We start from the raw sequence: 57,671 nt of genomic DNA, 5'->3' as shown, positions 1-57,671 counted from the left end.
CACTCAAACGTCAACTGGCTGCAGAAGGTACTTCATTTTCAAACTTGGTCGATGAAGTACGTTATCGGCATGCAACTTCCCTGCTTTCCCGTACAGACTACACGCTAGAACAAATTGCCGATGAATTGGGTTATAGCGATGTGGCAAATTTTAGTCGTGCTTTTAAACGCTGGAGTGGACGCAGTCCGAGCAATTGGCGTAAAGATCCGTATTTATAAACTTTTGTTTTTAGCAAAAAGCATGTATAAAACATGGCAAAAAGATTCGATACAATTTAAGGAGTTATCAAATGAATCACCCAGCGGAATTAAAATATGCAAGAACACATGAATGGGTGCGTATTGAAGGTGATTTGGTCGTCACAGGCATTTCAGACCACGCACAAGATGCTTTAGGCGATTTGGTCTATGTAGAAGCACCTGAAGTTGGTCAAAAAGTAATTGCGGGTGAACAAGCAGGTGTGGTTGAGTCTGTTAAAACAGCTTCAGATATTCACGCCCCTGTTTCAGGCGAAGTAGTTGAAGTAAATAGCAATTTAGACGATGACCCTGACTTTGTAAATGATGAACCGTATGGCAAAGGCTGGATTTATAAAATCAAGCCAGACAATATGGCAGATGTGGAACAGCTTTTATCAAGTGCGGACTATGAATCTGGCTTATAAGCCTTAAATTTGTAGTGTTTGATCGCTCAAATTCAAAGAAATCAGCTTCGGCTGATTTTTTTGCATTGCAATTTGCGAAATAAATAAAATTATCTTTATTTGATAAAACAATTAAAAAAATAGAATTAAAATCTAATTTTAGTTTTAATTTTATTAAATAACTATACTTTTCACATAAATGGGTTTATTATTTTTTGCATGATCTTACTGTGTGATGACTTCCAATAACAAAGCATCTGTATAACAAAGTACACATTGCACGCTACTCCACTCACCATATATAGGTTTAAGTTATGTCAGCTATAAATGTCGAACATTTATGGAATAAGTCGTTTATTCTCTGCTTATTCAATAACTTGTTCTTATTCATATTTTATTTTGCGCAAACGACAATTTTGCCTATTTATATTGTGAATGAGTTGGGTGGTAGCTTGTCACAGGCAGGTTTAGCCATGACTTTGTTTATGTTATCTGCAATCGCGATTCGCCCATTTAGCGGTTTGATTATTGAAAAATTTGGTGTAAAGAAAACCTTATATGTTTCTGAAATCATGTTTTGTCTGTGTAGCGTGGCATACATTTTTGTAGATAGTTTACTGTTTCTACTCGTACTGCGTTTTTTACATGGGATTTGGTTCAGCATTGTCACCACAGTTACCGTCCCTATTGCCAATAACTTTATTCCAGACAGTCGCAAAGGTGAAGGTATGGGCTATTTTTTGGTGTCAGTAAATTTAGGGATTGTATTGGGACCTTTAATTGGTTTAAGTCTGATTCAAAGTGTTTCTTATGCCAGTATTTCTACCTTACTATCCGTCAGTGTTTGGGTAGGTTTCGCCTTCTGTTTAATGATTCCAATTGCGACCCAAAAAGTAAAAACTGAAACAACACCTAAACGTAAATTAGGGCTTCAAGATTTTGTAGAGAAAAAAGCAATTCCTGTATCACTCATGGCGATGATGGTTTCTTTCGCGTATGCCAGTATTATGTCATTTATTTCCACCTTTGCAGAATCACGCAATATGCTGTCTTATGCGAGTTTATTCTTCGTGATATTTGCAGTTTCGATGATGATTTTGCGCCCAATTACAGGCAAAATTTATGATCGTAAAGGGGCGAGTTATGTGATTTATCCTGCAATTATATTATTTGCTTTAGGATTAATTGTCTTGAGTCAGGTACACAGTGTATTCGGTTTTATGTTGGCTGCTGCATTAATTGGTGTAGGGTTCGGGTCTGCCCAACCTTGCCTGCAAACCATTTCAATTCAACGCTCCCCTAAAGATCGTATTGGTCATGCCACATCTACGTATTTTTGTTGTTACGATATTGGTATCGCCTTAGGCGCGTTAATTCTAGGTTGGATTATTGCGGGTTATGACTATACCGCAGCGTATTTGCTCTGTGCTGTTGTGACCTTAATCAGTTTAATTTTCTATAAATTTGTTGTGGCTAAACAACCTAATGCAGATATTCAGGCTTAGTTTTTAATAGCAGCAAAAGAATTGTTATTTTAAAAACTAATCTAAGAAGAGTTGATTTTTAAATACTCTCCCACCCAAAAAACCTGAAATTTCAGGTTTTTTGGGTTTCTGGAGTTTTATTTTTTATGCAGTTTTAGCCAAAACCTGACGATTTAAGCTTTCAGCGACCTCAATAAGCAGTTGTTCAGTCTTATCCCAACCCAAGCAGCCATCGGTAACAGATTGACCATAAGTCATCTCGCAAGAAATCTTTTGATTTCCATCCACCAAATGACTTTCTAACATGATGCCACGGACTTGCGTCTGTTCACGTTCTGCCACAATGGTACGCAAGACTTGCGGTTGTTGTTGTGGGTCTTTATGGCTGTTACCGTGACTACAGTCAATAATCAATGCAGGCAACTGCCCTTTGGCTTTGTGCTGAATTTTCTCAATTTCTGCCAATTGATAATTTGGCCCTGAATTTGCGCCACGTAAAATTAAATGCGCGTGTGGATTACCTTGTGATGACAAAATAGCAGGTAAACCCGACTGGCTCATTCCCATGAATTGATGTGGATGACTTGCCGATTGAATTGCATCTAATGCAATTTGAATTGAGCCATCAGTTCCGTTTTTGAAACCAATGCTATACGGCATGGCGCTAGAAATTTCACGGTGAATTTGTGATTCACTGGTACGTGCGCCAATTGCACCCCAAGCCAGTACATCATCAAAATATCCCGTTGCCATTGGGCTTAAAATTTCAGAAGCAATTGGTAAACCCATTTCTATAATTTGTAGATACAGTTCACGTGATTTTTCTAAGCCTAATTGCATGTTTGCAGAGCCATCTAAGTCTGGGTCATACAAAAAGCCTTTCCAGCCTACCGTAGTACGTGGCTTTTCGATATAGGCGCGCATCACCAAGAAAATTTGATCTGAAACTTGGCTTTGTAATTGTTTTAATTTTTCTGCGTATTCGAGTGCTGCTTGCGGATCATGAATTGAACAAGGTCCTGTAATGACCAATAAGCGAGGGTCTGTGCCCGCTAAAATGTTCTGAATAATCTGTCGATGTTGTGCGATTTGTTGTTTTAGCGCACATGAAAGTGGGAGTTGCGCTTTGAGTTGATGCGGTAAACTTAAACTAATTTCAGTATTGTTGGTCTGTTGTTGTAAAGCAGTATTTAAAGCATTCATTGGTCTGTTCCTTTGGACTGTTTCTCTTTTTTACAGTCCGATCATTTATTTCAGCGTTATGGGTCTAATGGATTGCAAGGTTTGAGTCATAGATTGACTAAAGTAAAACCAATAAAAGTTGCTAAAGTATGAATAATTAACGTTGTACATGATTAAATCTCCGAAAAACCTATAAAATTCAAAACACCAGACATAAAAAAACCTGATCAGGGTTGCCGATCAGGTATCAACTGGTGGGCAACCTTTTGCCCGAACGCGACTCAGGCAATCATTGAAACTGCCAAAAGTAATAGTAAGCGTTTGCGATTAAAGGTTGCTTTAACATCTTGTTTTCATCAAAAAATGAGCTGTTAAAATTAAAATACGCTGTATTGTTCCGTTTGGCAATCCTTTTTGTAAAATAATTTTTATTGGATGTATTTATTAAAATTAAGCTGCTGTTTTAGCGAATCCAGGGGTTAAAAAAACCAAGCCGAAGCTTGGTTTTTGTTGGGTCTTTATTTAAGCGCGTTACTCATCATTGATCAAAATGAATCACACTACGAATAGATTTACCCTCATGCATTAAATCAAAGGCTTCATTAATTTGGTCTAGCCCCATGGTGTGCGTTACAAATGGTTCGAGTTGAATATCACCCTTCATGGCTTCTTCAACCATGCCTGGCAATTGCGAACGACCTTTTACACCACCAAACGCAGTTCCTTTCCAAGTACGACCTGTCACCAATTGGAATGGACGAGTTGAAATTTCCTGACCTGCACCTGCAACACCAATAATAATGGATTGTCCCCAACCACGATGCGCACATTCCAAAGCGGAACGCATCACATTGGTATTTCCAATACATTCAAAAGAATGATCTACGCCCCAACCTGTTTTTTCAACAATGACTTCCTGAATTGGGCGGTCATAATCTTTTGGATTTAAGAATTCGGTTGCACCAAATTGTTCTGCCAATTTGAATTTCTCTGGGTTGGTATCAATGGCGATAATACGGCTGGCTTTGGCTTTATGCGCACCTTGCACAACTGCTAAACCAATACCACCTAAGCCAAATACCGCAACGGTATCGCCTTCTTGGACTTTTGCAGTATTTTTAACTGCACCTAAACCAGTTGTAACACCGCAACCTAATAAGCAAACTTGCTCATGATTGGCTTCAGGATTAATTTTTGCTAAAGATACTTCAGCAACTACCGTATATTCACTAAAGGTTGAACAGCCCATGTAGTGATAAATCGGTTGTCCATTATAAGAAAAACGTGTCGTGCCATCAGGCATTAAACCTTTACCTTGTGTCGCACGTACGGAAACGCATAGGTTGGTTTTACCAGATTTACAGAATAAACATTCGCCACATTCTGCTGTGTAAAGCGGAATCACATGATCGCCTGGTTGAACACTGGTCACACCCTCACCAACTTCAACCACAATACCTGCACCTTCATGCCCAAGAACTGCAGGGAAAACACCTTCAGGATCTTCACCCGATAAGGTAAATGCATCGGTATGGCATACCCCTGTGTGGGTAATTTTGACCAAGACTTCTCCAGCCTGCGGCGGTGCAACATCAATTTCAACAATTTCAAGCGGCTGACCTGGGCCGAATGCGACGGCTGCACGTGATTTCATGAGCAAATTATCCCTAAAAAATACATTAACAGATGATAAGGGGCTGCTGACAATTCGTCTATGTTTGCGATGTGAGAGAGATATCTCGCAAGCTATTTATAAAATATCAACAGACTCTCACAATACCCTCTTTCTATTCAGAGTTTCAAGCATTAACATGAGGATAATCTCCATGTATAAATACAGAATGACTTAAGAATAATCATGAAGATCCAAAGACCTTGTTACTGGCTTGGAATGTTGGCTTTTTTCGCTATTTTACTGACAGGATGCAGTTTACCGATGAATCAAGCGAGCAAAGATAGCCCTGTTGAGCATTATGTAGATCATTGGCTGAATGGTCAGGAAATTGATGCACATTTATCCCAAAATTTAACAGCGTATCTTTCTCTAAATGATGCTTTTAGTAGCATCGCCTCGCGTTTATATTTGATTCAAAAAGCACAGCACCATTTAGATTTACAATATTACATTTGGGAAGATGATTTAATTGGTCAGTTGATGTTGGCTGAACTGCTCAAAGCAGCAGATCGTGGTGTAAAAGTTCGTTTATTAATTGATGATCAAAATGGTACGCAACTTGATCCAACCTTAAAACGGCTTGCTCAGCATCCTAATTTTGAAATAAAAATTTTCAATCCGTACAAATATCGGCATTTTCGTGTGATGGATTATTTGTTTCGTTTTAAACAAATCAATCGCCGTATGCACAATAAACTAATTATTGCCGATGGGGCGATTGCCGTGACAGGTGGGCGTAATATTAGCCGTGAATATTTTGATGCCAGTGAAAATTTTCAATTTACTGATATGGATATTCTATTCTATGGCAGTGCTGTCCCCCAAGCCAATGCCGTGTTTTTAGAGTTTTGGAATGACGAACTAAGCTATTCAGTAAAGCAATTATTAGGCACAGGCAACGCGTTGCAATTGAGAGAATTGCGTAATCGCTATGAATTAAATGCCAAATATAAAGATAAAATTCGTGAACGTGTGGCTAACGCGCAAGAAGAAGTCAGCATCAAATTAGAACAACATCCTGTACAGTGGGTATGTGCGCATTTTGTGGCAGATTCTCCGAATAAAATTCGGGGTACAGCTCAAGGCGAGCAACTGATTTACAAACAAATGTTAAAGTTAATGGGTGAGCCCAAACAACATTTAGAACTGGTTTCTGCCTATTTTGTCCCAACAGAAGATGGTCTTAAAACACTCACTCAACTGGCTGAAAAAGGAATACAGATACGTGTATTGACCAATTCATTTTTAGCCAATGATGTGCCTTTGGTACATGCATTTTATCAGCAGTATCGCGTAGATTTACTTAAATCAGGTATTCGTTTATATGAATTTAAGCCTTATATTGAACGAAAAAAGCGTACTTGGTATGAAGTTGCAACGGGTAACGTAATTCCTGCCAAAGGCAAAAACGCCTCGAGTTTACATGCCAAATTCTTTGATATAGATGGCATGGTCTTTGTAGGTTCTTTTAACCTTGATCCTCGTTCTGCAAAATTAAATACCGAAGTTGGCTTGGTGTTAGAGTCTGAACAATTGCAAAACGATGTTTCTCAATCTTTAGACCGTTATTTGCCACAAATTGCGTATGAACTGCAATTAGACGAAAACGGTCAAATTGTTTGGTTAGATCATCAGGCAGATGGCAGTATTCAAACGTATCACCATGATCCTGAAACCACACAGTTTCAGCGATTTATGATGAAAACAGTGTCATTATTCCCTATTGAATGGATGATGTAATGACAATAGATAGACATTAATTGATGGAAGCGTATTTTTCTTTCTCTGCCATCACTGTGTACAATTATTTAAAGTTACTTATAGTAAGCCTATTTCTTTAAATAAGTTAAAATACGCTTCTGCCTTTTTCTCTAAAGCTAAAGGATAGGCTCGTGAAGATGAAGGCATCCGATATAAACGCAGCTCACGCTTGGCAAAATAGCAATGTGTCGCCTGCCCAATTTGAGGTTTTTCGGCAGATTCAGGCATAGATAACATGAGTGTATCAGTCGCTTTATCGCCTGTGGTCATAATGCTTTGACATAAAGGTATCTTGCTTAAAAGTGCTGCAATATCCATTGGTTTTTCAATCTGTAAAAATTTGTCTGATGCATTGCCTTTTAAGCGAATCACCTGCTGCGCCGTATCTGAAATAGCAATGCCAGTGGTGTTTAAAAAATCAATAATTTTATGAAGATGAAAATTTTTAGCTTCTAAATCTAAAAAGTAGTTTTTATCTTGAAAAAAGCATAAGCCCAAAATTCGCCACATATCATTTTGATAATTCGGATAATAAAAATCCATTTTCCAACGGCTTTTAGGTGGTGGAAAACTCCCAAGCATTAAAAGCTTGGCATTGGTTGGTAAAAAGGGTTCGAGTGGATGGGTTTCTATTTTTGACATTGTTTAAAATCAATTGGTTATAATGCAATTTAAAAAAATAATTTTGACTAAATATCAAAAGATTGTTTATTAAATTTTAGCATAATTACAGGTTTCTCAACGATACAATCCATTCCATTAAATGCTTTTTTAATTAATTCCTGCAAAATTCCTGCAAAACTTTTGCAAAACTATTATGGAAAATACAGAACGCATTGACCATTATGACAAAATAAAATTATGAAAATTTGGTGCAAAAATGGGTGAATTTTCATAAAAAAATAGCAAAAATTAAGTCACTACTGACTGTAGGCATTGCCTGATGTCCTAAAGTTTTAGGGATAAAAAAGCCCCTCAAGGGGGCCTTTTTTTAGAGACAGCTTAATGTTTCAAATTTAGTTGCTATGACTTTTATTGTGCATACATAATAGATATAGATTTTACTGTTTCATTAAAATGATCAACAAGTTCAATATTTCGTTGTTCATTTTTTATGTCGAATGTTCCTTTGTTCTTAAAGAGCTCCTTCCTTTTATCTATTTTTTGTTGGTCAAACAATTTATCACACTCAGTATTAATGTAGTTATCATATAGTTTAGAAAAATATTTTGCGAGCAAATCTTTTATCAAATTTTCTAAATTGTGACCTCTAAAAAACATATAGCAGTTTGATTCATTAATATTTTGAACACACATATAATCAATGACTTTATTAAAATCTTTGATTGCATTAAAGCGAGTGAAATGCTGTAAAACATTATTTTCAAAAGAATGTAACTTCTGCACTAGAGATAGCCATTCATTACAAGAAAAGAAATTTTCGTCAAAAAAACTAATATTATTAGGCTTAATTTTATTAATATCCTGTAAAATACTATAAAGTGATATTAAGCTATACTTTGCATCCCTATTCTTATCTTTTAAAATAAAATCATGGAAAATAGCTTGCAAAAGCGGCTTATACAAAATTTTTGAGAATTCAGCATAAAACCTATCTAACCAAGGTGCATTGTTTGAAATCACGGACTTATGAATGCACAACTTTTTTGCGAAGAAATTTTGAACAAACTGTTTGTGGTATTCTATACTTTCGACAGAATGTACAAGGGTTTCAAAAATATAATCTGATTTTTTATATTCACCGTGGTCAGGATTAATGGCTTTTTTCATCAAAAAAACAATATAGTCATAATCACTATATTTACAGACAACGAGATATTTACCCAAATTATAATGCCCTATTTTCTCTAACTGCTTACAACCTTCAGCTGGTAATATTCTTAACTCATCTGACATATCTATTGCGGTAGCAAAATCAAAGACCAAATTATCTTGCTCTGGAAATGCATCACTCCACAACCGAACGTCTTTTTTATTTTCCACTAAAACTTTAACGTGTTTTTGATCAGTAAAGTAATCAAAGTTTTCATAATATTCACTTGATTCTTCAAATGCTATGTCACTCACTCTTCAAACTCCACGCTATTTTTTAACTTTGTAACATTAATAAATCCAACATCTTCTATATCGCGCGGAATTAGAGCTGGAGAGTGTGTTGATATAAAGAACTGAGATTTTGGCGCTAATTCTAGAAAAGTGCTCAACAAGATTCTCTGCCACTCTACATGCATAGCTAAATCTGGCTCATCAAAAATAAATATAGTATTGGAGTCTTTATATAAAAATACTATTAATAGTAAACAAATTAGATTTTTTTCACCTTTTGAACAGTCATACCACTGTATCTCTTTCTCTTGCACTCCACTTCTTTTATGTATTATTTCTTTAAAATAAATCAAACCATCATCAGATAAAAGCACTTTTTTATTGATTTGCTCAAAAAATAAATTTATTTTATCTAAAAAATAATTTGCTTCTTTTGTAAACCTTTTTTAGATAATAGATTATTAAAAAATGATTTAATTTCATTATTATCAAAATAGTTAAAATCTTCTTTTGATTTTAAATACTCATTTGCTAAATCTTCTGATAATGAGTCATCACTAGATATAACACATTTTCTAAATTCTGATAAAAGTAAAAAAATTGATTTATCTAAATTATTGTTTTGTGAAAAAACATCTAAGTCACTTAAATTATTAGGCGTATTTAAACCTCTTGTATAAAAAAATTGCTCATCCTTATAAAATGCCGCAGACAATTTTCTTATATTAGATTTTAAGTCTTGATTGTATTGATTCATAATGGGTGATACATCTGAATACACTGTTTTTTCCAATCCTACATTTATAGCAAAAATATTTGTAGAGTTTTCTTCTCTGGCAACTTTTTTTGTTATATTAGCTGACTCTTGATTGCTGCTTAACTCCTTTACCAAATAATCATAATACTCTTTGATACCCAAGTTTTCTTTACCTGAAACCTTTTGTGAAACTCGTTGGACACTTTCAAAATCATATTGCTTTGTAATAATATTTTTTATAGTTATTTTTACTTTGCTATTTGGGGTGATAATACCTGGAATAGAGTCTTTATAATTTTCATAGAATTTATCATCTAATAAAGTTAATTCAACGCCCCAATCTTTTCTTGCTGAGAAGAGTGGGCGCTGAACTTTTTGACCAACACCGTCTAATGCCAAAAATATACCATTAAGTATTGTCGACTTACCTGCACCATTGTAGCCAGTAAGGATTGTCATTCTTTTCGCATAAGAAATCTCAGTAACACTTTTATCTGAGTGCACCCCAATAAAATTAGAATTTTTTAAAAAAATCATTATGATTCTCACAATTTGATTATACTCGAATCACAATGCACAAAGTTTTGGCAAGTGATTTGATGATCTATTATGCTTTACCTCAAATGAGAGTCAATGTCATTATTTATCAATCATATAATAAGTTATCATTTCAATCATAGTATTATTTTTTTGCTCTTGTCATAACTCCTATTGAATGCTACATCGTTTTACGCCAACTATATAAATGACATAGTCAACATCAAACATGCCAAATCGCATAGACATTACCCGAAAGGACTAAAATCCAAATTTGTCAACCAAACAGCCCCCTATCCATTTTACACAGTAAAAAGAACTCTGTTTTTTGTAAATAAACTAAAAATTAACCGTTTAGTAAATTTAAGTGGGTTTAGTTAACCTTTATGGGTGGGTGTAAAGCTTTGTATTTTATGTGTATTTAAAATTTCTAAACACAAATTGAACAAATTTCAATATTTCTTTTAGGTATTTTTATATATCTTGAAAGATAGTTTAATAATACTTAAGTTTATAAATTGAAATGAGATCTAAAAGCACTTTAACCAGAGTGAGAAGAATTGAGGGGCAAATTAATGCGATTCAAAGTCGCCTAGCGGATAGTGATGCTACTTGTACTGAAATTCTACAGCAGGTTGCAGCAGTTGACGGCGCACTAAATGGGCTTATGCGTCACTTGATTGAGGTTTATCTTAAAGAGCGTGTATTCGCAAATACGGAAGAATCTGACCCTGAAAAGTTGGAAGAGTTTTTAACTCTTTGTAAAAGGTACTTATAAAAAACTCATTTGGTCAAACTAATAATAAGAGTAAGTTTATAAAGAACAGCCAGCATTAGCGGGGGCATTTTTTATTCTTTATTTTGTTTTGCTACGATCTGCTCCTCACCTATCTCACAACCTATTTCTACAGCACCGTTTAGTCCAAATATAGACAACAATAATTTAAACATCATTTTCCCCAAGTAATTCTTTATCTATTTGGGTAGATTTGAGTTATGTTTCATGCGGTTCATTCGATCAATATCTGCAGGTTTGTAGCCATGATCCAAGAGATACTTGGTCTTATCATCGGGATAGTCTCTCAGAATATTGACTCTCCGACAAACCTGGTACGGTTCATTCCTTCTAGAATTACTATAGATTTCCAATAATTCAAGCCACAAGGTGTATACTCTCACGCGATCATTAATCACATAAATAGACATTATGAAATTCATTATCTTGGCTTTATTTTTCTTTTCTACTTGGGCATCGGCAAAAGAAATTAATTCAATTCCAAATGAGTATATTGGACTCTGGGGTGATAGCGTCCGCACATGCAAAACTAAAGAGCCTAACGGGGACTTTATGCTCCTTGTAAATGTTACTCCAAAGCTTATTGAGGGGAGTTATGCGGAATCAAGCTTTACATTTAAACCTATTTTTATAGAAGCTGACTGGATGCACAACAAAGCTCTACCAACTGCAGGATGGTATGCGCCATATTACGATGAAGATGGTGATCAGCAACAAAAACCAGTATTGATGAATGTAACGCTTTTCAAAGAGCGCAATGGATTGTACATATTGCCATTAGCTAGCACAAAACTTGTAAAATGTTAAAAAGAAGCCCGCAATCAGCGGGCTTTTTTAATAGAAAGAAATTAATAAATAATACCATCCCACCAACCACGCACATCTCTGTTGGTAGTATATGAGGCAGTGTTACCTGGTTTCAGTGTGTAGTTGCAGGTGTAAACTGTTGCATACTGACGGCCAGTTCTTGCATGTGTCAGATAATTGGTTTGTACCGCTCTTCCAGTAGAACAACCAGATAAGCTCAAGGCTTCTGATAATGTCGTATAGGAGGTTGATAGTCTTTGTGTTGGTCCATCACATTGATATTTACCTGAATTGGTCTGCCAACAAACCGCAAGTGCTGTATTAGGAGAGTCATCAGCTATTACTTGCGTGGATCCAAAAATTGAAAAACACATAGTTATAGCTGCAAATAATTTTAAAGTCTTCATCTTTAATTCCCCTTAAAAAATTAACTCTGAAATGCTGCTTAAAAATTCATATATAGCAAGACTATTTAAATAAGGATACTCCCAATATTGGGATGTCTTTTGAAAGGATCGTAGATTAATTTAAGAACAATACTGCAATAAAGGGACGCAAAAATGAAAAAAAATATAGTTGGACTAATCGTGTTTTCATTTATATCCATGTGTACATTTGCTGCGACTAATGGAACATATTCCATTCAAAATGGATATTATTCAATTGATGCGAGATTTGAAGAAAACAAACTTGTAATTGTTGAGCCGAATAAGACATCAACCTACCTAAAGAATAGTTCTGGCGATTATATTTTTACGAATCCTACAAACAATATCACCTATGGTATGCGCGTGTTGGACGATAAAACTTTAGAAGCTTTTAAACCAGGTGTTCCAAACTCGTCGACTATCCTAACTTTGAAATCTTCAGCACCAAAGGTGCAATCAGCCTCAAATGATGGTAAAAGCAATCAAATGAAAGCACTCGCTGATAAATATTTTAAGCTTGCAGAAACAGATAGTGATAATGTTCATACTTGGGCAAATTGTGCATCGGTAGCTTTGGCGTATTCAAGTCTGTCTATGGACAAAGCAAAAGAAATGGAGCTACAGGCAGCAACTTTAATTAAGTTAAGTCAATCGCCTGTAGCAAGCACATCTCCTTGCTCTGAAGTAATATCTAATAAGATTTGGATATCCGCTCCAAGCTATTAATAAGCAAAGTTAAGTTAAGCAAAAGCCCACTATTAGCGGGCTTTCTTATACGCATTACCGAGTTTTACATCATAAGAATTCTACCTAAAACCGTTCTAAAATCATCTCCGCGACTTCTTTGCCCCAAATTTGGTAAATTTCTTTACTTGGATGAAAACCATCTTTTGCCATTTCTAAATTCATGGATTGATATTTTCGAATATCATATTCAATCCACTGCATATCTTCTTGTTGTGCAATCATTTTTTCTAATTGTAAGTTCATTTGTTTTGCGTATTGTCCAAATAGCCAAGACAAGGGATTAGGTAATGCAGGAAATAAATGCATTGGTGGAACCCCCGTAGCAATGATTAATTCAGGTTGGAATTTCGCTTGAATAAGTTGATAAAAATGTTGCTGTTGTTTAATCCAAGTCTGTGCCGACATTAAGCGTGTTACATCGTTGACACCAACAGAAGTAACCACAACATCATATTTTTGATTTACCAGTTTTTTCGTTTTTTGAATGACTTGTGAGGTAGTATCTCCAGACTGCGCCTCTAAACGCCAATGTACTTGGTACTGATGCTGCAAAGCAGAAATCACCGCACCTAAAAGCGCATCATTTTGATGTGCTACCCCAACGCCTGCAGCGGCAGAATCGCCTAAAATCAATAATGACAGCGTTTGCCCTTGCCCTGTAATACCTTCTCGTGCGCCTTCGGCTTCAGGCAATCGGATCGTGTTCTTTTTAACACGACTTCCCTGAATCACCAAAGCGGGAATTAAGGCAAGGGTTGCTGTTCTAAGCCACATCACATTTCACTCTTAAATACGAAAACCGAAAATACAAATTTTAAACCCAAACAAAAGTAGAGACTCAAATATAAAAATAGCATCGTGTCATTTAAAAGTGATTGCATTCATCATCAGCTTTAAATTTCAGGATGCTATTCAAATACTATGATATCGCTGCTATTTAGCCGAGTTTATTGACCAATTTTAATGGTAAAACTTTCATAGCTAAGCCCAATGGCAACCATGGCCATTTAGGTACATAGGCTTTAATTGGCGCTTTTTCAATTTCTGCAGCAAGTAAGCGTGAACCTGTTTTTTCATCAACTTCAAAAGGCAGTTTTTTTGCACCTTCGTTGATTTCGGTACGAATATAACCAGGGAAAATAGTCGTAACTTGAATAGGTGTATCAATTAATTCTGCACGAATTCCTTCTGCTAAATGTGCTACTGCAGCTTTACTTGCACCGTAAGCAGTAAGATGTTTTGGCATACCACGAATGGCACTCATAGATGAAATCATCACCAAATGCCCTGAGTTTTGCTCACGGAAAATTTCAACCGCGGCTTCACACTGCGCCAAAGCTGAAATAAAGTTGGTTTCTACTGTGGCTTTGTTGATGGCAAAATTACCTTTACCAATGCGACGTCCTTCGCCCACGCCTGCATTGACAATAATGCGGTCAATTTGTCCAAAATCTTGTTTAAATTCACGAAACACCTGAAACACCTGATCATAATTGGTGACATCCAGCGTTTTTGCAATAACACGAATACCAAACTGGCTTTCCAGTTCTTGTTTCAGCGTTTCCAAACGCTCTAAACGTCGGGCGCAAATTGCAAGGTTATAACCCATTTGAGCAAATTCACGTGCCATACCCGCACCAATACCTGAACTTGCACCTGTAATTAGAATTGTTTTTGTCATGGTTTGATCCTTAAATCCAAGTCAATAAATTTGAGTTTTCAGCTTTAATAAAATGATGTTCATTCAAGCTTAACAGTTGTGGTTCACTGCCGACCAAACGTAAAGTGGTGATACTTGAGTTAGTAATTGCCCAGTTCAATGCAAAGGTTTTATTGGGCGTTAAGCCTAAAATTTTACCTGCAGCCACAGAAATCACACCACCAGAAGTAAATACCACAGCATATCGTGGTTGTTTTTGGGCTAAGTCATCACATAAATGCTGCAATGCATCTTCGACACGCTGTTTAAAATGCGGCCAAGATTCTTCATATTCATGGTGATATTCACCGCCCGTCCAGCGTTCTATCGCACCTTCAAAAATTTTTGCCAAATATGCACGAGGATTGACCTCTTTGGCGACATCTTCTTTCATCAATTCAGGTTGATTAAAACGCGGTTCATACTGCGCGAAAACCTGTTGATGATTAAACTCGTTCCATGCACTGTCGGTATGAATTTCGACCTCAGGAAAACATTCTGCCAAAGCCAGTTGTGCAGTTTGCTGATGGCGCTGCATTGAACCAGCCACCACATAGGGTGCTTCTTTTAAAATGCGATCAAAATAACGTCCGAGCAATTTGGCTTGTAACTCACCATTAGGCGAAAGTTGATCATAACTTTCTGCCCCAAAAGATGCTTGCCCATGACGAATTAAATAAATGGTGGTCATTTCGGCATCAATTCCTTAAATTTGGCGATATATTTTTGTGCTAGTTCATTTGCTTCCAGTTTTTGTAAACCAATTAACTTTAAGGCACGAATATGCAAAGCATGAATGACAATCCAGAAATCCTTAAATGCAGGATTATTGGTTTGCTTGTGGAAATAACGATAATAAATTTGCTGGGCGATCACCGCTAAACGGAAAATTCCAAACACTTCATAGAATGTCCAGTTATCGGTGCTCAAGCCTGTTTTTTGCAAATAATAGTCCACCACTTGCTGACGTGTGAACATGCCTTTTAAGTGCGTTGGTTGACGACGGGTGGCTTTAAAAATTTGATTATCGGTATCTTCAACCCAATATGCCAAAGCCGAGCCTAAATCCATGAGTGGATCGCCCAGTGTTGCCATTTCCCAGTCCAAAACGCCAATCACTTGAGTCGGATGTTTCGGGTCTAAAATCACATTATCAAAACGCCAGTCGTTATGAATAATGCAGGTTTTTGAATCTGCAGGAATATGGTCTAACAACCATTTACGCACATATTTAAAAGATGGCACGTTGATGGTATGTGCTTTGGCATAGCGTGCATCCCAACCTTCTACCTGACGTCGGCAATAACCATCACCTTTCCCTAATTTTTCTAGCTCAGTTCCTGCATAAGGTACTTGATGCAGCTCAATCAGTTTATCAATGACATTTACACAAAGTTCATGTACTTGAGTTTCGCTAAAATCAAGCTCTGGTGGCAATTTTGCACGTGGGATAATGCCTTCAATACGTTGCATCACGTAAAAATCGCAGCCAATTACAGCTTCATCCTGACACAACGCCACCATTTCAGGTAACACAGGATAAAACGGGGCTAAATTCTTTTGCACATGATATTCACGCGCCATGTCATGTGCAGATTTAGCTTTAGTACCTTTGGGCGGACGACGCAAAATTAAATCAGCATTGCTGTACTTAAGGCGATATGTCCAGTTCGATGCACCGCCTGAATATTGTGTGACTTCTACAGGTTCTACGACATCGACATTTTGTTGTTTTAACCATGCTGTCACTGCCTGAATATCGAGTTCTTCGCCTTCGCGTACTGTGCCGCCTACATCAATAACTGACATTATTTTTCCCTAATTTTCCAATTTTTTTAATCTAACATAGATTTTCCGTGTTCTCTTGAGATGTATCGGCAATATCAGAAATATTGCCGAATACACTACCAAGCGACACAATAAAAAATTCGCAACTGACTTATTTTTTGCGGCTGCTACGATAACCACGTTTAGCCAACTCAAGTTTGGCAATCATGCCTTTGTGTACTTCGTCTGGTCCATCGGCAAGACGTAAACTACGCGCTTGGGCAAAGAAACCTGTCAACGGTGTATCTCTAGATACGCCTGCACCACCATGAATCTGCATCGCCATATCAACTACTTTTTCCAAGACACTTGGTGCAACCACTTTAATGGCAGAAATTTCGGTAAGTGCTGCCATATTGCCTAAAGTATCCATTTTATAGGCTGCATAGAGAGTTAATAAACGTGCTTGGTCAATCGCCACACGTGCTTCCGCTACACGCTCCAAATTGCCACCGAGTTTCAGAATTTCCTTGCCAAATGCGGTACGACTCATGCCACGGTCAATCATCAACTCCAAAGATTTTTCGGCTGCACCAATACAACGCATACAATGGTGAATACGCCCCGGACCTAAACGACCTTGTGCAATTTCAAAACCTTGTCCTGCACCGCCAATAAAGTTGGCAACAGGCACACGCACGTTATCAAAACTGACTTCGCCATGACCGTGTGGCGCGTCGTAATCACCAAATACAGGTAACATGCGTTGAATTTTAACGCCCGCAGTATCCACAGGGACTAAAACCATAGAGTGTTGATGATGACGGTCTTTGGTTTCATCGGGTGTATGCGCCATAAAAATAATAATTTTGGCATTTGGATCGCCCAAACCTGAAGACCACCATTTACGACCATTCAAGACAATTTCATCGCCGTCTACGACTGCTGTTGCCTGCATATTGGTCGCATCACTTGAAGCCACTGCAGGTTCAGTCATACAAAACACAGAACGAATTTTACCTTCAAGCAGCGGTGTCAGCCATTCTGCCTTTTGTGCTTCAGAACCATAGCGCCATAAAACTTCCATGTTGCCGCTGTCGGGTGCATTACAGTTAAATACGGTTGGCGCAATCAAACTGCGTCCACTCAACTCTGCAATGTGTGCATATTCTTGTACCGACAAACCTTGTCCTAATTCTGGACAAGGTAAAAACATATTCCATAAACCTGCAGCTTTGGCTTTGGCTTTTAATTGTTCTAATTGTGCTGGCCATTGCCATTTAGTCCAGTCACCACCCTGATTTAATTCGTGAACTTCTGCCCAGAATTCAGCTTCAATCGGCTCAATTTCTTTGGCAATAAAGGCTTTGGTACGTTCTATATAGTCTTTGGCGCGTGCAGATAGCTCAAACATGGTTCAAATCCCTTAAAATATTGTATTCATTGCTTTACAACACCTTAACTTGAAAAGTAATATGAACAAAATGATTTAATTCAATAAAACACTATGAATCATGTTCATAACAATGCAAAAGTTGATCTTACCGTTTTTCATCGTTTAGACATCAATTTATACCCGATGTTTGTTGCAATTTATGAGCAGCGCAGTATTTCCAAAGCTGCACAAATTTTGTGTATTAGCCAATCTGCCGCCAGTCATGCTTTGCAGCGTTTAAGACAACATTTACAAGATGATTTACTGGTGCGAAGTGGCAATAAAATGCTGCCTACGCCTTTTGCCGAGCAAATTTATCCGACTATTAAAAATGCCTTGTTGGCGATTCAAAGTATTGCAATACAGAAACAGCAATTTGAGCCGAATATGTTGCAATCGCTCAAAATTGCTATCCATGATGAAATTGAACCGATTATTTTTCCTAAATTGGTGGCGCATTTTCAAAAGTTGAACTTGGATATTCAATTTCTGAGCCACAAATTAGACCGCAAAACGGTTTTGGCAGATTTAGCAACACAACAAATTGATTTTGTAATTGATTTAGAACAAAACTTTGGCGATAAAATTCAGTTTCAATCCTTAGTTCAAGACCAATTTGTGGTCTGTAGTTCACAACAAGAAATGAATACTGCACTTTATTTATCTTCTGCACATATTGGGGTTTCATCACGGCGTACTGGTATGTTGCTAGAAGATATTTATTTGCATCAAAAGCAATTATCACGGCAGGTTTTTTTACGTTGTCAGCACTATTCTACGGCGTTACAGATTTTACAGCAGCATCCTCAAGCCATACTAACTATTCCTAAAATGATTTTAAAGCATTTGAATATGAGCCAAAAATTGAATATTTTTGATGTGCCTGTAGACTTGCCTGTAATTAATATGGGGATGTATTGGCATAAAGATTTACAGGAAAATTCAAGGCATTATTTCTTAAGAGAGGAAATTTCTAAAATCTTTGCTTAGGCTATTTTGAATTAATCTTGAATTTGCAAGTGGTTGCTAATCGTCTTGTATGATTCTATAAAAAATAAAAGCCGCCGAGACAGCTTTTTAATATGGGTTTGTTCTTAAAACTTCGCTTCCAATACTTTTGTAGATACTTTGCCTTTCCATAAATCACGCAAAATTGGCAAATAGAACTTTTCACCTACTTCTACCAATTCAGCATCAATTAAGGCATGTGTTTCATGCATAAATAAGTAATCTAGCTCCACAGTTTGTAATTGTTGTTGTGCTTTGGCGAAATCTTTACGTTTTTGTTGGGCTTGTTTCACTAACTGATCTGCAAATGTCTTGCCCTTGAACTGACTGAGCGCATTTAAACGTAATTCAATCACGCCCCACCCACTGAGCAGCAATTTAAATAACTCTAAATCTGCAGTGGTTGATTCCCACGTCATTTCTTCCAGATTTTCATTTTCAGGCAATACAGGTAGTAAAAGCTCCATTACACTTGGAAAAATCTTTTTAAAATTCAAGATAAATTTAACAGGCTGCTCACCCGGGTAATCTTTAAATTGCACGTGTTGCTGAACATCTGTTAAATAAATTGAGAGCATTGAAAATTTCCGTAGTTAAGATATTGAGTTGCTTATAAAAAAATTAAATTTTGCAAAATAAATGCAAAACTTTAGCAAAACAGTATTTTGAAGTATTGCGTATTCTAGCAATTATGGCAGCTTAATCAATGTAAGTTGAATAAGGAACGGACATAAAAGAAAGCATCTAAAAGTGGTTAATGCGACTAAATGACGGGTTTTGAACTATTACATTTAGATAGCACCTTGTAGCAGCCTATTCTGCCGTTATGCAAATTATGTCTTTACACCAACACATAAATTTAAAATCGTATTAGGATGAATTACCCATCTACATTCAAATTAGGTGCAATAGAAAACCCAGCATTTAGGCTGGGTTTAGTATATTTTACTTGATTAATGCAACGCCATTTCCGCGCTTTTAGCTAAGAATGCCGAACGGCTTAAATGTTGTTTTTTTGCAACAGCATCAATACGTTTCACTAAAGCTTCTGGCATGCTGATATTAATACGAATAGACTTTGTATTTACTTTTGTTGTATCAATATCAACTAACAACCAAAACCCCCCCTCAAATCGCTCATCACCTAACCATTGCTCTGGGCTTGATGGTTCTGGTAACGGAATATCTTCACCATCAAAGTGAACTTCAACCGCTTCCTGTGCCATGCGCTGAATATCTTGCATCTCATCTGCTGCGCTAAAGCATCCATCAAAGTCAGGAAAGGTTAAACCGTATGCGCTATCTTCATCTTTGTGAACATATACTGGATATAACATTTTTACCTCCACTCCCAACCAGCCTGTTTATATATATTGCGTAGAGTTCCTATTGGCATATCTTTACGTGGATGTGGTACCACAACATGTCCAGGCTTTTCAGGATGCTTATACTTTTCATGGTCGCCTTTACCACCCACTTTGTACCAGCCTTCCTGCTCAAGACGCTTAATAATGTCTTTGCTGTTCATTGTGTAATTATACACAACATAATTTTAATAAGAAAGAATACTTCAAAGTTTCACTGATTTTTATAAACAAAGTCTGTGTTTATCTGTCATCTTGAGCAGACAAACACAGACCTTGAATTTGTTTAAAACTGATTACTTGGTATTCGGTGCAATCATTTGTTCAGGACGTACCACTTCATCAAACTGCTCTGCTGTGACCAAATTCAGCTCTACTGCAACTTGCTTTAAGGTTTTATTTTCCTTATAAGCTGTTTTAGCCACCTTCGCTGCATTCTCATAACCAATTACAGGATTCAAAGCGGTCACTAACATGAGTGAATCATGCAAAAAGTGATCTATTTTTTCACGGTTTGCTTGAATGCCAACGGCACAATGCTCATTAAAGCTATTGCAGGCATCACCCAAGAGTTGAATAGATTGCAATAAGTTATATGCGATCACTGGCATAAATACATTCAGCTCAAAATTGCCCGATGCACCTGCCACGTTAATCGTGGTGTCATTGCCCAATACCTGTGCAACTACCATGGTCATCGCTTCGCTTTGTGTTGGATTAACCTTACCCGGCATAATACTTGAACCAGGTTCATTTTCTGGAATACGCAACTCACCAAAACCACAACGCGGGCCACTGGCTAACCAGCGAATATCATTGGCAATTTTATTTAAACTCACCGCCAAAGTTTTTAATGCACCCGAAGCAAATACTGCAGCATCACGCCCTGCCAAAGCCTCAAACTTATTTGGTGCAGTCACAAAAGCTAAGCCTGTAAGCTGTGCCAATTGCTCCGCTGCCTGTACCGCATAATCAGGATGTGCATTTAAGCCTGTACCGACTGCTGTACCACCAAGCGGCAACTCATACAAGCCTGTTAAAGCCTGTTCCAAACGCTTTAAACCATGATCTAGCTGCGATACATAGCCACTAAATTCCTGCCCTAAAGTTAATGGTGTCGCATCTTGTAAATGTGTACGTCCAATTTTGACAATTTCAGAAAATTCTTCACTTTTCGCATGCAACGTATCGCGCAAACTCTTTACTGCAGGAATGAGCAGTTCATTAATTTGCAAACTCGCTGCCACATGAATTGCAGTTGGAAAAGAATCATTGGTCGATTGGGCGCGGTTGACATGATCATTCGGATGTACAGGCTTTTGTGCACCTAAAGGATTCCCCAGTTTTTGATTGGCGATATTGGCAATCACTTCATTACAGTTCATGTTACTTTGCGTACCCGAACCTGTTTGCCACACCACCAAAGGAAATTGACTGTCCCACTGCCCTGCAATGACTTCATCTGCTGCACCGACAATGTACTGCGCCAACTCTTGAGGGATTTGCCCTAAGTTTGCATTGGTTATTGCCGCAGCTTTTTTAACCAAACCCATAGCGCGAATCATGGCGCGTGGTAAACGCTCATTGCCGATTTTAAAATTTTGTAAGCTGCGCTGAGTTTGTGCGCCCCAAAGCGCGTCATTCGGAACTTCAACCTCACCCATGGTGTCATGTTCAATACGTGTTTGCATGTTCAGCCTCATTCCTTCGTGATTTCAATGATGTCATGTGCTCTTATCTCGATCTTATAAAAAACAGACAGCCTAGTAAATGATAATTATTATCAATAATTCCGTTGCATTGTATCTGTTTCAGCTATGAGGCTTCGTGAATCGCATCTCAACGAATTTTATAGCGCTTACTTTTAATGCTTAAGCGTATTTTGATAAAAACGCCATTCATCCTCTAGCATTTTTTCCAGACTACGTTTTGGCTGCCAGTGTAAATATTGTTGTGCCTTATCTACGACTGCACCTAACTGATCTAACTCAGGATATTCATAATGAATTGCAGGAACTGTAGCAATTTCAGTGTCAGTGACTTCACTAATACGTGCAAGTAATTGTTGAATTGAAACCACTTCTCCCGCAATATTAAAAGCTTCACAGCTATGCGTTTGCTCAAATAACCAATGCAGGCTTGCAATCACAGCATCACAGGCATCGAGTACGTGCACAAAGCTACGTTCTACAGTTTGATCTGCAGTATTAGCTTGCTGACGTAATTCAATCGCTTCACGCTGCTGTACTGCGACTTGCATCGCCAAAGGAATAATATTTTTAGGTAACGGAGCAACGACTTCACCTAAAATGCCGTGTTCAAATGCACCTGCTATATTACTCAAGCGCAAAATAGCAATATTCCATTCATTATCGGTTCTAAAAGTATCGCGGATGATTTCTTCAACCATCTGCTGAGATTTCACATACGGATTGGCATAGGTGTAATTAAAGCTCTGGCTTTCTTCCAGACTCAATCCCGACTTACCATAGACCGCGATACTTGAAAGATGCACCAAACGACGCACGCCTGTACGTTGCATAGAACGCAATAAACTCATAATACAACTGACGTTATCGTTATAATATTCCAGTGGTTTAAGCACCGATTCTTCTAAAGATTTAAACCCTGCACAATGCACCACCGCAGTAATCGAATATTGTTCAAAGACTTTGTTCAGCGCAGGCGTGTTTCTTACATCTAATTTGGCAAAAGGCACATAACGCCCTGCAATATATTCAAGTCGCTCTAAGGTCTGCATACTTGCATTGGATAAATTATCTACAATAATGACCTCTTGCCCTTGAGCCATTAGGCTTAATGCAATGTGTGAGCCTATAAAGCCTAAACCACCAGTCACTAAAATCATTTATACTACCTTTTTTTATAAAGTCTGAATGCGCCTTGGCACATTGCATTAGTGAATTTTGATGAGCACCTTATTACTAATAACCTCCGCACCAACCTCTATTCATGCATGGCATGCACTCGGTCTTGCTCAAGCCTTACAACAGAAAAATGAGGCTTTTCGTGTGTTTTTTTATCAAGATGGCGTTGCTGTAGCGAATGAGTTGCAATGGGTACCCGATGATCAACGCAACCTCAAAACAGAATGGCAAAAATTGTCTATTCGTTTACCCGTATGTGTAAGTGCCGCACTGGCACGTGGTATTAGCGATGCAGACAATGCCAAACGCCATCAACTGAGCCAACACAATTTAGCCGCAGGCTTTGAATTGGTTGGCTTGGGCGAACTGGCCGATGCAGTGCAAAGCACAAAACGCCTGATTCAATTTTAAGCGATTCATTTTGTAAATCTGTTGCATTTAAAAGGTAAATTGTGTGAAAACTGTACTCGTGGTTTTACGTCAGGCCAATTTAAACAGCTTACAAGTGCATGAAAGCTTGTCTGCAACAATGGTACTGGCAACTTTTGGTTGTGAAGTCAAAGTGTTATTACAAGATGCGGCATTAAGCCTATTACAGTCGGAACTGGCATTTGATTCACTAAAACATGCTTTTAAAGTGGCATCCAATTTGGTCGATAGCTTTGAGTTTTATGACCTCAGCCCAATTTTGATTGAAAATAAACATGCTAACTCGCCGTTTATCAAAAATACGGTACATGAAATTGAATGGGTGGAACTGAATCGGGAGCTGATTCAAACCTTTGATCGAGTTTTATATTGGTAGGTTGATCGGTGGTTTAACAATCTGATTGATCATTTGACCATATCTAAACATCTAAAGAGAAAAGCATGTCTGACGCAAATTTATTTTTAATCCAAGCGAGCTTTGATAGCACCGCAACAATTTTAGCAGAGCTAAATGCCTTGTATGCTCCGCAAGACAGCGTTGTACTTATGGGTGATGCGGTATTGCATCAGCAACATCCACTCTGTGCCCAGCTAGACAAAATATATGTACTGGAAAATGATGCAGAAATATTGAATGGTCATTTGGCGGAAAATGTACAGCCGATTAATTATGCAGCTTTTGCAACGCTGTGCTTAGCACATCAGCGCTGTATCAGCTTAAAATAGCAAGCCGTAATGATATGAAACCAATGCAAAGCATTTTTAAGGGTGAATGAAACAAGAGATGACACTAGAATTAGATCAAGATGGACATTTGCTGGATTACACTGTCTGGAATGAACAAGTGGCGCAAGAATTGGCGCAAAGTTTAGAGCTTGAACTCACAGCTTGGCATTTTGAAGTTTTGCACGCTGTACGCCAATTTTATCAGCAATTTGGACACTCACCTGCAACCCGTCCTTTAATCAAATTTTTAATGAAAACTGTAAGCCCAGAGATTAACAACGCTGTTTTGCAGGAAAAATTTAATACAGGTTTGGTGGCACGGCATTTAAGTCGTTTAGCGGGTATTCCTAAACCAGCCAACTGCTTATAGACAAACTGTTGCTGATTAATACAGCACTGATTTAGGCTTGTTTTAAATTCTGCTGTGCTTGGATGTACTGATAATACACTGGGGTAAAATGTGGTTTTACTTGCTTGGCATGCAGTTCTTCACCACATTCCGAACATACCACGACAGGTTGAAACGTCTTAGCACAATTTTTATGGATGTATTCCACAGGCTTACCTAAACCTTGATCCATCCATTTATCTGCCCAATTTGCCATAGACAGCATTAAGGGATAAAGCTCCAAGCCCTTCTCTGTCAATTTATATTCAAAACGTTCTTGGCGCTCTACATAAGGCACTTTGACTAAAATTTCATGTTCCACCAAACGCTTTAAACGATCTGACAATACATGCCGCGTTACGCCCAAATGTTGTTGAAAATCATCAAAGCGACGCATGCCCATAAAGGCATTACGAATAATCAGCATCGTCCAACGGTCACCAATCACCGACAAGGTTCGTGCAATCGAACAAGGCTGCTCGCCAATTTCATCCCATTTCATCTGTGTCGCCTATCCCTCAGTTCACTACCTGCAAGTTAAAAGATTCTACAGTCTTTGCAAAGTTAGTTTTGCATGAAAATTGATAAAAAATGAAGTATGACCTCACAATCTGCTTAAAAGGAATCCCCAGTTTTTGGGGTTTTATACGCCTGCATCTTCAATCTTTAAATTTGCTATTCACTTATAAGGCAGATCACACTATTTAGATGTAGCTCCTGCACAAAAAACTTGTTCAGTCATACCTGAAGCCGTGAAACTGTTGTGCTGCTGTTCTAAATAACGCTTTGCCACCATTAACATCACAGGTGCAGGATACAAGTTTGGATTGTACTCGGAAATTTCAGCAATATTTTTATAGGCGTGATAGCGTGCACAAAATGCCTGTTTTTGTTGTTCTGCCGTTGCTTGGCTCGTAGGATCATCCAATATTTTTTTGCTGTCATTCACAATTTGCGTGTATTGATTTAACAAATCTTGATATTGTGTTTGGGTCAACCCATTGGATGTATGTGGAATTGTAATAGGTGTAGATGATGCTTCAAGTGCCAACTGCTGCGCTTGAATACCTTGTGCCATTACGCTCAGACTTTGCAGTCCAAGCATAATGCTCACCGATATTTTTGCCATGTTCGACATGCGCATAAGCTTAAGACTCATCGCCTTCTTTCCAGACATCTTCATAGTCATCAGCATCAATCATAAAGCGGTAGCCTTGTTCTAAAGCCAGATATGGAAGCACGTCAGGCAAAATATCTTGCAACTCGCGCACAGGCATGGTTTCAAAGTTCACTTCATCTTCACCCAATTCACCGCCATAAATGTACCACGCGACTTTTTCTTCACCTTCTGGCGCTTTACGCAAGCCCACAATTGGGTCTTTATTTAAGGTCTGGACTGCAACTGCGACAACATCATCGCCACTCACTGCAATATAGGCTGAACCAAATTCTTCACAGAGCAGTTTTTGTTCTTCTATCAATTCTGCCAAGGCTGAGTTTTTTTGCTTTTGCTGTGGTTTAGACATGACAATTCTCTAAGATACGCTGTGAGTATTCTAACGAGATTGTACGGATAGAGAATCTTTATTTTTATATTTCTGAGATTCTTAAATCAAATGCAAAGGATATAACATGAATTTGAAATTACATAGCTTTGAAATATAACCCTACGCCCAAATCACCAACATTGCCGCAAGCACGACCAATCCCAATCCCCAATGATCGGTACGAGCAAGTTTTTCTTTAAAGAAATAGGCTGAAATTAGTAAGCTGAATAATATTTCAATTTGTCCGAGTGTTTTCACAATCGCTACAGTTTGCATACTCATGGCACTAAACCAACCTAGTGATGCTAAAAAACTGCAGACGCTCACTTTAAAAGTTAATCCCACCCGCTGCCACATGGCATATAAGGTATGCCGTTTAAACATACCCAAATACACCAATAAAATACAGCATTGAAAACCAATGACCCAAACCAAAACCCATGCAGCGCGGTGAATAAACGGTAAGAAATCCAGCTCTAGACTGGCTTCACGCACCAATAAAGAAGTCACCGCAAAGCTGAGTCCACTACCGATTCCAATGGCTAAAGTTGTGAATGAAAAATCACTACGTTGATTGCCTTTACTCAGTAGAAATACCGCAATACCGCCTATCGCAACACCTAACCAAGCCAATGCGCTTAAATGTTCTTGTAGGAAAATCACGCCTACAATTGCGGCTAAAACTGCTTCACTTTTGGCAAGTCCGACACCCACCGCATAATTTTTCTGTTGAAACAGTTTTACCATTAAAGCTGTGGCTAAAATCTGACACACTGCTGCAATAATGATATACAGCCAAAACATCGAACTAAAATGCAGTTTTGCTTGTACAGGCTGCTGCCATTGTAAAATGCTTAAATACGCCAATGCAAAAGGCAAGGCAAAAATAAAACGTGCCAAAGTCACGCCATAAACATCTACACTTGTGCTGAGTTGTTTTTGAAAGGCATTGCGCCATGCCTGCATAAATGCAGCCATTAAGGTAAAGAGCACCCAACTCGAAATCATTGCAACCACAAATGCTTTACTGATAAAGTTATAATTTACGCCTATTCCGTTATTTTTGCGATCTTTATTGCTTTTGAGTTATGCGCTTACGATCTCTTTTATAAACAAAAAAAACATTCATTAAAATTCAAATGAATGTTTTTCATATCTTGAAGCGATTATAGGTGTGCTGTTATTCAAAAACTGTTTAGAACTTATCTAAATTCACCACAACAGCCACGCCGATACAAAATAAAGCTACATACACGGTAAACCAAATAATCATGTGCTTAAATGCTTTGTCTGAAATACTGCTATCGGCATATTTCTGTGGTTTGCGTGAGTTATCTTCTTGCATATCGACTCCAATCTAGCCAGATTATGGGGATATACAGATTATGTAAAATTCTAAAGCATTGCTGTAGATACAAAATATTCATTAAAAACTATAACAGTTGATTTTAGATACATGCCAATCTGTTATAAAAACAGAAATTATTTAATGTTTTAAACCTAAAAATAGATCAAAATAAGTAACAGCTGCAAAAAATGCTTGAGTCATACCATGTATAAATCTGAACAATTGGCGTTGAACATTCGGCAACTCATTGAAAATGGTGCATGGAAAGCACATAGCAAGTTACCTTCGTTAAGAGAACAATCACAAATCAGTGGTTATAGCTTAATGACCGTGCTAAACGCTTATCAAGAACTTGAAGCTCAGGGATTGGTTTACGCTAAACAAAAGTCGGGGTTTTATGTCGCAGAACGTCTCAATCAAACTGAACGACCTGTACCAAGCAGTTTGAGTTTAAATGCACATATTCAAATGAACTCTTTGGTCTTTGGCTATTTAAAATCAATTCAGTCTGCAGATGTCAGTCCTTTAGGCTCTGCCTTTCCCAATGCAGAATTACTGTTTAACCCAAAGTTAATGCAAATTTTAGCGCAGCACGCCAAGCGAAAAAGCAGTTATTTTAGCCACGACCACATGCCACCGGGCAATTATGAATTAAGAACCATAATTGCAAATCGCTACTGTTTACAAGGCATACCCACCCATGCAAATGACATTGTCATTACATCTGGCGCATTAGATGCGCTCAATTTGTCATTACAAGCTTTGACCAAACCTGGAGATTTTATTCTATTACAAGAAACTATATTTTATGGTGCATGGCAAGCGGCTGAACGTCTTGGTTTACAGGTGATTACCATTCCAGAACACCCCGTTTCAGGTTTCGATTTAGACTCATTTGAACAAGCCTTAAAACAATACCCGATTAAAGTCAGCTGGTTGATGTTGAATATCCATAATCCTATTGGCTTTAGTGTCAGAGATGAAATTAAGCAACGCATTGCGAGTTTGCTTGAAGAATATCAAGTGTATTTAATTGAAGATGATGTCTATCAAGAATTGTATTACGGAACGCAAAAACCGCTACCCATGAAGTATTTTGACCGACAACAACGTGTACTGCATTGCGCTTCTTTTTCTAAAACTTTGGGTTCTGCTGTGCGGGTCGGTTGGGTTTATGCAGGTCAATTTTCCAATGCTATTCAGCATTTGCAACTCATGAGCACGGTTTCTGCAAGTCCCTTACTGCAAAATACTTTGGTGGATTTTCTTTCGCATCATCATTATGAAAAACATTTGCGTCAATTACGCAAACAATTGGAAAAACATAAAAAAGTGTTTTATCAGCAATTGAAACAGCGCTTAAACCCAGCTTGTAAAATTCACTACTATTCTAGTGGTTACTTTTTATGGATTGAACTGCCTGCATATATAGATGGCTATACGATTTATCAGCAATTGATTCAAAATAAGATTGGCATTGCGCCAAGTCAGTTGTTCCGTTCTGAACAGGTCAGCCAGAACTTTATTCGTTTAAACTGTTCTTTTGCTTGGAACAGTGATATTGCGACTGCACTGGATGTTTTGTCTGCGGTAATACAGCAACACATCACCCAATATACTCATGCCTAAAATTACAGAGCCGATCACCCGACAATAAAAAAGAGCTGAGTTTTGGCTCAGCTCTTTTGTGATTTACAGGGCTATTTTAGAAGTTATAAATTGCGACTGCATTGATTCGGTTATCTTCACCTGTTTTGCTGCCATTTGCTGCTTCACCAAATGCTTCACGCTCACCATAAACATATTCTAAACCAAAGCTTAACGGTTTACGTGGGCTATAGAATACGTTTGCCCAAGCTTGCCATAAGTCTTTGTTAATCGTGGTTGTGTCTTTCGTTGCTGCAATATAGTTAGGGTCTTTGTCAAAACTCATATAACCATAACCCAAAGTGCCATGCACTTTGTCACCAAACTTTTGTGTAATACCGACCATGATTGAGTCAAATTCACTTTGAAGAAGACTGCCATCTGCCTGAGCAACAACACCTTTGTTGGTGAATGATACAAAGCTGCTATCACCTTTTACATGGTAATAATCGGCTTTTAAAGTTGTGCCCGGTACAACATCATATTTTGCACCGACACCGACGCCCCAAGCTATTTCTTCATCAGAATTGACACGTTTTTCATGTCCCATCGCACGTACGCTGAGATTTAAATTATCTGCAAATTGATGATTTAAACGCGCAGTTAATGCAGGTAAACGCTGGCTAATTGTGGCATCTTTAGGGTCTTCAGCAGCCACCACCAAATTAGTTTGTGGACTAAATTTTGTAGTATGACGTACCTGAGGTGTACGTTTTACAGCACCACCTACAAATGCCAACGCATCAATGGTTTCTGGCATATAGTCTGGAATGGCAAAGTTTGACCAAGTTTGACCAATTAACCAGTTGCCATAATTTAAGTAAGCATGACGAATACGTAAGTTATCAAAATTAGAACCGCCCAAGAAATCGACTTCAATTTTACCTTTTACGTCTTGTTCACCCACAGGGCTTTTGAAATCCAAACCTAAACGTGTAGCAGAAAGTGTTGATCTTAAACGATCACTACTTTCATTATTACCTTCTAACGCCACTGCATTAATGTGGTTATATGGCAAATCTCGGCTACTACCCTCAACCTGATAAGACGCATCTAAACGCACATTACCATATAAGTTGAACTCAGCACCTTTGGCTGTTTTCAGAATTGGACTCGGGCTTGCTGAACTGCGTTGTACATTGGCAATTGCATTTGCTGTTTGCGTATTTTGTACTTTTTGCTGTTCTATCAGACCACGTAAAGCTTGAACTTCCTGTCTAAGTTGCTCAATTTCCGTTTGCTGTTGGGTCTGCGCCTGAGCTGCAACACTCATACCGCCCATACTCAATGCAATCATGCTCATCATGAGCGTGCGCTGCATTGTTGGTCGAACCGTTGTAGATTGAAAATTTAAAGATTGGGTTAATGTTTTCGCGTTCATCCTAAACTCGCTTGTTATTGTGCCATCAAATTCTAGCAACAGATCACCATCGCTTACGATGGCGATCTATATCATTGATGACGAAAGATTAATTGAAAGGTATAGAAATTATTGGGTTGCTTTTTGTGCAATTGGATTGCTTTCTACCGCAGGCTCTGCAAGGGCTTTCGCATCTACTGAAGCTTTTAAATTCACCATGAAGATCGCTAAAGCAGCAATTACACCTGGAATCGCAATAGCAAAGAAGTTCATTTGGTGCGGTAAATTCATGGTCAATAATGCGCCAGTTAAGACTGGTCCAACGATCGCGCCGATACGACCAATACCTGATGCCCAGCCCATACCTGTAGAACGTACAGTAGATGGGTAATATTGTGCGACGAAAGTATAAAGCAAGATTTGTGAACCAATGGTTGCTGCACCAGCAACTGCAATTAAGGTGTACAACACAATTTGTGGACTGTTAAAGCCAAGCAGAATTAATGCTGCTGCGCCACAGATAAACATAATGGTGAGTACTTTTTTGATATGGAAGCGGTCAGCCAATGCACCACCACCAATTGCGCCAATCATGCCACCAATATTCAGTGCGAATAGGAAGATCATACTTGCGCCCAATGAATAACCCGCTTGGATCATTAATTTTGGTAACCAGCTGCCCAAAGCATAAACCATTAACAAGCACATGAAGAATGCGATCCAGAACATGAAGGTACTGAACATACGACCTTGCTGGAACAATGCTTTTACAGGTGCTTCATCGCCTTTAGTCACTTCATTCAGTACAAACTCAGTGTCACCATTTAATTGTTGGCTTGGCGAAATTTTTTGCACAATACTGCGGGTTTGCTCAATTTCTTTCTTGTTGGTCAAATACATAAGTGACTCAGGCAAGAATTTCCAAATTAACGGTAAAGTTACCAATGGAATAATTGCGATGTAGAACATGATTTTCCAGCCAAACTCTGGCACTAACCATGCACCCAACAATGCTGAAGTCATACCGCCAATGGCATAACCACTAAACATCAGCGCAACCAAAGTACTACGAATACGCTTTGGCGCATATTCTGTCATAAGGGCCACAACGTTTGGCATTACACCGCCAATACCAAGCCCAGCAAGGAAACGTAAAATACCAAATTCAACTGGATTGCTTGCAAACGCACCTAAGAATGTAAAGCCACTGAAAATAGCCACACAAATCATAATGGTCTTTTTACGCCCCAATTTGTCAGAAAGCGTACCAAAGGTCATCGCACCAAACATCATGCCAAATAATGCGGTACTAGCCAGTAAGCCAGCTTGAACTGCACTTAAAGCCCACTCTTGCATGAGCAGCGGCAATGCAACCCCATAAATGACTAAATCATAACCGTCAAAAATAATGATCATCAGACACCAAAACAATACGCCCCAATGAAATGGCGTGAACTTGGCATCATCAATCAAGGTATTGATATTAATTTTATTGCTTTGCATCTTGCTTCACCTCCTAATTGTGAAGTCCGTTACTCCAACTCAGATGCACACAATGAATAAGAAGTTAAAATTTGTCCAAAACTGAATAGGCATGGATACATACCTAAAAAGTCTAAGAAAATATAAATTATTGATATTTATAAAAATAAAATAGAAAGTGTATAAAAAATGCCGTCATCTGAAAGAGTGAAAAAGTTTTTCTCTCTAATTCAAATGACGGCAAATACAAATAAATAGCATGATAAATTGATGTGCGATTTAATTTTCAAACCATTGATTTAAATTAAATTTATTAGAAAACATTACGGTCATAGGTCACAGCTTCCAAGTCATAGACTTGATAGATACAGTCAAATAAAGAACGAATATCTTCACTTTCATCCATGTTACGAATAGCCATAAAGACTGGACTCACCGCCGCATCATCTAATAAAGGTATAAAGTGCAAATGTGCCAAATGAATATTTTCTGCACTTTCAGGCACCAGACACACCCCTTCACCTGCTGCAACAAAGCCTAAAGCCAGTTGCAGTTCTCGTACTTCACGAATTTTCCTTGGTTCTAGTCCATACTCAGAAAACACGCCACGAATTTGCGTAGAGAAGTTCGGTTTGTTGTGATTCGGATATAAAAATAGTTGCTGATCAACGACATCGGCCAAATACACCCCTTCTTTTTGCATCGCAAAAGGATGACTTGAATGCACCGCAACCATTAATCTTTCTTCACGCAACAGTATGCGTTTCACCGCAGGATCGGAAATACGCAAACGACCAAATCCGACATCTATACGTCCTTCTTTTAAGGCTTGAATCTGGTCATTGGTGGTCATTTCCACCATTTCTATTTTTAAATGCGGATGCTGCTGCTTAAACAAATACACAATTCTTGACAATAATCCGAACAATAAAGAACCAACGAAGCCAATAGTCACAGTACGACCAGCAATACCGACACGTTTTGTCATCGACTTGATTTCTTCCGCATTAGACAAAAGTTTAACGGCATGTTGGTAAAAGAATTGGCCTGCTTCGGTGGTCTTAAGCGGTCTACTTCCACGCTCAAATAGTTGAATTCCAAGCTCTTGTTCTAAATTTTGGATCTGTCTGCTCAAAGGTGGTTGAGCAATAAAGAGTTTTTCTGCTGCCTTGGTGAAACTTTGCTCTTCTACAACAGCAACAAAATAACGTAAATGCCTGAGTTCCATAGCTCAAAATACCTTTTAAGTATAAAAAAATGCATATTTGATCTTCGACCAATGCAATTTATTCTTTTAAGGTATATCACATAACTGTAATAAAGCAATGATATGAAGGGCAAACCATGTATAAGTCAGTAGAAACTTTGCTGGTGGAAATACCAACCATCCGCCCACACAAGATGGCGGTTGCAACCATGCAAACCCAAACCCTTGTATTAGTCAAAATCACCACTGAAGATGGTTTTGTTGGCTGGGGCGAAGCAACCACGATTGGCGGCTTGGGCTATGGTGAAGAAAGCCCAGAAAGCGTAAAAACCAATATCGAAACATATTTCGCATCATTGCTAAAAACTTTAGCTGGCTTGAATGTTGCGCAAACTTTACAGGTCATTAAAAAGAATATCAATGGCAACCGTTTCGCGAAATGTGCCATTCAAACTGCTTTATTAGATATTCAAGCGCAGCGCTTAAACCAACCTTTAAGTGAAATTTTAGGTGGTCGCCTACGCAACTCGGTTCCTGTGTTATGGGTACTTGCATCTGGCGATACAGAAAAAGACATCGCTGAAGCACAAAAAATGATTGCGGCTAAACGCCACAACACATTCAAGCTCAAAATCGGTTCACGCCCAGTAGAGCAAGATGTAGAACACGTATTGGCAATCAAACAAGCATTGGGTAAAGACGTTTCTATTCGTGTAGACGTAAACCGTGCTTGGTCAGAACTTGAAGCAATTAAAGGCATCCAGCTTTTACAAGATGGTGGTGTCGATTTAATTGAACAACCATGTGCAATTGACAACATTGATGCCATGGAGCGTTTAACACGTAAATTTGATATTGCCATCATGGCAGATGAATCATTGATGGGCCCACAAAGCGCTTATCAATTGGCAAAACGTAATGCTGCATCTGTATTTGCAGTTAAAGTTGCCCAATCTGCGGGTCTAATCGAAGGTTGTGAAGTTGCAACAATTGCACAGTTGGCAGGCATCGACCTATATGGCGGCACAATGCTTGAAGGCCCTGTCGGCACGATTGCATCTGCGCATGTGTTCTCGACCTTCCAGAATTTAGCTTATGGCACAGAATTATTTGGTCCGTTATTGCTGACCGAAGAAATTTTAAAAACTCCACTTCAGTACCAAGACTTTGAATTACACCTTCCAACAGGTGCAGGTTTAGGTATTGAGTTGGATGAAGACAAAATTGACAACTTGCGTCGTCAGTAATTAGGAGAAACCCATGCTTTTCCACGTACGTATGGATGTAAACATTCCATTGGATATGCCAGCAGAAACTGCTAACGAAATTAAAGCCGTTGAAAAAGCATATTCGCAGGAATTACAGCGTCAAGGTAAATGGCGTCATATTTGGCGTATTACTGGCCAATATTCAAACATCAGTATTTTTGATGTTGAGAGCAATGAAGAACTGCACAACATTCTGCAAGGTCTTCCGCTCTACCCTTACATGAATATTGAAGTGATGGCATTGAACCGCCACCCTTCATCAATTCGTGAAGATGACACCTGATTTAATTCGGAAACTGGAGTAAGCACCTTACTCCAGCACCAAAGTAAACATTTAGCAAACCAAGTAAACAAGGAAAGTGGCAGCCAATTATCTCGTTTTTAGTCCAGAGATATTCGCCACCAAAGCACACCTCCAAGGAGAATGAAAATGAATCGCCAAGAAATTGATGCATTAGTTAAGCAAATGAACGTTGATACAGCGACAGGCCCTGTAGATGAACGTGTACAACAAGTTGTTGTGCGTTTATTGGGTGACCTTTTCCAAGCGATCGAAGATCTTGATATTTCTCAGTCAGAACTGTGGAAAGGTCTGGAATACTTTACTGATGCCGGTCAAGCGAACGAATTAGGTTTATTGGCTGCAGGTTTGGGTCTGGAACACTACCTAGACTTACGTGCTGATGAAGCGGATGCTAAAGCAGGCATTACTGGCGGTACGCCACGTACGATTGAAGGTCCACTTTATGTCTCTGGCGCACCTGAAACAGTAAGCTTTGCGCGTATGGACGATGGTTCTGAAGAAGGCAAAATCCCGACGCTGATCATTGAAGGTACAGTGACTGATACTGACGGCAACCGTGTTGAAGGTGCTAAAGTTGAAATCTGGCATGCCAACAGCCTGGGCAACTACTCATTCTTTGACAAGTCACAGTCTGACTTTAACCTGCGTCGCAGCATCATTACCGCTGCCGATGGTCAATATACTGCATTGACGACAATGCCAGTGGGTTATGGCTGCCCTCCAGAAGGTACAACTCAGTTTGTACTGGACAAGCTAGGCCGTCACGGTAACCGTCCATCGCACGTACATTACTTCGTATCTGCACCGGGTTACCGCAAGCTGACTACTCAATTCAATATTGAAGGCGACCAATACCTGTGGGATGACTTTGCATTCGCGACTCGTGAAGGTCTGGTGGCAACTGCGGTTGACGTGACTGATGAAGCTGAAATTGCAAAACGTGGTCTGAAAGGTCCTTTCAAACACATCCAGTTCAACATTGTTCTTCAGAAAGATCAAGCTGGCGTTCCTTCTACTGAAGTTGAACGTCGCCGCGCAAGCGCATAATTTGAAATGGAATCGGGATGTGGTCGTTGCCCCATCCCGATGACTGCCCTCCTTGGAAAGTCGGAGAAAGGACATGCCTCGTATTCCTGTTATCAATACTAGCCACTTAGACCGTATTGACGAATTATTGGTTGATGATTTTGAATCTGGTGAATTTAAATTACACCGTTCAGTATTCACAGACCAAGCCCTGTTTGACCTAGAAATGAAATACATTTTTGAAGGCAACTGGGTTTATTTGGCACATGAAAGCCAAATTCCAAACAACAATGACTACTACACCACTTACATTGGTCGTCAGCCAATCATCATTGCGCGTAACCGCAATGGCGAATTGAATGCCATGATCAATGCGTGTTCACACCGTGGTGCACAATTATGTCGTTACAAGCGTGGTAACAAAGCAACTTATACTTGCCCATTCCACGGTTGGACTTTCAACAACTCTGGTAAGTTGTTAAAAGTAAAAGACCCAGCAGATGCAGGTTATTCAGATTGCTTTAACAAAGACGGTTCACACGACTTGAAAAAAGTTGCCCGCTTTGAAAGCTATAAAGGTTTCTTGTTTGGTAGCTTAAACCCAGATGTTCCTTCTTTAGAAGAATACCTAGGCGAAGCGACTAAAATCATTGACATGATTGTGGGTCAATCTCAACAAGGTCTTGAAGTTTTACGTGGTTCTTCGACTTACACCTATGAAGGTAACTGGAAGTTAACTGCTGAAAACGGTGCCGATGGTTACCACGTGTCTGCAGTACACTGGAACTACGCTGCAACAACTCAGCAACGTAAAGAAAAAGAAGCTGGCGATAACATCCGTGCAATGAGCGCAGGTTCATGGGGCAAACAAGGCGGTGGTTCTTACGGCTTTGAAAATGGTCACATGCTCCTTTGGACTCAATGGGCTAACCCAGAAGACCGTCCTAACTTTGCCAAGAAAGATGAATACACCGAGCAATTCGGTGAAGCAATGGCGAAATGGATGATCGAGCGTTCACGTAACTTGTGTATCTATCCAAACGTGTACTTCATGGATCAGTTCGGTTCACAAATTCGTGTGTTACGTCCGCTGTCTGTAGATAAGACTGAAGTGACAATTTACTGTATCGCACCTGTAGGTGAAGAGCCAGAAGCACGCGCACGCCGTATCCGTCAATACGAAGATTTCTTTAACGCATCAGGTATGGCAACCCCAGACGATCTTGAAGAATTCCGTGCATGTCAAGCAGGTTACGCAGGTATCGCACTTGAGTGGAACGATATGTGCCGTGGTTCTAAGCATTGGATCCAAGGTCCAGACGATGCAGCCAACGAAATTGGTTTAAAACCAAAACTGTCTGGTATTAAAACTGAAGACGAAGGTTTATACCTTGCTCAGCACCAACACTGGTTAGAACTCATCAAACAAGGCATCGCAACTGAAAAAGAAATTGCGGCATCTACTGAAGGAGAAAACGCATGAGCGACATCACTTTAGAAAAAGTTGCGCAGTTCCTTTATCAAGAAGCTCGCTTTTTAGATGATGAGCAATGGGATGAGTGGTTACAGTGCTACGCTCCTACTGCTTCTTTCTGGATGCCAGCTTGGGATGACGATGACCGTTTAACTCAAGATCCACAGTCTGAAATCTCTTTGATTTACTATCCAGACCGTCAAGGTTTAGAAGACCGTGTGTTCCGTATCAAAACTGAGCGTTCATCTGCAACCATGCCAGATACACGCACAAGCCACAACATCAGCAACATTGAAATTGTTGAACGTGATGGCGATAAAGTCACTGTACGTTTTAACTGGAACACTTTAAGTTTCCGTTACAAAACTAACTACAGCTACTTTGGTATGTCACGCTATGAAATCGATTTTTCTGGCGACAAACCGCAAATTTTAAGCAAGTACGTGGTGCTGAAAAACGATTACATCAACCAAGTAATCGATATCTACCACCTCTAAGACTGTATTCATTTACAGCAAGGTAAAAACCTTTCAGCCAGATGGAATCTTGGCTGAAAGGTCTAGTTTCAAAGATTTATATAGGATATTCAGCCATGTCAAACCACAATGTTGCACTTCAATTTGAAGATGGCGTTACACGTTTTATTTCTGTTACAGATGGTGAAACACTGTCAGACGCAGCTTACCGTCAAAAGATCAATATTCCTTTGGACTGCCGTGACGGTGCATGTGGAACGTGCCGTGCGTTTTGTGAATCAGGTTCGTATGACATGCCTGAAGAAACTTATATTGAAGATGCATTGACACCAGAAGAAGCTGAACAAGGCTACATTCTTGCATGCCAATGTAAACCAACTTCTGACGCAGTATTCCAAATTCAAGCAACTTCTGATGTATGTAAAACTGAAATTCATGCATTTGAAGGTACTTTGGCTCGTGTCGAAAACTTATCTGACTCGACCATTACTTTTGACATTCAGTTAGATGAAGGTCAACCAGACATTCACTTCCTTGCAGGTCAATACGTGAATGTGGGTATTCCTGGTACAACAGAAACCCGTTCATATTCTTTCAGCTCTAAGCCTGGTAACCGCTTAACTGGTTTTGTAGTACGTAACGTACCAAACGGCAAAATGAGCGAATTCTTAAGCCAAAATGCCAAAGCTGGCGACAAAATGACCTTTACGGGTCCATTTGGTAGCTTCTACTTACGTAATGTAGCACGCCCTGTAGTGATGTTAGCAGGTGGTACAGGTATCGCACCATTTATGTCTATGCTCCAAGTACTTGAAGAAAAAGGTTCTGAGCACCCTGTACGTTTAGTTTTTGGTGTGACCAATGACTTTGACTTGGTTGCAATTGAAAAATTAAACGAACTACAAGAAAAATTCTCTTGGTTCGAGTACCGCACTGTAGTGGCAAATCCAGAATCTGCACATGAGCGTAAGGGTTATGTTACAGGTCATATTGAAAACGAATGGCTTAACGGTGGTGATGTAGACATCTACTTATGTGGTCCAGTACCAATGGTAGAAGCGGTACGCGGTTGGTTAGATGCTGAAGGCGTTAAACCTGCTAGCTTCTTATTTGAAAAATTCTCTGCCAACTAAGTTTGTTAGACATTCAATAAACGCAGTCGGAGAATAAAATGAATCGCACAAAAAGATTTGAAAACAAAGTTGTAATCGTGACTGGTGCCGCTCAAGGCATTGGTCGCGGTGTGGCTTTACAAGTGGCAAGTGAAGGTGCCCAAGTGGTTATGGCAGACCTTTCTCCCTATGTAGAAGAAGTGTTGGCCGAAATTGAAGAACACGGTGGCGATGCAGTAACCGTAAAAGCCAACCTTGAAACTTTTGCAGGTGCAGAATCTGTGGTTGCTAAAGCACTTGAAACCTATGGTCGTGTTGATGTGCTCATCAACAACGTAGGCGGTGCAATTTGGATGAAACCTTTTGAAGAATTTTCTGAAGAAGAAATTATCAAAGAAGTGAATCGTTCATTGTTCCCTACTATGTGGTGCTGCCGCGCAGTATTGCCTGAAATGGTGAAAAACCAGAAAGGTACCATTGTAAACGTATCTTCAATTGCAACACGTGGTATTAACCGCGTGCCATATTCGGCGTCTAAAGGTGGTGTAAACGGTTTAACCGCTTCCCTCGCCTTTGAACATGCCAAAGATGGTATTCGTGTGAATGCTATTGCAACTGGCGGTACAGAAGCGCCACCACGTAAAGTGCCACGTAATGCCAACCCACTTTCAGAATCTGAAAAAGAGTGGATGCAACAAGTGGTCGATCAAACCATTGATCGTACCTTCTTGGGTCGCTATGGCACCATTCAGGAACAAGTGAATGCGATTCTGTTCCTTGCTTCTGATGAGTCATCGTACATGACAGGTACCGTTGTACCTGTAGGTGGTGGTGATCAGGGCTAAGCCAAGATCATGACCAACTTCAACAGGATCATTGCTTGACGCAAGGAGGCAAATCGTCAATGAGTCACCTGTTCCAAACTTTAAAAAATGACTGGTCAATTTCAGCCACTGTTGCAGGATTCTTAGCAGTGCTGATCTCCTATTCAGGGCCATTGATCATCTTTTTCCAAGCGGCACAGCAAGCCCAAGTTTCCCCAGACATGATGATTTCATGGATTTGGGGAATTTCTATTGGTGCTGCTGTCGCAGGTATCTTTTTGTCCATTAAATACAAAGTGCCTGTGGTCACCGCTTGGTCTGCACCCGGTACCGCATTGCTGGTCACACTGTTTCCCGATATTACCCTGAATGAAGCAGTTGCAGCCTACATCACCTCTGCTGTGGTGATTTTTTTGATTGGAATCACAGGTTATTTTGACAAACTCCTGTCTTGGATTCCGCAAGAAGTCGCAGCAGGCATGATGGCAGGTATTTTGGTTCAATTTGGCTTAGGCTTATTTACTGCAACCGATACCCTGCCATACATTGTATTTGGGATGCTAGCGGTATTTTTATTGGCAAAGCGTTTTAGTCCACGTTATGCCATGATTTGGGTGCTTGCTGCAGGCATTATACTCAGCTTAATGCTCGGTAAAATTAACCCTGTCACCACCAATTTTAGTTTGGCAATTCCACAGTTTATTGCACCTGAATGGACGTGGAATTCAACCTTAAACTTGGCATTACCTTTAATTTTAGTCAGCTTGTCTGGGCAGTTTTTACCGGGTATGGCAATTATTAAAATTAGCGGTTATGACATGCCTGCTAAGCCTATTATTAGTGCGACCAGTATCGCTTCTCTTGCCGTTGCGTGTGTGGGAGGAATTACCATTGTACTTGCCTCTATTACTGCAGCATTATGCTTAGGTAAAGATGCGCACGAACTGAAAGAAAAGCGATATATTGCAGGTGTTGCAAACGGTATTTTCTATATTTTAGGTGGGTTATTTGCGGGTAGCATCGTCATGCTATTTAGCCTATTGCCCAAAGAACTGATTGCAGCTTTGGCTGGACTTGCACTTTTGGGTGCAATTGCCACCAATATTTCAGTTGCAATGAGTAAAGAATCACAGCGTGATGCAGCCCTCATCACCTTTTTAGCAACTGCCTCTGGCATGCAGTTTTTAGGGCTAAGTTCTGTATTTTGGGGCATCTGTATTGGTTTGATCGCACATTGGGTATTAACCAAACGCGACAACTCAGCAGCACCCCTACCTTCAACTCAAAGTTCCAAAAGTTAATGGACAGGCAATTGTCTAGGACACATTATGATTGATAAAAGTCAAACTTCTTTAACAGAAGTCCTTTCGCAAATTAAAGATGGTTCAACCATCATGATTGGTGGTTTTGGTACCGCAGGTCAGCCAGCGGAACTCATTGATGGTTTGATTGAACTTGGCATCAAAGATTTAATTATTGTAAACAACAACGCAGGTAATGGTGACTACGGTTTAGCGAAACTGCTAAAAGCTGGCGCGGTACGTAAAATTATCTGTTCATTCCCACGTCAGTCTGACTCTTGGGTATTTGATGAACTTTACCGCGCAGGCAAAATCGAGCTTGAACTGGTGCCGCAAGGTAACTTGGCATGCCGTATTCAGGCTGCAGGTATGGGTCTAGGTCCAATCTATACCCCTACAGGTTTTGGTACTTTACTTGCAGAAGGCAAACCAACCTTAAATTATGAAGGTAAAGACTACGTACTAGAAAACCCAATCCGCGCAGACTTTGCTTTAATTAAAGCACAGCAAGGCGACCGTTGGGGTAACTTGGTGTACCGTAAATCTGCACGTAACTTTGGCCCAATCATGGCTATGGCGGCAGATGTGACAATTGCACAGGTTTCTGAAGTGGTTGAGTTAGGCGCGTTAGATCCTGAACACATCATCACTCCGGGTATTTTCGTTCAGCACGTTGTTGCCGTTGGCGCAAAACAACCTGAACAATCTGCATAACTGTCACGTGAAGGAGAACATCATGAGCTATACCAAATTAACACGTGATCAAATCGCTGAACGTGTGGCACAAGACATTCCAGACGGTGCTTATGTCAACCTCGGCATTGGCTTACCAACTAAAATTTCAAACTACCTGCCTTCAGACAAAGACGTATTCTTACACTCTGAAAACGGTTTATTGGCTTTCGGTCCACCACCTCCTGCAGGTGAAGAAGACCCTGAGTTAATCAACGCAGGTAAAGAATTCGTGACCATGCTAACAGGCGGCTCATTCTTCCATCATGGTGACTCTTTTGCCATGATGCGTGGCGGTCACTTAGACATCGCAGTATTGGGTGCATTCCAAGTGGGTGAAAATGGCGACTTGGCAAACTGGCACACAGGTGCGCCAGATGCGATTCCTGCTGTTGGTGGCGCAATGGACTTAGCCGTTGGTGCGAAAAAAGTCTTTATCACAACCGATCACGTCACCAAAAAAGGTGAACCAAAAATCGTGGCTGAATTGACTTACCCAGCAACTGGCTTGAAATGTGTAGACCGCATTTACACTGACTTATGTGTGATTGACGTAACTCCTGAAGGCATGAAAGTTCTTGAAAAAGTTGAAGGCTTGAGCTTTGAAGAATTACAGTCATTGACTGGTGCAAAGCTGATTGATGCGACTCAGGCTTAATCGTCTTTAAATATAATTTTTAATCCCCCTAAATCCCCCTTTTTCAAAGGGGGACTTCCATCAAGTAATTTTAGGTGGGAATCTCCTCCCTTTTTTAAAGGGAGGTTGGGAGAGATTAAGATATTTGGAAAATAAAATATGAAAAACGCATATATCGTCGATGCCATCCGTACCCCATTTGGTCGTTATGCAGGTGGTTTAGCTCCAGTCCGTGCTGATGACTTAGGCGCATTACCGATCAAAGCACTTATGCAACGCAATCCATCTGTAAACTGGGAACAAGTTGATGACGTGATTTACGGCTGTGCCAACCAAGCAGGTGAAGACAACCGTAACGTGGGTCGTATGTCTGCACTTTTAGCAGGTTTACCGTACCAAGTGCCAGCAACCACTGTAAACCGTTTATGTGGTTCATCGCTAGACGCAATTGCAATGGCCGCACGTGCAATTAAAGCAGGTGAAGCAAACCTGATTATTGCAGGTGGTGTTGAATCAATGAGCCGCGCTCCATTTGTGATGGGTAAATCAGAATCTGCTTATGGTCGTAGTCAAAAAATTGAAGACACCACAATGGGCTGGCGTTTCATTAACCCGAAACTCAAAGAAATGTACGGCGTAGAAACTATGCCGCAAACTGCTGAAAATGTAGCGGAACAGTTCAATATTAACCGTGCCGATCAAGACTTGTTTGCTCTAACCAGCCAACAACGTACTGCTGCTGCACAAGCACGCTGTTTCTTTGACAAAGAAATTATTGCAGTGGAAATTCCACAACGTAAAGGCGAGCCTGTCGTTGTTGCTGCAGACGAACATCCACGTGCATCAACCACAGCAGAAGCATTGGCAAAATTAAAGCCAGTGGTAAAAGCAGACGGTACTGTGACTGCAGGTAACGCGTCAGGTATTAACGATGGTGCGGCTGCCCTACTGATTGCTTCTGAAGAAGCGGTTGCACAACACGGCTTAAAACCACGTGCCAAAATCATTGCTTCAACTGTTGTTGGTGTTGAACCACGTATTATGGGCTTTGGTCCTGCGCCTGCAATCAAAAAATTGTTGGCACAAACAGGTTTGACCATTGAACAAATGGACGTGATTGAACTGAACGAAGCCTTTGCTGCACAAGCATTAGCATGTACTCGTGACTTAGGCATTGAAGATGGTTCAGAGAAAGTCAATCCAAACGGTGGTGCAATTGCTTTAGGTCACCCACTTGGTGCATCTGGTGCGCGTTTAGTCACTACAGCACTGAACCAACTTGAACAAACTGGCGGTAAATACGGTTTATGTTCAATGTGTATTGGTGTTGGTCAAGGTATTGCTTTGATTATTGAACGTGTTTAATCCTCATTAAAAGTCCCCCTTTCATAAAGGGGGATTTAGGGGGATTTATAAGATTAAGGATTTAAAAAAAAATGCCAACTTTTACCTCAAATGATGCGCAAATCAATTACCAAACTTTTGGTGATGCTACAAAACCTGCACTGATTTTTTCAAACTCGCTGGGTACAAACTTCAAAATGTGGCAAGCACAGATTGATTTTTTCCAGCAAGACTTTTTTGTAATTTGCTACGACACACGTGGTCACGGTGCATCATCAGCTCCGCAAGGTCCATATAGCATTGATCAATTGGGTCAAGATGTTGTAAATCTACTCGATCACTTAAATGTTGAAAAAGCGGCATTCTGTGGTATTTCTATGGGCGGTTTAACAGGTCAATGGTTAGCGATTCATCGCCCTGAACGTTTTAATCAGGTGGTGGTGTGTAATACTGCGGCAAAAATTGGTCAAGAACAGGCTTGGAATGACCGTGCCGCATTGGTACGTGAACAAGGTTTACAACCGATTGCTTCGACTGCAGCATCACGCTGGTTTACTGAACCCTTTATCCAAAGCAACGCGACAGTGGTCAACAATCTTCAAAACGACTTGGCAGCTGGCAGCGCCGAAGGTTATGCGAGCTGTTGCGAAGCTTTGGCTAAAGCGGATGTACGTGAACAACTTAAAGACATCACTGTGCCTGTTTTAGTGGTTGCAGGTCAGCAAGACCCTGTGACAACAGTTGTCGATGGTCAATTTATGGTTGAACGTATTGCCAATAGCCAATTGTTTGAAATCAATGCATCGCACATTTCTAACGTAGAATTGCCAAATGAATTTAACCAAGCAGTGAAGCAGTTTATCCAAGCATAAAACTTCATTGTTATTGTTAATAAGTTAAAAGTTAAAAAAATAGAGTTCTTTCGAGAACTCTATTTTTTATAGATGAATCTGCAGTTAGACGAGCTGGACTTAAACTAACTCCACCGCAATCGCTGTGGCTTCACCACCGCCAATACATAAAGATGCCACGCCTTTTTTCGCGCCTATACGTTGCAATGCATGAATGAGCGTCACAATAATACGTGAACCTGAAGAACCTAGAGGATGCCCCAAAGCACATGCACCACCCTGAATATTCACTTTGGCAGGGTCTAAATCAAAAGCATCTATCGCAAGCATGGTTACCATGGCAAAGGCTTCATTAATTTCCCACAAATCTACATCGGCAACCGACCACCCTGCTTTATCTAGCACTTTTTGAATCGCCCCTACAGGAGCAAGAGTAAACTCAGAAGGATGTTGTGAATGTGTCGCGTATGCCACAACTTTTGCAAGCGGTTTTAAGCCACGCTCTGCCGCAACCACATCTGATGTAATCACCAGAGCAGATGCGCCATCTGAAATAGAGCTGGCATTGGCGGCTGTAATCGTGCCATCTTTTTTAAATGCGGGACGCAAACTGCTAATTTTATCGACTTTGGCATTTAACGGTTGTTCATCCTGATCGACAATCACATCACCTTTACGTGAATGAACAGTGACAGGCACGATTTCATTTTTAAAATAACCGTTTTGAATGGCTTCTACCGCGCGGTTTAAAGAGCGAATTGCGTATTCATCCTGCTGCTCACGGGTATAGTTTTTCTTGTCTGCCATGTCTTGCGCCAGCACGCCCATCGACAAGCCTGTTTCAGCATCTTCTAAACCTTCCTGAAACATGTGGTCTGTGACTTTGCCGTGTCCCATACGGAAACCTGCACGTGCTTTATCTAGCAAATACGGCGCATTCGACATAGATTCCATACCGCCAGCGACCACAATCTGCGCTGAACCTGCCTGAATAGCATCGGCTGCCTGCATAACAGCTTTCATGCCAGAGCCACAAATTTTATTGATGGTGGTTGCACCTGTACTATCGGGTAAACCCGCTTGACGCATCGCCTGACGTGCAGGGCCTTGCTTCAAACCTGCAGGCAATACACAACCAAAAATTACTTCATCAATGTCAGTCCCACTTAAACCTGCACGTGCAACTGCGTGTTGAATTGCAACCGCGCCTAAATCGGGTGCTGTACAACTTGCCAGTGAACCTTGAAAGCCGCCCATTGCGGTACGTACAGCATCTACAATTACAATCATTTTTAGTCCCTTATTACCGTCTTTTTAAAGTGATTACCGTAAAAGCCATGCTTTTTAAAATTACAAATAACATCCCTGTGAGTTAGCAAGTAATTCACGTTAAATGTAAATCAAAAGATGAGCATTGCAATCTCGCAAAGTGCTGAATTGCTATGCTTGATTGATCTTAGACTTTTAGGCCTTGCTTATGAAAAATAGAATAAAAGTTTTAGAAATCCAATTTTATTTCACTAAAATGACCTGTTTGGTTCAGTTTTATTGACAACCGATTTGGCTTATGGATTGTGCTATTTTTCACATGATATTTTTTAAATTCATTGGTTCACTGATGAACATACGTTAAAACTTACCTTTTCAAGACCTTGGTGCTATTTTCAAGTTGCTCAAACTGCACTAGACTCCAACATGCTTAATTGGTTGTAATTGGAATATTGATTGATGACGACTCTACGCCAAGAAAATTTCCGACGTCGTAAAGAGAAAATTTTGGCAATGGCTGAGGTTTTATTACTGGAAAATCATAATGATATTACATTAAGTGAGTTGGCTGCAGAGTTAGATATTGCCAAAGGCACAATTTATAAATATTTCAAAAGTAAAAATCAGCTCTATTTAGAGTTAATTATTTTAAATGAACAGCGTTTATTGGATATTTCCAAACAGTATCACCATAACTTTCAAACTTATGTTTCGCAGTACATGCTGTATAACATGCTTAATTCCAACCGTACGATTTTGCTGCACTCGATTGAAGAACGCTTAACCAATAATGAACGTAAACTAAATGAATTGTTTGAACAGTTATACGATATTCGTGAGCAGCGTATTTTAGAAATTAAGGACATCACCCAAGCCTATTTAGAGTCCTTTAACAGCGCGATGTCGATCCGTGATTATCTGTCTTATATTTGGACAGTAACTTATGGTGCGTCGTTATTACTCAATTCTACCCATTATCAAAAAGCTATTGGGTCACGTGAACGCTTAATCAAGCTATATATTAATCAAGCACTGATGACGCCAGATAAAGTATCTGCGATTGTTTGATTTTTACATAGTTAGCTTCGTTGGATTCATTGCTGATCCCGCTAAATATTAGCGTCTAAGTAGAAAGAAATTTGCTTTTCAGAACGTATTAACTCACCTCATAAATTTATTCTCTAAATAAAAAATCCCAAAGTTCAAACTTTGGGATTTTTCAAATTCTTTTGACTGTCTAAAGACACATCATTCTGCACTAATATCTTCAAATAATACTGAAGATAAATAACGCTCACCACTGTCAGGTAAAATCACCACAATATTTTTACCTGCATTTTCAGGACGTGCCGCCAATTTTGCAGCAGCAGCCATTGCTGCACCACTTGAAATACCGACTAAAATACCTTCTTGGGTTGCTGTTTTACGCGCCCAGTCAATTGCTTCAGCACTTTCAATCGCAATCACTTCATCCACCAAATCTAAATCTAGGTTTTTTGGAATAAAGTTAGCGCCAATCCCCTGAATTTTATGTGGTGCAGGCGTAATGGCTTCACCACGCTTGGCCTGAGCGATAATTGGAGATTCAGCAGGCTCGACTGCAACAGTATGCAATGCCTGACCTTTTACCTTTTTGAAATAACGCGAAATACCAGAAATCGTACCGCCTGTACCTACACCTGCAACAAGAATATCGACCTTGCCGCCTGTTGCTGCCCAAATTTCTGGGCCTGTGGTTTCTTCATGAATTTGCGGATTGGCAGGGTTATTAAACTGCTGCGGCAAATAATAAGTTTCAGGATGTTCGGTTGCCAAACGCTCTGCTTCATCCACCGCGCCTTTCATACCTTTTGCAGGCTCAGTCAGCACCAAATTTGCACCCAACGCTTTCAACACCTTACGGCGCTCAATACTCATGCTTGCAGGCATCGTTAGTGTAATCTCATAACCTTTTGCTGCAGCTACAAATGCCAAAGCGATTCCTGTATTACCGCTGGTCGGTTCTACAATATGCATACCTGCTTTTAACACGCCACGTTTTTCAGCATCGGCAATTAAAGCAGCACCAATACGGCATTTCACAGAAAATGCAGGGTTACGGCTTTCCACTTTGGCTAAAACCGTTGCATCGCCAGAAATTAAACGGTTAATGCGTACCAATGGCGTGTTACCAATCGCTTCTGCATTATTGCTATATACGGCAATCCCTAAATTTGCTGGTGTTGAAAAAGCTGCATCTGTGGTCATGATTATTCCCTAAGTTATATCTATATAAACAAAATTTAAATTATCATACCTTTTTATAAAATTTTTGCCGATGTTTCACGAAAATTGTTTTATACAAAAATATGATTAGCTTTCAACAAAATGCGAATTAGAATAAAGAGATGACGACCTCAGTTTAATTGTCGATTTTCTCGGCACTTGGGTTTGAAATTCGCTATTTATTTTTTGACAATAGCAACACATAACAAAATGTAGGGAATGCAATGTCTAATAAACGTTACAGTCAGCTTTATCGTAATTTCACTAAAAAAATCTTAGATAAGATTGTGACGCCACAAGTATTAGGCACGACTGCAGAATTAGAACATCGTGTTGCACAAAGCTCTGAAAAAACACAATTTTGTTATGTGCTGCAAGATGCCTCTCTCAGCAATACCGTATTGATTGATCAGCAGACGCAATCTCGTGGTTTACCTTCTGTGTATGCGCCTTTAAACATTGCCGAGCATCAGGAAGACGATTCCATTTTGGTCTTGCGTGAGAAAAACCCACAGCACAGTGCTTATCACTACTCTGCTAAATTGATTCGACTCATTGAAACCTTAGAGCAACATCCTGAACATGATGTGTTGTTAGTTCCCGTAACTGTACTTTGGGGACGTTCACCCGAATACGAAGACTCTTGGTTTAAAGCATTATTTGCCGATGCATGGTCTACGCCAAACAAGCTTAAACAAACCATTAATATTTCGCTCTATTCACGTGATAACTACATCGAGTTTCATAAAGCAATTTCCTTACGTCAGCTTATTGAACAAGCCACACAACAACAACCACACTTATCGCCTGCGCACTTTATTGAGCAACATCTGGAACACAATTTTAATCAACACAAAGAAGCGATTTTAGGCCCAGACTTATCTGACCGCCGTAATTTGATTCATGCGTTGATGAAAAGTGAAGCAGTACAACAAGCTATTCGTAAAGAAAGTATCGAACAAAAAGTCAGTATGTTTGAAGCAGAAAACCGTGCTAAAAGCTATTTAACTGAAATTGTATCGGACTTTTCTTATTCGACTTTGCGTTTTGCTGAACTGGCACTGACCAAGCTTTGGACACAGCTCTATGATGGCATTGAAGTGCATCACTTTGACACGGTACGCGAACTCGCCAAAGACTATGAAATCGTCTATACCCCTTGTCATCGTAGCCACATCGACTATTTGTTGCTGTCTTATGTGATTTTTAATCGTGGCTTGATGGTGCCGCATATTGCAGCAGGTATTAATTTAAATTTACCAATTGTGGGTCAATTAATGCGTGGTGCAGGTGCGTATTTTATTCGCCGTACTTTCAGCGGCAATGAATTATACACCTCGGTATTTAAAGAATATTTACACAGTTTATTGTCACGCAACACCCCACTCGAATACTTCATTGAAGGTGGACGCTCACGTACAGGTTTATTGTTACCGCCGAAAAAAGGCATGTTGTCGATGACCATTCAAAGCCATTTACGCGGAGCAACCAAACCAATTGCATTTATTCCAACGTATTTTGGTTATGAAAAACTGATTGAAGGCACATCTTATTTAAATGAATTAAACGGCAAACCGAAAGAAGCCGAATCTTTATGGGGTATTTTAAACTCTGCCCGTAAAATTGAAAAAGTCTTTGGTCAGGTCTATGTCAACTTTGGCGAACCTGTATTTTTAGATGATGTTTTAACTGCCAACCAAGCACGCGATGTAAAACTGAACATAAATGATGAACTACCGACCTCTGTGATTCACACGGTAGATCATACTGCGCATGCAATCTTGGAAAATATCAATAAAGCGGTGGTGATTAACCCAATCGCCCTCATCTCTCTGATTTTATTAAATGCCGATCAGCATGCATTGAAACAAGATGAGCTGCTCGCCCGAATTGAACAATATCGACGTTTGCTCAAACAATTGTGCTACGACCCACGTATGATTATTACGGGTTTAAATCCACAAGAAATTATTGAATATGCGCTAAAACTTAAACAAGTTGAGCGTTATAACCAAGATGGTGTAGAACAGATTCGAGTCGCAGAAAGCCAAAAAATCTTATTGAGCTATTTTAGCAATAATATTTTGCACTGCTTTATTTTGCCTGCGTGTGTAGCATTAATTGTGCAGCAGTTTAATGAACAAAATTTAGCATTATCATGCGCAGATTTAATGCAAAAACTGCAGGCGATTTATCCATATTTGAAGCAAGAGTTTTTCTTGGCATGGACGGCGCAAGAACTTTCTCAAGAAATCGAAAAAATTGTGGCGTACTTTATTCAGCAAAATTGGGTTACAGAAGCAAATCTGCAATTACAGCCGAACCCAGCTACACAGCATGAACTCTATGCCTTAGCTGAACTGGCAAAACCAAGTTTAAATAATTTCGTATTGATTCAAGGGCTTTTGCAGCGTTATAGCGCACACATCCCTTTAAATCTGAAAGTTTTGGAAAAAATGACCAAAACCGTATTACAACGCGCTGCAGATTCTGCACAATTTAAGTCTGCATATTATTTTGATAGTGCCACCTTAAAAAGTTTTATCAGCAGTTTAGATCAGCAAGCCTTGTTGCAACACAATGCTACGCAGATAAGCCTAGATGATACTTTTAGTGCAAAAATGTCGGAATACTTTGCTTGGTATAACCCAGAAATTCACGAATTGTTAGCTGCATCGAGTGAATTTAGTGAGAAAGAATTAAAAAGTTTTGAACAGGTGAAAAAATAGGTTTTATTGTAACTCAGCCACTTTTTTATCAATTTTTTGATTAGAATATCAGCCCATTATTTATGATTGGCTGATATCTTTTCTTAAATGATACTTGTTCTCATATATAAATAATGATTTATGTTATATAATTTATCTTCCACTCCCGCCTAATATATATTGGGTTAGCTGTAAATTAAGAGAATAAAACAATGAACGATGGTCTTGAAATCACATCAATGCGTGAATCTGCGGATACCGTTGTTGGAATTTTAAAATCTTTGGCGAATAGTGACCGTCTTTTAATTCTTTGTCATTTATCTCAACAAGAATTAAACGTATCGCAAATTGAAGAAATAACTCAAATTCATCAGCCTACTTTATCGCAACAATTAATGATGCTGCGTAAAAGTGATGTGGTGAATACCCGCCGTGATGGCAAGCAAATTTTTTATTCAATTAAAGATGAAAAAATGGTGCAGGTACTTAATACCCTCTATGCACTTTATTGCCCGCAGGTCTAAATGATAATGCCTGTATTATCAGGCATCACCATAAAACTTGAATACTCTCCTGCTATTTCAAAGACTTCTTAGCATTTTTTGTTCATAATATATCTAAATTTATGATTTAGATTTCAGTATGTCAGATTTCAATTCACGTTTGGCTCGTGTACTACCTGCTTGGCAATGGCTGCGAAAATACAATGCAGAAACATTGAAATCTGATCTGCTGTCTGCGTTTATTGTCATTGCCATGTTGGTACCTCAAGGAATGGCCTATGCCATGCTTGCAGGTTTGCCTCCTGTCATGGGTTTATACGCGAGCGTGATCCCCATGATCATGTACGCCTTGGTTGGTGGCAGCCCAACCTTGTCCATTGGCCCAGTCGCCATTATTTCTATGATGACCTTTGCGACGCTCAATCCTTTATTTGAAGTCGGCTCGGCAGCTTATATTCAAGCAGCTTGTTTACTTGCCCTGATGGTCGGCATTATTTCACTACTTTTAGGTGTTTTTCGTTTCGGTTTTTTAATTCAACTCATTAGCCATCCTGTTATTAAAAGCTTCATTATTGCCTCTGCATTAATGATTGCGATTGGACAGCTTAAATTTGTGTTAGACATCCCCCTTAAAGCCAATAACTTACCTGAGTTCTTATACAGCTTTTGGAAATATATGGGACAAACCCATTTTTATAGCGTGCTCTTGGGTGTTGCTGCCATTTTATTTCTAATTTATGCCCCTAAAATCATCAACAGTAATGCCTTTCGTGAACGTGTTCGAGGGAATGGTTTTATCTTAAAAGCCTTGCCATTGGTATTGGTGATCGTTTCAATTGCTTTGGTTTATTCATTGCATTTGCAACAAATCGGCATTAAAACAGTCGGAGAAATTCCTTCAGGATTTCCGCCTATTCAATTCCCTGAATGGAATGCACAACTTGTTCTACAACTCCTTCCTGGCGCAGCCATGATTGCCATGATCAGTTTTGTGGAATCTCTGTCTATTGCGCAAGCCACCGCCTTACAACAACGTAGTCACTTAAATAGCAATCAGGAACTGATTGCACTCGGTTTAGCCAATTTTGGCGCAGGTGTTAGCTCCTCTTTTCCCGTCACAGGCAGTTTGTCGCGTACCGTGGTCAATGCCGATGCAGGTGCAAAAACATCAATGGCAGGTGTATTTACCTCCATCGTGATTGTTATTGTCAGTTTATACTTCACGGGATTTTTCCAAGACTTACCACTGGCTGTTTTGGCTGCAACCATTATTGTTTCAATTTGGAAACTGGTCGAGTTCCAATCTTTTAAAGAAACTTGGCGTTATTCCAAAGCCGATGGTCTGGCCATGTGGGTGACGTTCTTTGGTGTTGTATTCATTGATATTTCGACAGGTTTAATTATTGGGATTGTGTCCACCTTTATTCTAATGTTGTGGCGTATTAGCCGACCACATATTGCGGTAATTGGTTTACTTGAAGGCACACAACATTTTCGTAATATTCAGCGGCATCAAGTGCGTACCGCGCCACACGTGCTATCCATGCGAATTGATGAAAATCTAACCTTTTTAAATGCCAATACTTTAAAAGGCTTTTTTATTAATCAAGTCAGCCAAAACCCTCAGTTAAAGCATGTAGTGGTGAATTGTTCGAGTATTAGCAGTATTGATTTAAGCGCACTCGAAATGCTGGAAGATTTAAATCTTGAACTAAAAAAATTGAATATTTGTCTGCATTTTTCAGAAATTAAAGGCCCGGTAATGGACAAATTACAACACTCAAAACTTTTGCAGCATTTAAATGGAAAAGTTTATTTGTCACATTATTTAGCCATGCAAGAGCTTGCGCCTGAACTGACTTAAAGATCAAGAAATTGATCTTTAATTTTATCTTTAAAACTGGATGCTCAACACACATGCTTTTTGATCAAAGAGTACTTTTATCTTGCTGAAATTTAAGTAGTTTAATAAATATCACTTTTAAAAATATAGACTTAATTTTTATATAAAAATTATTTTTAAGCACATGGATATTTCAGTATAAAATAGCCGCTTTTCTTTAACCTTGTTTTCGTATGTTTTCAGCTTTTTTGCGTTTGAGTTTAGTCTCCCGAATTATGATTGCAATTGTACTCGGTGTGGCTGTTGCAATTTTATTTCCAGAATCTGCGCCCTATTTAAGCCTTTTGGGTGATATATTTATTAAAGCCCTGAAGTCTGTTGCGCCAATTTTAGTCTTTATTTTGGTCATGGCATCGATTGCCAATTTTAAAACTGGAAGCAGCAATGCCTATATCAAACCGATTATGCTGATGTATGCGATTGGTATGTTCTTGGCTGCGCTCAGTGCAGTTATTGCAAGTACGCTTTTCCCAAGTACATTATTTTTAGATGTTGCAACACAGTCAGAATTAATCCCGCCGGGCAGTCTTGCTGAAATTTTGAAAAATCTTTTACTTAGTTTTGTTGCTAACCCTGTAGTTGCCATTACCGAAGCCAACTTTATTGGTATTTTGGCTTGGGCTGTGGCTTTAGGGATTGCCTTCCGCCATGCTACAGAGTCCACCAAAGCATTGTTGAATGATGCAGCCAATGCAGTCAATCGCGTTATTCGCTTGGTGATTAACTTTGCGCCTTTCGGTATTTTTGGCTTGGTTGCCGTGACATTTGCCGATGCAGGCTTGAGCACCTTAGCCAGTTATGCTCAATTATTGGCAGTCTTGTTAGGTACGATGTTCTTTGTCGCGTTGGTCATCAACCCAATCATGGTGGCATTTGTGACCCGCAGCAATCCTTATCCTTTAGTTTTTCAATGCTTACGCGAAAGTGGCATTACTGCTTTCTTTACCCGTAGTTCTGCAGCCAATATCCCTGTCAATTTAGACTTAGCCAAGCGTTTAGGCGTACAGGAATCAACCGCGAGTGTTGCAATTCCGTTAGGTGCAGTAATTAACATGGCAGGCGCATCGGTCACCATTACCGTTTTGACCTTAGCTGCGGTAAATACTTTAGGAATTTCTGTCGATTTTAGCACCATGCTGATTTTATCTGTGGTTGCAACGGTGTCGGCCTGTGGTGCTTCAGGCGTTGCGGGCGGCTCGTTACTGCTGATTCCTGTAGCGTGTGGCTTATTTGGTATTTCTTCAGATATTGCCATGCAAGTTGTTGCAATTGGTATGGTCATTAGCGTATTGCAAGATTCAACCGAAACTGCACTTAACTCATCTACCGATGTGCTATTTACTACTGCGGTTGACCGTGGTTTGAGTTAAGATACAATGCGTTAGGAAACTTACGCAATCATCCATTATGCCTTTTCAAACTTTACCCCTTTGGGTGCAATTTGGTGCTTTTTTTCTAGCCGTCAATGCTGGAATTATTAACGTACTCGGATTGGTGACCGTATTGCACCAGTCCGTTTCGCACATGACTGGTAACGTTAGTATCTTGGCGATGGCGCTAATCGACTGGAAACCAGAAGCCATGATTTTCTTGTTTCTGGTGATTTTGTGCTATGTGATTGGCTCATTTTATAGCGGCGTCATTTTAGGAAATAGCAATTTTCGCTTAGGGCGTCGTTATGGTTTGCCCATGAGTTTGGTGGCATTTTTTATTTTAATCTGCTGGGCATTATTGCCTTATTTCCCACGTTATGCCCTGCTTTGGGCATCGGTTGCCATGGGCATACAAAATGCCATGATCAGCTACTATAAAGGCACCATCATCCGCACCACACATTTATCTGGGGTATTGACCGATTTAGGCTTAGCTCTCGGTTATCGAGTGCGGGGCTTACAAGTTGAAAAAAGGCGTATTGTTTTACACCTACTGATTTTAATTGGTTTCTTTGTGGGTGGATTACTCGCTGCAGCCATTTATCCTACATTTAAACTGAATTCTTTTCTGGTACCTGCAGGACTCAGCCTAAGTTTGAGTTTGGTGTATTGGATTATTTATTTTCGCTATCGACATCTTCAACATTAAGTTTCGGAAATTATCATGGTTAAAAATGCACTACAGGCACAATTGCTCAAAGCGGGTTTAGTGGATAATAAAAAAGCAAAAAAACTGTCTAAACAAACCTTACACGAACAGCGCACAGGTGAAAGTAAAGATGCTGAAGTGAAAGCCAAAATTGCACAGGCACAGCAAGAAAAACTCGCCAAAGACCAAGCTATTGAGCAAGAAAAGAAAGCCGCTTTACAGGAAAAAGAACTGAAAGCAGCAATTATGCAAATGATTCAGCAGCATAAAATTCGTGATACCGATGGTGAAGTGGCTTATCAGTTTTTAGATGGCAAGATTAAAAAAGTGTATATCAATCAACAAATTTACAATGCACTCGTGGCAGGTAGTTTGGTGATTGCCAAAGAAAATGACAGTTATGCGTTCCTGCCTAAAGCTTTAGCTGAACGTATTAATAGCAAAATGGAAGGCTTTATTATTGTCAATAATGCCGAGAAAAATGAAGCCACGACAGATGAAGAAGATCCATACGCAGCCTATGTGATTCCAGATGATTTAATGTGGTAGATCACGCAAGTATTTATGCTAGGTATCTATTCAAAGCCAGTATCTGTACTGGCTTTTTTATTATGACTGCAACTTGATTGAAAACTTTCAGTAAAAACAAATAATTGAAATGTAGCAAAAAGTTACTCAGCCTTCAAATTTAAACTTTAGTCGATACACTATCTAACAATTTCATACATCAATGAAGAATTAAGGTGAATTGCAGGCCAAAATTCTAAGTGCCGTGCAGACGAAAATCAGCAACCTTAAAGCGAGGACCTTTTGCAAGAATCTAATTTTATTCAAAATATTCAGGAATGGTATAACCAATACCCTTGGTTAGAAATGCTGACCTCACTCAGTATTGTGATTCTACTGGCAATTTTAGCCAACTTTATTGCCAAGCAAATTGTAGTGCGCGGGATTCGCAAACTGATTTCTAAAATGACCTTTGCCAATAGTGAAATTATTTCACAGCATAGTGTCATCCGACGTATTGCCAACATTGTCCCAGCTGTCGTGATTATGAACGGCATCACCACCGTACCGCATTTGTCAGATAAAGTAGAAAGCTTTGTGCAAATGGGTGCGCAAGCCTTTATATTCCTGACCATTGCATTGGCAATTTCTGAATTTTTAAATATTTTTAACCTGTTCTATCAACGCAACCCTAAGTCACGCAACAAGCCAATTAAGGGCTATTTGCAGTTAGTTAAACTCATTATTTATGTGGTCTGTGCCCTCATGATTTTAGGCACTTTCCTGAAAAAAGATGTGTTTACCTTACTCGCAGGTTTTGGTGCGATGGCTGCTGTTTTGATGTTGGTTTTCCAAAATACCATTTTATCTCTAGTGGCTTCGGTACAAATTTCTTCCTACGATATGGTACGGATTGGTGACTGGATTGAAATGCCTTCTTTAAATGCCGATGGTGATGTCATTGATATGTCATTACATACAGTCACCGTGCAAAACTGGGATAAAACCCTGACCACTATTCCAACCAATAAACTCATTACCGATACCTTTAAAAACTGGCGTGGCATGCAGGAAGCTGGTGCCCGACGTATTAAACGTGCCATTTTAATTGATCAAAGTTCTGTGCACTTTATGACTGAACATGAACAAAGCAAACTTAAAGAGTTTTTGTTATTGGATCAATATTTACATAGCAAAAATGAAGAAATTGAGCAGTTTAATCAGCAGTTAGCAAATCAATCACAATACAACCAACGCCGTTTAACCAATTTAGGGACGTTCCGTGCCTATGTTGAATTTTATCTGAAACAGCATCCTGGCATTAATCAATCTCAGTCATTGATTATTCGCCAACTACAGCCAAGCAGTGAAGGTTTACCGCTAGAAATTTATGCCTTTACCAAAACCACTGCATGGAAAGAATATGAAAGTATTCAATCCGATATTTTTGATCATTTGCTGGCGATTATTCCTGAGTTTGGCTTAAAAGTGTATCAAGCACCATCAGGTTCAGATTTAAAGCAAATTGGCGCACCATTTAAAGCAAGCTCTGCCAAAAGTCTAAATCCTGTAGAAATTGACGAGGCATAATTATGGATTTATTGCTGAGCCATGTGTCGCAAAATGCTTGCATGGCTCAGTAGCCGTTTTTATTTTCAGCAAGACGATAAAATTTTCATTAAATTAAAATGCACTCGTACACTCGTATATGAATAAGAGAAAATAAAGTCTTATTTGTAAGAGCTTTGTTGAAACAAATATCTAACACTATGTTTTAATTAACCTGAGTTCGATATAAAAAAAGAGTAGAAAAAAAGCCCTGTATTTGTAACATATTGGTTCTCAAGACAAAATGTTATAAAACAAGGCTTTTCAATGGATCATATTACCGAATTATTTTGTATTT

Annotated in this window: 60 protein-coding genes (1 of these 60 running past the window's edge); 33 read left to right on the top strand and 27 right to left on the bottom strand. The window is 39.4% G+C overall.

Features of this window, described 5'->3' with window-relative positions:
- The 3 genes from HX743_RS09330 to HX743_RS09320 form a co-directional block, all read left to right on the top strand.
- Positions 1 to 218: the 3' end of an AraC family transcriptional regulator gene (locus tag HX743_RS09330; protein WP_004973729.1), read on the top strand. 811 nt of this gene lie to the left of the window's left edge; only the last 218 of its 1,029 coding nucleotides appear in the window; its start codon lies beyond the left edge, outside the window; the stop codon is at positions 216 to 218.
- Positions 219 to 289: 71 nt separating this feature from the next.
- Positions 290 to 664: a glycine cleavage system protein GcvH gene (gene gcvH / locus HX743_RS09325; RefSeq protein ID WP_096902550.1), complete on the top strand. Its 375-nt coding sequence runs from the start codon at positions 290 to 292 to the stop codon at positions 662 to 664.
- Between the two features lie 293 nt (positions 665 to 957).
- Positions 958 to 2,148: an MFS transporter gene (locus HX743_RS09320; RefSeq protein ID WP_131261381.1), complete on the top strand. Its 1,191-nt coding sequence runs from the start codon at positions 958 to 960 to the stop codon at positions 2,146 to 2,148.
- Between the two features lie 123 nt (positions 2,149 to 2,271).
- Here the strand turns inward: HX743_RS09320 and HX743_RS09315 are convergent, their stop codons facing one another.
- Together HX743_RS09315 and HX743_RS09310 are read right to left on the bottom strand one after the other, a co-directional pair.
- Positions 2,272 to 3,330, bottom strand: a complete 1,059-nt coding sequence (locus HX743_RS09315; protein WP_178319062.1) for a 3-deoxy-7-phosphoheptulonate synthase — start codon at positions 3,328 to 3,330, stop codon at positions 2,272 to 2,274.
- Between the two features lie 517 nt (positions 3,331 to 3,847).
- Positions 3,848 to 4,963 (bottom strand): S-(hydroxymethyl)glutathione dehydrogenase/class III alcohol dehydrogenase, encoded by a 1,116-nt coding sequence (locus HX743_RS09310; protein WP_004973720.1) that lies wholly within the window; start codon positions 4,961 to 4,963, stop codon positions 3,848 to 3,850.
- A gap of 237 nt (positions 4,964 to 5,200) precedes the next feature.
- On the opposite strand from HX743_RS09310, the gene HX743_RS09305 reads away from it, so the two are divergent.
- On the top strand, positions 5,201 to 6,724 hold the full coding sequence (locus HX743_RS09305) for a phospholipase D family protein (protein ID WP_178319070.1): 1,524 nt from the start codon (positions 5,201 to 5,203) through the stop codon (positions 6,722 to 6,724).
- Between the two features lie 78 nt (positions 6,725 to 6,802).
- Here HX743_RS09305 and HX743_RS09300 read toward each other — a convergent pair whose 3' ends face one another.
- From HX743_RS09300 to HX743_RS09285, 4 genes are all read right to left on the bottom strand, one after another.
- Positions 6,803 to 7,387, bottom strand: a complete 585-nt coding sequence (locus HX743_RS09300; protein WP_178319061.1) for a uracil-DNA glycosylase family protein — start codon at positions 7,385 to 7,387, stop codon at positions 6,803 to 6,805.
- Positions 7,388 to 7,777: 390 nt separating this feature from the next.
- Complete coding sequence (locus HX743_RS09295; RefSeq protein WP_178319060.1) at positions 7,778 to 8,833, bottom strand: hypothetical protein; 1,056 nt, start codon at positions 8,831 to 8,833, stop codon at positions 7,778 to 7,780.
- A complete protein-coding gene (locus tag HX743_RS09290) occupies positions 8,830 to 9,186 on the bottom strand; it encodes an AAA family ATPase (protein WP_372238846.1) in 357 nt (118 codons plus the stop codon). The genes HX743_RS09295 and HX743_RS09290 overlap by 4 nt, the downstream gene beginning before the upstream one ends.
- 38 nt (positions 9,187 to 9,224) lie before the next feature.
- Positions 9,225 to 10,106 (bottom strand): AAA family ATPase, encoded by an 882-nt coding sequence (locus tag HX743_RS09285; RefSeq protein WP_178319059.1) that lies wholly within the window; start codon positions 10,104 to 10,106, stop codon positions 9,225 to 9,227.
- Positions 10,107 to 10,629: 523 nt separating this feature from the next.
- Between HX743_RS09285 and HX743_RS09280 the strand changes: the two genes are divergently transcribed.
- Together HX743_RS09280 and HX743_RS09275 are read left to right on the top strand one after the other, a co-directional pair.
- Positions 10,630 to 10,884, top strand: coding sequence for a metal-sensing transcriptional repressor (locus HX743_RS09280; RefSeq protein WP_131261389.1), 255 nt, complete (start codon positions 10,630 to 10,632; stop codon positions 10,882 to 10,884).
- Positions 10,885 to 11,313: 429 nt separating this feature from the next.
- Positions 11,314 to 11,709: a hypothetical protein gene (locus HX743_RS09275; RefSeq protein ID WP_178319058.1), complete on the top strand. Its 396-nt coding sequence runs from the start codon at positions 11,314 to 11,316 to the stop codon at positions 11,707 to 11,709.
- A gap of 41 nt (positions 11,710 to 11,750) precedes the next feature.
- Here HX743_RS09275 and HX743_RS09270 read toward each other — a convergent pair whose 3' ends face one another.
- Entirely contained in the window at positions 11,751 to 12,116 is a 366-nt protein-coding gene (locus HX743_RS09270) for a hypothetical protein (RefSeq protein WP_178319057.1), read from the bottom strand.
- 153 nt (positions 12,117 to 12,269) lie between these two features.
- Between HX743_RS09270 and HX743_RS09265 the strand changes: the two genes are divergently transcribed.
- Positions 12,270 to 12,863: a hypothetical protein gene (locus tag HX743_RS09265; protein WP_178319056.1), complete on the top strand. Its 594-nt coding sequence runs from the start codon at positions 12,270 to 12,272 to the stop codon at positions 12,861 to 12,863.
- A gap of 84 nt (positions 12,864 to 12,947) precedes the next feature.
- On the opposite strand, the gene HX743_RS09260 is transcribed toward HX743_RS09265, so the two are convergent.
- From HX743_RS09260 to HX743_RS09240, 5 genes are all read right to left on the bottom strand, one after another.
- Positions 12,948 to 13,658 carry an SGNH/GDSL hydrolase family protein gene (locus tag HX743_RS09260; protein ID WP_096902562.1) on the bottom strand — a complete coding sequence of 237 codons (711 nt, stop codon included), beginning with the start codon at positions 13,656 to 13,658 and terminating at the stop codon, positions 12,948 to 12,950.
- Positions 13,659 to 13,821: 163 nt separating this feature from the next.
- The gene (locus HX743_RS09255) at positions 13,822 to 14,565 is read right to left on the bottom strand and encodes an SDR family oxidoreductase (RefSeq protein WP_004973576.1); all 744 of its coding nucleotides are present in this window, start codon (positions 14,563 to 14,565) and stop codon (positions 13,822 to 13,824) included.
- Positions 14,566 to 14,575: 10 nt separating this feature from the next.
- The gene (locus HX743_RS09250) at positions 14,576 to 15,274 is read right to left on the bottom strand and encodes a histidine phosphatase family protein (RefSeq protein WP_004973573.1); all 699 of its coding nucleotides are present in this window, start codon (positions 15,272 to 15,274) and stop codon (positions 14,576 to 14,578) included.
- On the bottom strand, positions 15,271 to 16,392 hold the full coding sequence (locus tag HX743_RS09245) for a phosphotransferase family protein (RefSeq protein WP_004973572.1): 1,122 nt from the start codon (positions 16,390 to 16,392) through the stop codon (positions 15,271 to 15,273). The genes HX743_RS09250 and HX743_RS09245 overlap by 4 nt, the downstream gene beginning before the upstream one ends.
- A 130-nt stretch (positions 16,393 to 16,522) precedes the next feature.
- The gene (locus tag HX743_RS09240; RefSeq protein ID WP_004973568.1) at positions 16,523 to 17,764 is read right to left on the bottom strand and encodes an acyl-CoA dehydrogenase family protein; all 1,242 of its coding nucleotides are present in this window, start codon (positions 17,762 to 17,764) and stop codon (positions 16,523 to 16,525) included.
- Between the two features lie 93 nt (positions 17,765 to 17,857).
- Between HX743_RS09240 and HX743_RS09235 the strand changes: the two genes are divergently transcribed.
- Positions 17,858 to 18,775 carry a LysR family transcriptional regulator gene (locus HX743_RS09235; protein ID WP_104851971.1) on the top strand — a complete coding sequence of 306 codons (918 nt, stop codon included), beginning with the start codon at positions 17,858 to 17,860 and terminating at the stop codon, positions 18,773 to 18,775.
- 104 nt (positions 18,776 to 18,879) lie between these two features.
- On the opposite strand, the gene HX743_RS09230 is transcribed toward HX743_RS09235, so the two are convergent.
- From HX743_RS09230 to HX743_RS09210, 5 genes are all read right to left on the bottom strand, one after another.
- Entirely contained in the window at positions 18,880 to 19,371 is a 492-nt protein-coding gene (locus HX743_RS09230) for a hypothetical protein (protein ID WP_004973565.1), read from the bottom strand.
- A gap of 375 nt (positions 19,372 to 19,746) precedes the next feature.
- Complete coding sequence (locus HX743_RS09225; protein WP_004973564.1) at positions 19,747 to 20,130, bottom strand: type II toxin-antitoxin system HicB family antitoxin; 384 nt, start codon at positions 20,128 to 20,130, stop codon at positions 19,747 to 19,749.
- Positions 20,131 to 20,132: 2 nt separating this feature from the next.
- Complete coding sequence (locus HX743_RS09220) at positions 20,133 to 20,321, bottom strand: type II toxin-antitoxin system HicA family toxin (RefSeq protein WP_004973562.1); 189 nt, start codon at positions 20,319 to 20,321, stop codon at positions 20,133 to 20,135.
- A 132-nt stretch (positions 20,322 to 20,453) separates the two neighbouring features.
- Positions 20,454 to 21,848, bottom strand: coding sequence for a class II fumarate hydratase (gene fumC, locus HX743_RS09215; protein ID WP_104851973.1), 1,395 nt, complete (start codon positions 21,846 to 21,848; stop codon positions 20,454 to 20,456).
- A gap of 173 nt (positions 21,849 to 22,021) precedes the next feature.
- Complete coding sequence (locus HX743_RS09210; RefSeq protein WP_178319055.1) at positions 22,022 to 23,026, bottom strand: SDR family NAD(P)-dependent oxidoreductase; 1,005 nt, start codon at positions 23,024 to 23,026, stop codon at positions 22,022 to 22,024.
- Between the two features lie 61 nt (positions 23,027 to 23,087).
- Here HX743_RS09210 and tusD point away from each other — a divergent pair, with 61 nt between their 5' ends.
- From tusD to HX743_RS09190, 4 genes are all read left to right on the top strand, one after another.
- The gene (gene tusD / locus HX743_RS09205) at positions 23,088 to 23,456 is read left to right on the top strand and encodes a sulfurtransferase complex subunit TusD (RefSeq protein ID WP_104851975.1); all 369 of its coding nucleotides are present in this window, start codon (positions 23,088 to 23,090) and stop codon (positions 23,454 to 23,456) included.
- A 43-nt stretch (positions 23,457 to 23,499) separates the two neighbouring features.
- Entirely contained in the window at positions 23,500 to 23,850 is a 351-nt protein-coding gene (locus HX743_RS09200; RefSeq protein WP_004973555.1) for a hypothetical protein, read from the top strand.
- A gap of 65 nt (positions 23,851 to 23,915) precedes the next feature.
- A complete protein-coding gene (locus HX743_RS09195; protein ID WP_178319054.1) occupies positions 23,916 to 24,200 on the top strand; it encodes a DsrH/TusB family sulfur metabolism protein in 285 nt (94 codons plus the stop codon).
- Positions 24,201 to 24,258: 58 nt separating this feature from the next.
- Complete coding sequence (locus HX743_RS09190) at positions 24,259 to 24,570, top strand: TusE/DsrC/DsvC family sulfur relay protein (protein WP_026438386.1); 312 nt, start codon at positions 24,259 to 24,261, stop codon at positions 24,568 to 24,570.
- Positions 24,571 to 24,601: 31 nt separating this feature from the next.
- On the opposite strand, the gene HX743_RS09185 is transcribed toward HX743_RS09190, so the two are convergent.
- From HX743_RS09185 to HX743_RS09165, 5 genes are all read right to left on the bottom strand, one after another.
- Positions 24,602 to 25,090 carry a helix-turn-helix domain-containing protein gene (locus HX743_RS09185; RefSeq protein ID WP_004973550.1) on the bottom strand — a complete coding sequence of 163 codons (489 nt, stop codon included), beginning with the start codon at positions 25,088 to 25,090 and terminating at the stop codon, positions 24,602 to 24,604.
- A gap of 198 nt (positions 25,091 to 25,288) precedes the next feature.
- A complete protein-coding gene (locus HX743_RS09180; RefSeq protein ID WP_250316217.1) occupies positions 25,289 to 25,747 on the bottom strand; it encodes a hypothetical protein in 459 nt (152 codons plus the stop codon).
- Complete coding sequence (locus tag HX743_RS09175) at positions 25,737 to 26,114, bottom strand: hypothetical protein (RefSeq protein ID WP_096902818.1); 378 nt, start codon at positions 26,112 to 26,114, stop codon at positions 25,737 to 25,739. Before HX743_RS09175 ends, HX743_RS09180 begins: the two co-directional genes overlap by 11 nt.
- A 141-nt stretch (positions 26,115 to 26,255) precedes the next feature.
- A complete protein-coding gene (locus tag HX743_RS09170; RefSeq protein ID WP_178319053.1) occupies positions 26,256 to 27,143 on the bottom strand; it encodes a DMT family transporter in 888 nt (295 codons plus the stop codon).
- A gap of 187 nt (positions 27,144 to 27,330) precedes the next feature.
- Positions 27,331 to 27,480: a hypothetical protein gene (locus HX743_RS09165; protein WP_004973540.1), complete on the bottom strand. Its 150-nt coding sequence runs from the start codon at positions 27,478 to 27,480 to the stop codon at positions 27,331 to 27,333.
- 207 nt (positions 27,481 to 27,687) lie between these two features.
- On the opposite strand from HX743_RS09165, the gene HX743_RS09160 reads away from it, so the two are divergent.
- Entirely contained in the window at positions 27,688 to 29,112 is a 1,425-nt protein-coding gene (locus tag HX743_RS09160) for a PLP-dependent aminotransferase family protein (RefSeq protein WP_178319052.1), read from the top strand.
- Between the two features lie 76 nt (positions 29,113 to 29,188).
- Here the strand turns inward: HX743_RS09160 and HX743_RS09155 are convergent, their stop codons facing one another.
- The 3 genes from HX743_RS09155 to HX743_RS09145 all read right to left on the bottom strand — a co-directional run bounded on the left by HX743_RS09155 (position 29,189) and on the right by HX743_RS09145 (position 33,200).
- A complete protein-coding gene (locus HX743_RS09155) occupies positions 29,189 to 30,511 on the bottom strand; it encodes a DcaP family trimeric outer membrane transporter (RefSeq protein WP_250316216.1) in 1,323 nt (440 codons plus the stop codon).
- A gap of 108 nt (positions 30,512 to 30,619) precedes the next feature.
- Entirely contained in the window at positions 30,620 to 31,993 is a 1,374-nt protein-coding gene (locus HX743_RS09150; RefSeq protein ID WP_178319051.1) for an MFS transporter, read from the bottom strand.
- Between the two features lie 292 nt (positions 31,994 to 32,285).
- Positions 32,286 to 33,200, bottom strand: a complete 915-nt coding sequence (locus tag HX743_RS09145) for a LysR family transcriptional regulator (RefSeq protein WP_178319050.1) — start codon at positions 33,198 to 33,200, stop codon at positions 32,286 to 32,288.
- Positions 33,201 to 33,316: 116 nt separating this feature from the next.
- On the opposite strand from HX743_RS09145, the gene HX743_RS09140 reads away from it, so the two are divergent.
- The 12 genes from HX743_RS09140 to pcaD all read left to right on the top strand — a co-directional run bounded on the left by HX743_RS09140 (position 33,317) and on the right by pcaD (position 44,549).
- Positions 33,317 to 34,426, top strand: coding sequence for a muconate/chloromuconate family cycloisomerase (locus HX743_RS09140; protein WP_004973532.1), 1,110 nt, complete (start codon positions 33,317 to 33,319; stop codon positions 34,424 to 34,426).
- A 13-nt stretch (positions 34,427 to 34,439) separates the two neighbouring features.
- Positions 34,440 to 34,730, top strand: coding sequence for a muconolactone Delta-isomerase (gene catC, locus HX743_RS09135; RefSeq protein ID WP_096901615.1), 291 nt, complete (start codon positions 34,440 to 34,442; stop codon positions 34,728 to 34,730).
- A gap of 147 nt (positions 34,731 to 34,877) precedes the next feature.
- On the top strand, positions 34,878 to 35,798 hold the full coding sequence (gene catA, locus HX743_RS09130; RefSeq protein WP_004973528.1) for a catechol 1,2-dioxygenase: 921 nt from the start codon (positions 34,878 to 34,880) through the stop codon (positions 35,796 to 35,798).
- A 73-nt stretch (positions 35,799 to 35,871) separates the two neighbouring features.
- The gene (gene benA, locus HX743_RS09125) at positions 35,872 to 37,260 is read left to right on the top strand and encodes a benzoate 1,2-dioxygenase large subunit (protein WP_178319049.1); all 1,389 of its coding nucleotides are present in this window, start codon (positions 35,872 to 35,874) and stop codon (positions 37,258 to 37,260) included.
- Positions 37,257 to 37,748, top strand: a complete 492-nt coding sequence (benB, locus tag HX743_RS09120; protein ID WP_178319048.1) for a benzoate 1,2-dioxygenase small subunit — start codon at positions 37,257 to 37,259, stop codon at positions 37,746 to 37,748. The genes benA and benB overlap by 4 nt, the downstream gene beginning before the upstream one ends.
- Before the next feature lie 95 nt (positions 37,749 to 37,843).
- The gene (gene benC / locus HX743_RS09115; protein WP_019837573.1) at positions 37,844 to 38,860 is read left to right on the top strand and encodes a benzoate 1,2-dioxygenase electron transfer component BenC; all 1,017 of its coding nucleotides are present in this window, start codon (positions 37,844 to 37,846) and stop codon (positions 38,858 to 38,860) included.
- 38 nt (positions 38,861 to 38,898) lie between these two features.
- Positions 38,899 to 39,684 carry a benzoate diol dehydrogenase BenD gene (gene benD, locus HX743_RS09110; protein ID WP_004973522.1) on the top strand — a complete coding sequence of 262 codons (786 nt, stop codon included), beginning with the start codon at positions 38,899 to 38,901 and terminating at the stop codon, positions 39,682 to 39,684.
- Between the two features lie 59 nt (positions 39,685 to 39,743).
- Complete coding sequence (benE, locus tag HX743_RS09105; RefSeq protein ID WP_004973520.1) at positions 39,744 to 40,964, top strand: benzoate/H(+) symporter BenE; 1,221 nt, start codon at positions 39,744 to 39,746, stop codon at positions 40,962 to 40,964.
- Between the two features lie 27 nt (positions 40,965 to 40,991).
- Complete coding sequence (locus HX743_RS09100; RefSeq protein ID WP_104851986.1) at positions 40,992 to 41,678, top strand: 3-oxoacid CoA-transferase subunit A; 687 nt, start codon at positions 40,992 to 40,994, stop codon at positions 41,676 to 41,678.
- 22 nt (positions 41,679 to 41,700) lie between these two features.
- Positions 41,701 to 42,354, top strand: coding sequence for a 3-oxoacid CoA-transferase subunit B (locus tag HX743_RS09095; protein WP_178319047.1), 654 nt, complete (start codon positions 41,701 to 41,703; stop codon positions 42,352 to 42,354).
- Positions 42,355 to 42,492: 138 nt separating this feature from the next.
- Positions 42,493 to 43,698, top strand: a complete 1,206-nt coding sequence (gene pcaF, locus HX743_RS09090; RefSeq protein ID WP_178319046.1) for a 3-oxoadipyl-CoA thiolase — start codon at positions 42,493 to 42,495, stop codon at positions 43,696 to 43,698.
- 71 nt (positions 43,699 to 43,769) lie between these two features.
- Positions 43,770 to 44,549, top strand: coding sequence for a 3-oxoadipate enol-lactonase (pcaD, locus tag HX743_RS09085; protein WP_096901607.1), 780 nt, complete (start codon positions 43,770 to 43,772; stop codon positions 44,547 to 44,549).
- Positions 44,550 to 44,648: 99 nt separating this feature from the next.
- On the opposite strand, the gene HX743_RS09080 is transcribed toward pcaD, so the two are convergent.
- Positions 44,649 to 45,818, bottom strand: a complete 1,170-nt coding sequence (locus HX743_RS09080; RefSeq protein ID WP_096901606.1) for a thiolase family protein — start codon at positions 45,816 to 45,818, stop codon at positions 44,649 to 44,651.
- 438 nt (positions 45,819 to 46,256) lie between these two features.
- Between HX743_RS09080 and HX743_RS09075 the strand changes: the two genes are divergently transcribed.
- Positions 46,257 to 46,865 carry a TetR/AcrR family transcriptional regulator gene (locus HX743_RS09075; RefSeq protein ID WP_004973506.1) on the top strand — a complete coding sequence of 203 codons (609 nt, stop codon included), beginning with the start codon at positions 46,257 to 46,259 and terminating at the stop codon, positions 46,863 to 46,865.
- 180 nt (positions 46,866 to 47,045) lie between these two features.
- Here HX743_RS09075 and cysK read toward each other — a convergent pair whose 3' ends face one another.
- Entirely contained in the window at positions 47,046 to 48,044 is a 999-nt protein-coding gene (cysK, locus tag HX743_RS09070; RefSeq protein ID WP_004973505.1) for a cysteine synthase A, read from the bottom strand.
- 242 nt (positions 48,045 to 48,286) lie between these two features.
- On the opposite strand from cysK, the gene plsB reads away from it, so the two are divergent.
- From plsB to HX743_RS09035, 7 genes are all read left to right on the top strand, one after another.
- The gene (gene plsB / locus HX743_RS09065) at positions 48,287 to 50,791 is read left to right on the top strand and encodes a glycerol-3-phosphate 1-O-acyltransferase PlsB (protein ID WP_178319045.1); all 2,505 of its coding nucleotides are present in this window, start codon (positions 48,287 to 48,289) and stop codon (positions 50,789 to 50,791) included.
- A gap of 191 nt (positions 50,792 to 50,982) precedes the next feature.
- Positions 50,983 to 51,294 (top strand): metalloregulator ArsR/SmtB family transcription factor, encoded by a 312-nt coding sequence (locus tag HX743_RS09060; protein ID WP_004973501.1) that lies wholly within the window; start codon positions 50,983 to 50,985, stop codon positions 51,292 to 51,294.
- 118 nt (positions 51,295 to 51,412) lie between these two features.
- Positions 51,413 to 53,137 (top strand): SulP family inorganic anion transporter, encoded by a 1,725-nt coding sequence (locus tag HX743_RS09055; RefSeq protein ID WP_178319044.1) that lies wholly within the window; start codon positions 51,413 to 51,415, stop codon positions 53,135 to 53,137.
- 212 nt (positions 53,138 to 53,349) lie between these two features.
- Positions 53,350 to 54,546 carry a serine/threonine transporter SstT gene (gene sstT, locus HX743_RS09050; RefSeq protein ID WP_178319043.1) on the top strand — a complete coding sequence of 399 codons (1,197 nt, stop codon included), beginning with the start codon at positions 53,350 to 53,352 and terminating at the stop codon, positions 54,544 to 54,546.
- Positions 54,547 to 54,583: 37 nt separating this feature from the next.
- On the top strand, positions 54,584 to 55,258 hold the full coding sequence (locus tag HX743_RS09045; protein WP_131261946.1) for a YoaK family protein: 675 nt from the start codon (positions 54,584 to 54,586) through the stop codon (positions 55,256 to 55,258).
- A 15-nt stretch (positions 55,259 to 55,273) separates the two neighbouring features.
- Positions 55,274 to 55,807 (top strand): DUF2058 domain-containing protein, encoded by a 534-nt coding sequence (locus HX743_RS09040; protein WP_004973493.1) that lies wholly within the window; start codon positions 55,274 to 55,276, stop codon positions 55,805 to 55,807.
- Positions 55,808 to 56,068: 261 nt separating this feature from the next.
- On the top strand, positions 56,069 to 57,355 hold the full coding sequence (locus HX743_RS09035) for a mechanosensitive ion channel family protein (protein WP_178319042.1): 1,287 nt from the start codon (positions 56,069 to 56,071) through the stop codon (positions 57,353 to 57,355).
- Positions 57,356 to 57,671 lie beyond the last annotated feature (316 nt).

It is taken from the genome of Acinetobacter sp. Swhac1 (assembly GCF_013390985.1).
GTDB classification, from domain to species: Bacteria; Pseudomonadota; Gammaproteobacteria; order Pseudomonadales; family Moraxellaceae; genus Acinetobacter; species Acinetobacter towneri.
Note: the sequence above shows the minus strand (reverse complement) of the source record. Positions and strands in the feature narration are given on the sequence as shown.

Excerpts from the sequence above, each read along its gene's own strand:
- gcvH (WP_096902550.1), top strand. The coding sequence starts at position 290 with ATGAATCACCCAGCGGAATTAAAATATGCAAGAACACATGAATGGGTG.
- HX743_RS09320 (WP_131261381.1), top strand. The coding sequence starts at position 958 with ATGTCAGCTATAAATGTCGAACATTTATGGAATAAGTCGTTTATTCTC.
- HX743_RS09315 (WP_178319062.1), bottom strand. The coding sequence starts at position 3,330 with ATGAATGCTTTAAATACTGCTTTACAACAACAGACCAACAATACTGAA.
- HX743_RS09310 (WP_004973720.1), bottom strand. The coding sequence starts at position 4,963 with ATGAAATCACGTGCAGCCGTCGCATTCGGCCCAGGTCAGCCGCTTGAA.
- HX743_RS09305 (WP_178319070.1), top strand. The coding sequence starts at position 5,201 with ATGTTGGCTTTTTTCGCTATTTTACTGACAGGATGCAGTTTACCGATG.
- HX743_RS09300 (WP_178319061.1), bottom strand. The coding sequence starts at position 7,387 with ATGTCAAAAATAGAAACCCATCCACTCGAACCCTTTTTACCAACCAAT.
- HX743_RS09285 (WP_178319059.1), bottom strand. The coding sequence starts at position 10,106 with ATGATTTTTTTAAAAAATTCTAATTTTATTGGGGTGCACTCAGATAAA.
- HX743_RS09280 (WP_131261389.1), top strand. The coding sequence starts at position 10,630 with ATGAGATCTAAAAGCACTTTAACCAGAGTGAGAAGAATTGAGGGGCAA.
- HX743_RS09275 (WP_178319058.1), top strand. The coding sequence starts at position 11,314 with ATGAAATTCATTATCTTGGCTTTATTTTTCTTTTCTACTTGGGCATCG.
- HX743_RS09270 (WP_178319057.1), bottom strand. The coding sequence starts at position 12,116 with ATGAAGACTTTAAAATTATTTGCAGCTATAACTATGTGTTTTTCAATT.
- HX743_RS09265 (WP_178319056.1), top strand. The coding sequence starts at position 12,270 with ATGAAAAAAAATATAGTTGGACTAATCGTGTTTTCATTTATATCCATG.
- HX743_RS09260 (WP_096902562.1), bottom strand. The coding sequence starts at position 13,658 with ATGTGGCTTAGAACAGCAACCCTTGCCTTAATTCCCGCTTTGGTGATT.
- HX743_RS09255 (WP_004973576.1), bottom strand. The coding sequence starts at position 14,565 with ATGACAAAAACAATTCTAATTACAGGTGCAAGTTCAGGTATTGGTGCG.
- HX743_RS09250 (WP_004973573.1), bottom strand. The coding sequence starts at position 15,274 with ATGACCACCATTTATTTAATTCGTCATGGGCAAGCATCTTTTGGGGCA.
- HX743_RS09245 (WP_004973572.1), bottom strand. The coding sequence starts at position 16,392 with ATGTCAGTTATTGATGTAGGCGGCACAGTACGCGAAGGCGAAGAACTC.
- HX743_RS09240 (WP_004973568.1), bottom strand. The coding sequence starts at position 17,764 with ATGTTTGAGCTATCTGCACGCGCCAAAGACTATATAGAACGTACCAAA.
- HX743_RS09235 (WP_104851971.1), top strand. The coding sequence starts at position 17,858 with ATGAATCATGTTCATAACAATGCAAAAGTTGATCTTACCGTTTTTCAT.
- HX743_RS09230 (WP_004973565.1), bottom strand. The coding sequence starts at position 19,371 with ATGCTCTCAATTTATTTAACAGATGTTCAGCAACACGTGCAATTTAAA.
- HX743_RS09225 (WP_004973564.1), bottom strand. The coding sequence starts at position 20,130 with ATGTTATATCCAGTATATGTTCACAAAGATGAAGATAGCGCATACGGT.
- HX743_RS09220 (WP_004973562.1), bottom strand. The coding sequence starts at position 20,321 with ATGAACAGCAAAGACATTATTAAGCGTCTTGAGCAGGAAGGCTGGTAC.
- fumC (WP_104851973.1), bottom strand. The coding sequence starts at position 21,848 with ATGCAAACACGTATTGAACATGACACCATGGGTGAGGTTGAAGTTCCG.
- HX743_RS09210 (WP_178319055.1), bottom strand. The coding sequence starts at position 23,026 with ATGATTTTAGTGACTGGTGGTTTAGGCTTTATAGGCTCACACATTGCA.
- tusD (WP_104851975.1), top strand. The coding sequence starts at position 23,088 with ATGAGCACCTTATTACTAATAACCTCCGCACCAACCTCTATTCATGCA.
- HX743_RS09195 (WP_178319054.1), top strand. The coding sequence starts at position 23,916 with ATGTCTGACGCAAATTTATTTTTAATCCAAGCGAGCTTTGATAGCACC.
- HX743_RS09190 (WP_026438386.1), top strand. The coding sequence starts at position 24,259 with ATGACACTAGAATTAGATCAAGATGGACATTTGCTGGATTACACTGTC.
- HX743_RS09185 (WP_004973550.1), bottom strand. The coding sequence starts at position 25,090 with ATGAAATGGGATGAAATTGGCGAGCAGCCTTGTTCGATTGCACGAACC.
- HX743_RS09180 (WP_250316217.1), bottom strand. The coding sequence starts at position 25,747 with ATGAGTCTTAAGCTTATGCGCATGTCGAACATGGCAAAAATATCGGTG.
- HX743_RS09175 (WP_096902818.1), bottom strand. The coding sequence starts at position 26,114 with ATGTCTAAACCACAGCAAAAGCAAAAAAACTCAGCCTTGGCAGAATTG.
- HX743_RS09170 (WP_178319053.1), bottom strand. The coding sequence starts at position 27,143 with ATGATTTCGAGTTGGGTGCTCTTTACCTTAATGGCTGCATTTATGCAG.
- HX743_RS09165 (WP_004973540.1), bottom strand. The coding sequence starts at position 27,480 with ATGCAAGAAGATAACTCACGCAAACCACAGAAATATGCCGATAGCAGT.
- HX743_RS09160 (WP_178319052.1), top strand. The coding sequence starts at position 27,688 with ATGTATAAATCTGAACAATTGGCGTTGAACATTCGGCAACTCATTGAA.
- HX743_RS09155 (WP_250316216.1), bottom strand. The coding sequence starts at position 30,511 with ATGAACGCGAAAACATTAACCCAATCTTTAAATTTTCAATCTACAACG.
- HX743_RS09150 (WP_178319051.1), bottom strand. The coding sequence starts at position 31,993 with ATGCAAAGCAATAAAATTAATATCAATACCTTGATTGATGATGCCAAG.
- HX743_RS09145 (WP_178319050.1), bottom strand. The coding sequence starts at position 33,200 with ATGGAACTCAGGCATTTACGTTATTTTGTTGCTGTTGTAGAAGAGCAA.
- HX743_RS09140 (WP_004973532.1), top strand. The coding sequence starts at position 33,317 with ATGTATAAGTCAGTAGAAACTTTGCTGGTGGAAATACCAACCATCCGC.
- catC (WP_096901615.1), top strand. The coding sequence starts at position 34,440 with ATGCTTTTCCACGTACGTATGGATGTAAACATTCCATTGGATATGCCA.
- catA (WP_004973528.1), top strand. The coding sequence starts at position 34,878 with ATGAATCGCCAAGAAATTGATGCATTAGTTAAGCAAATGAACGTTGAT.
- benA (WP_178319049.1), top strand. The coding sequence starts at position 35,872 with ATGCCTCGTATTCCTGTTATCAATACTAGCCACTTAGACCGTATTGAC.
- benB (WP_178319048.1), top strand. The coding sequence starts at position 37,257 with ATGAGCGACATCACTTTAGAAAAAGTTGCGCAGTTCCTTTATCAAGAA.
- benC (WP_019837573.1), top strand. The coding sequence starts at position 37,844 with ATGTCAAACCACAATGTTGCACTTCAATTTGAAGATGGCGTTACACGT.
- benD (WP_004973522.1), top strand. The coding sequence starts at position 38,899 with ATGAATCGCACAAAAAGATTTGAAAACAAAGTTGTAATCGTGACTGGT.
- benE (WP_004973520.1), top strand. The coding sequence starts at position 39,744 with ATGAGTCACCTGTTCCAAACTTTAAAAAATGACTGGTCAATTTCAGCC.
- HX743_RS09100 (WP_104851986.1), top strand. The coding sequence starts at position 40,992 with ATGATTGATAAAAGTCAAACTTCTTTAACAGAAGTCCTTTCGCAAATT.
- HX743_RS09095 (WP_178319047.1), top strand. The coding sequence starts at position 41,701 with ATGAGCTATACCAAATTAACACGTGATCAAATCGCTGAACGTGTGGCA.
- pcaF (WP_178319046.1), top strand. The coding sequence starts at position 42,493 with ATGAAAAACGCATATATCGTCGATGCCATCCGTACCCCATTTGGTCGT.
- pcaD (WP_096901607.1), top strand. The coding sequence starts at position 43,770 with ATGCCAACTTTTACCTCAAATGATGCGCAAATCAATTACCAAACTTTT.
- HX743_RS09080 (WP_096901606.1), bottom strand. The coding sequence starts at position 45,818 with ATGATTGTAATTGTAGATGCTGTACGTACCGCAATGGGCGGCTTTCAA.
- HX743_RS09075 (WP_004973506.1), top strand. The coding sequence starts at position 46,257 with ATGACGACTCTACGCCAAGAAAATTTCCGACGTCGTAAAGAGAAAATT.
- cysK (WP_004973505.1), bottom strand. The coding sequence starts at position 48,044 with ATGACCACAGATGCAGCTTTTTCAACACCAGCAAATTTAGGGATTGCC.
- plsB (WP_178319045.1), top strand. The coding sequence starts at position 48,287 with ATGTCTAATAAACGTTACAGTCAGCTTTATCGTAATTTCACTAAAAAA.
- HX743_RS09060 (WP_004973501.1), top strand. The coding sequence starts at position 50,983 with ATGAACGATGGTCTTGAAATCACATCAATGCGTGAATCTGCGGATACC.
- HX743_RS09055 (WP_178319044.1), top strand. The coding sequence starts at position 51,413 with ATGTCAGATTTCAATTCACGTTTGGCTCGTGTACTACCTGCTTGGCAA.
- sstT (WP_178319043.1), top strand. The coding sequence starts at position 53,350 with ATGTTTTCAGCTTTTTTGCGTTTGAGTTTAGTCTCCCGAATTATGATT.
- HX743_RS09045 (WP_131261946.1), top strand. The coding sequence starts at position 54,584 with ATGCCTTTTCAAACTTTACCCCTTTGGGTGCAATTTGGTGCTTTTTTT.
- HX743_RS09040 (WP_004973493.1), top strand. The coding sequence starts at position 55,274 with ATGGTTAAAAATGCACTACAGGCACAATTGCTCAAAGCGGGTTTAGTG.